Genomic DNA, 57,671 nt, shown 5'->3' with positions numbered 1-57,671 from the left:
ATGCCGAGCGTCTTTGATGAGACACTCGAAGCATGGTGCTTGTTGACTTTATTCGGCTGCGACGCCCATGCGCATGCGCTCCATATCTTCGAGCGCGCGACGGTATTCGACCGGCATGACTTTCACGAATTTCGGCCGGAAGCTTTCCCAATTGTCGAGAATTTCCTTCGCCCGCGCCGAACCGGTGTAATGCATGTGGTTCGAAATCAGCTGCACAAGACGTTCCTCGTCGTGCCTCGTCATATTGGCCGAGACATCGACACGACCCTTGTGCATGAGATCGCCGCCGTGATGATGCAACTTTTCGAGAATGTCGTCCTCTTCCGGAACCGGTTCGAGTTCGACCATCGCCATGTTGCAGCGCTGCGCAAAATCACCGGCTTCATCAAGCACATAGGCGACACCGCCCGACATGCCCGCCGCGAAGTTGCGCCCGGTCTGGCCAATGACGACGACGACCCCGCCGGTCATGTACTCGCAGCCATGGTCACCCGTGCCCTCGACGACGGCAATCGCCCCCGAGTTGCGCACGGCAAAACGTTCACCGGCGACACCGCGGAAATAAGCCTCGCCCTCGATGGCCCCGTAAAGCACGGTATTGCCGACGATGATCGAGTTTTCCGGGACGATCCTCGTGTTTTCCGGCGGGCGGATGACGATGCGTCCGCCGCAAAGGCCCTTGCCGACATAGTCGTTGCCGTCGCCGATAAGATCGAACGAAATGCCCCGCGCGAGGAAGGCGCCGAAGGATTGCCCGGCCGTCCCATGGAATTTGACTGAAATGGTCTCGTCCTTGAGCCCCTTGTGCCGGTAGCGCTTGGCCACTTCGCCAGAGAGCATGGCACCGGCCGAGCGGTCGACGTTCTTGATGTCCATCTCGATCCTGACCGGGATCTTGCTTTCGAGCGCGGTCCTTGCCTGCTCGATCAGCTTGCGATCGAGAATATCGACGATCGGATGGTTCTGTCGTTCGGTCCACCGCGTCTTTTCTTCAGGCGCCTCGGGCTTGTGGAAGATGCGGGTGAAGTCGAGACCCTTGGCCTTCCAATGTTCGATTGCCTCGCGCTTCTCGAGGAGTTCGGTCTTGCCGACGATCTCTTCGAGCCGCGTGTAGCCCATTTCGGCGAGGAACTGCCGCACCTCTTCCGCCATGTAGAAGAAGAAGTTGATGACATGCTCGGGCGTACCCTTGAAGCGCTTGCGCAATACCGGGTCCTGTGTCGCGACGCCGACCGGGCAGGTGTTGAGGTGGCACTTGCGCATCATGATGCAGCCCGCCGCGATGAGCGGCGCTGTCGAGAAGCCGAACTCGTCGGCGCCGAGCAGGGCACCGATGATGACGTCACGTCCCGTGCGCAGTCCGCCATCGACTTGCAGCGCGATGCGCGAGCGCAAGCCGTTGAGGACGAGCGTCTGCTGCGTCTCGGCAAGGCCCATTTCCCACGGGCTGCCCGCATGCTTGAGCGAAGTCAGGGGCGACGCACCGGTTCCGCCATCATAGCCGGAAATGGTGATGTGATCGGCGCGCGCCTTGGCGACACCGGCCGCGACCGTACCGACGCCGACCTCGGAGACCAGCTTCACCGAAACATCCGCCTCGGGGTTGACGTTCTTGAGATCGTAGATCAGCTGCGCCAAATCTTCGATCGAATAGATGTCATGGTGCGGCGGCGGCGAGATAAGGCCAACGCCGGGCGTGGAATGCCGGGTCTTTGCCACCGTTGCATCGACCTTGTGACCGGGCAACTGTCCGCCCTCGCCGGGCTTGGCACCCTGCGCCACCTTGATCTGCATCATGTCGGAGTTGACGAGATATTCCGTCGTCACGCCGAAACGACCCGATGCCACCTGCTTGATGGCCGAACGTTCCGGGTTCGGCTTACCGTCCGGCAGCGGGTAGAAGCGGTCGGGTTCTTCGCCGCCCTCACCGGTGTTGGACTTGCCGCCAATCCGGTTCATGGCGATGGCGAGCGTCGTATGCGCCTCGCGGCTGATCGAGCCGAATGACATCGCGCCCGTCGAGAACCGCTTGACGATCTCCTTAGCCGGCTCAACATCGTCGATCGATACCGGCTTGCGGCCCGCATCTGTTGCCAATCTGATCTTGAAAAGGCCGCGAATTGTCTGCGCACGTGCCGACTGGCTGTTTACGAGGTCCGAGTATTCTTTGAACGTTGCGGCCGATTCCGTGCGCACCGCATGCTGCAGCTTGGCGACCGCATCGGGCGACCACAGATGTGCCTCGCCGCGAATGCGGTAGGCATATTCGCCGCCGACCTCAAGCGTGCTCGACAGGACAGGATCGTTGCCGAACGCATCGCGGTGACGGCGCACCGTTTCCTCGGCAACTTCTTCAAGGCCAACGCCCTCGATGGTCGTCGCCGTGCCAAAGAAGAAGCGGTCGACAAAATCAGTCTTCAGGCCGACGGCGTCGAAAATCTGCGCACCGCAATAGGACTGATAGGTGGAAATGCCCATCTTGGACATGACCTTGAGGATGCCCTTGCCGATCGACTTCATGTAGCGCGACACGACTTCCTTGGCATCGACCTCCGGCGGGAACTCCCCGCGCTTGTGCATGTCGAGCAGGGTGTCGAAAGCGAGGTAAGGGTTGATCGCCTCCGCGCCATAGCCGGCGAGGCAGCAGAAATGGTGCACTTCGCGCGGCTCGCCCGATTCCACGACGAGACCCACCGAGGTGCGCAGACCCTTGCGGATCAGGTGATGGTGGACTGCGGCCGTCGCCAAAAGAGCGGGGATAGGTATGCGGTCCGGACCAACCTGGCGGTCGGAAAGGATGATGATGTTGTAGCCGCCATGGACGGCCGCTTCAGCTCGGTCGCACAGGCGTTCCACCGCACCGGCGAGACCGGCAGCACCTTCATCGACGCTATAGGCTATGTCGAGCGTCTTCGTATCGAAACGATCTTCGGTGTGGCCGATGGAACGGATCTTCTCGAGGTCGCCGTTGGTCAGGATCGGCTGGCGCACCTCCAGCCGCTTGCGGCGCGAGGAGCCGACGAGATCGAAAATGTTCGGACGCGGGCCGATGAACGAGACGAGGCTCATGACCAGTTCCTCGCGGATCGGGTCGATCGGCGGGTTGGTGACCTGGGCGAAGTTCTGCTTGAAGTAGGTATATAGCAGCTTCGACTTGTCCGACATGGCCGAAATCGGCGTGTCAGTGCCCATCGAACCGATTGCTTCCTGGCCGGTGGTCGCCATGGGCGACATCAGGAGGCGCGTGTCCTCCTGCGTATAGCCAAACGCCTGCTGGCGATCGAGAAGGCTCACATCCTTGCGCAGCGCGCGCGGCTCGACCGGGCTCAGTTCTTCAAGGATAAGCTGCGTGTTCTTCAGCCACTGCTTGTAGGGGTGACGGGTCGCGATTTCTGACTTGATCTCCTCGTCAGAAACGATGCGCCCCTTCTCGATGTCGATCAGCAGCATGCGACCAGGCTGCAGGCGCCACTTCTTGACGATCTTTTCTTCCGGCACCGGCAAGACGCCGGCTTCCGACGCCATGATGACGTAATCATCATCGGTCACGATGTAGCGCGCGGGACGCAAGCCGTTGCGATCGAGCGTCGCGCCGATCTGGCGGCCGTCGGTAAAGGCGATCGCCGCCGGGCCATCCCATGGCTCCATCAGCGCCGCATGATATTCGTAGAACGCCTTGCGCTCTTCCGACATCAGCTTGTTGCCGGACCAGGCCTCGGGAATGAGCATCATCATCGAATGCGCGAGCGAATAGCCGCCCTGGAACAGGAACTCCAGCGCGTTGTCGAAGCAGGCGGTATCGGACTGACCCTCATAGGAAATAGGCCAGAGCTTGGAGATGTCGTTGCCGAAATACTCGCTGTCGACCGAGGCCTGGCGTGCCGCCATCCAGTTGACGTTGCCGCGCAGCGTGTTGATCTCACCATTGTGCGCGACCATGCGATAGGGATGCGCCAGCTTCCATGACGGGAAGGTGTTCGTAGAAAACCGCTGGTGGACAAGAGCAAGCGCGCTTTCAAAGCGCGGATCCTTCAGGTCCCTGTAGTAGGCGCCAACCTGATAGGCGAGGAACATGCCCTTGTAGACGATGGTCCGCGCCGACATCGAGACGACGTAGAAATCACTCTCCTTGCCGCCGTTCTCCTGGTAGATGCGGTTCGAGATGACCTTGCGCAGGACAAAGAGCCTGCCCTCGAAATCCTCGTTGGTTTCGATATTGGGATTGCGGCCGATGAAGACCTGCCGGTGGAACGGTTCGGTCGCCGCAATATGCGGTGCCTTTGACAGCGAGGAATTGTCGACCGGAACGTCGCGAAAGCCAATCAGCGACTGGCCTTCCGAAGCGATTACCTCGGAAATGACGGTTTCGATATGCGCCCGCTCTTCCGCATCCTGCGGCATGAACAGGTAACCGACCGCATAATGGTTGACCGGGGGCAGTTCGACACCTTTTTCGGCCCATTCGGCCCGGAAAAACGCGTCGGGAATCTGGACGAGCATGCCCGCGCCATCGCCCATGAGCGGGTCGGCGCCAACCGCACCGCGGTGGGTGAGGTTTTCGAGCATGAACAGGCCGTCTTCGATGATCTTGTGCGACTTCACGCCCTTCATATGCGCAACGAAGCCGACGCCGCAGGCGTCATGCTCATTGCGCGGATCGTAAAGGCCCTGTTTTGACGGAATGCCCGATGATTTATTGGTTTTGACCGCACGAGTCTGTACGGCCTGAGCAAGTTCAGTCGTTACAGATGGCGTCAAATCCGTCATCGTCAATTCCTCCAATTCGGCCCGTTGCGGGCGGTCAATCTCTCATGGGACGGAATAACATAATTTCAGTCCCGCCTCGGTGCGGCATATCTTCCGGTTGCAGGCTGCGGTCACCATTCTAGGGACGGAAGCAAGATTGCCCACCATCCCGTTTCGGTTCACGCAAATAGGACAGCAATGCTGTCTTATTGTGGTATGCCAGAATAAACGCCATCACACAAGATGGAAAAGTAAAAAATATGCGCACTGCGCGAAACATCATTGCGCAAAAGACCGCCAAAGTATCGCGATAGTTTCGGTTAGGGTGATTTCCGCCAAAAAGGCCAAGGAAAACAGCTGCTTCCCCCGCAGCCTCATGCGAGCATGGCTTTCCACGCGTCTGCTAAAGGGATATGCCAGCCGCATCAGATCGTACTGCAGGACAATCTCATGCATTTTGCTTCCGACAATTGGGCCGGCGCCCACCCCAAGATCGCTGAAAGCCTCGTCAAGAATGCAGGCGGCTTTGTGCCGGCCTATGGGTCGAGCGCGCTCGACAAGGCAGTGGAACAAACCTTTTGCGAGATATTCGAACGTGAGGTCGCGGTTTTCTTCGTTGGAACCGGCACGGCGGCCAACTCTCTGGCGCTCGCAAACTTTGCCAAGCCTGGCGGGATGACATTCACGCACCGGGAAGCGCACCTTATTGGCGATGAGGCCGGGGCTCCCGAATTCATCAGCGCAGGCGCGCGCCTGCGTCCCGTCGATGGGGCGACCGGACGCATGGATTTGAATAACCTCAGATCCGCTCTTGAACCCGTCACGCCCGGTAACGTCTTTATCGGCCAGGCGATGGGCGTGTCTATTACCCAGGCCACCGAGATCGGAACGCTCTACGAACTCGCCGACATTGCCGCGATCTCCGCGCTCTGCCGCGAGCACGATCTGCCGCTGCATATGGATGGCGCCCGCTTTGCCAATGCGTTGGTCTCGCTTGGGTGCTCGCCGGCAGACATGACCTGGCGGCAGGGTGTGGACATCGTCTCGTTCGGCGGCACCAAGAACGGCTGCTGGTGCGCCGAAGCGCTGGTGTTCATGGACCCGGCAAAAGCGGAGGGCTTCCCCTTCCTGCGCAAGCGCGTCGCCCAACATTTTTCAAAATCGCGTTTCATCGCCGCCCAGTTCGAGGCTTACTTCGCCGGTGGCCTATGGCTGGAACTTGCGGCCCACGCCAATGCCATGAGTGCCCGCCTCGCTGGCCATATTCGCGCATCAAAGCAACTGCGCCTCGCCTGGGAGCCACGCGCAAACGAGGTGTTTCCCGTGATGCCAAAAGAGACCGCGGCAAAACTGCGGGAAGCCGGCGCTGTTTTTCACGATTGGCGAGCGCCGCATTTTGAAGGAAGAGTTGCCGCTGAAGGCGAATCGCTCGTTCGGCTGGTGACGAGTTTTGCAACGACGCCGGATGAAGTAGACCGCTTCGGCGCTCTCATCGCATGAAAAAAGCGGCGCTTTCACGCCGCTTTCTCCCGTTACACCTGCCAATAGCTTAGCGGGCGGCTTTAGCTTCGATCTGCTTGGCTTCCGTGTCCGACAGGGAAGTCACGGTAATCTTGCGCGGCTTCATCTCTTCCGGGATTTCGCGCTTGAGATCGATGTGCAGCAGGCCGTTTTTCAGGCTGGCACCACTGACCTCGACGAAATCGGCAAGATGGAAGCGGCGTTCGAAAGCCCGCGAAGCAATGCCGCGATAAAGCGTTTCGGCATTTTCATCGGTTTTCTCGGCATTCTTTTCGCCGGTGACCTTCAGCTGGTTGCGATGAGCCTCGATCTGGATCTCGTCCTCCGAGAACCCGGCAACGGCCATGGTGATGCGATAGGCGTTGTCGCCGGTCCGCTCGATATTATAGGGCGGATAGGTCTGAGCGCCTTCCGGCTGAGCCAGCGAATCAAGAATGGTGAACAGCCGGTCAAAGCCGACGGTAGAACGGTAAAGGGGTGAGAAATCAACGTGACGCATGTTTAAGCCCTCCTTTAGAGCGACAATGTTTGCGTGTTTTGGTTCGATTGAAAGCTCCCGCAGTGGCAAGCCTTCGTGAACCAGCGACCCCGTTATGGCGATCACAACGTCTATTTGGTTAGGCATTTTCTCGATTTCAAGGGCGCAACAGGCATCAAAAAGTCCAGCGCCAGCGTGGCGATCCCGGCGGGCAGATGAACGCAAAATGAACATGTTCTTCGGAATACGTTCAGCTCGATGCCGCTAAACCTACACTCAATCTGGCATTCGATCCGACACGACAAAGGACTTTGAAATGAAAAAAACCGTTCTTGCGCTCACCTCAGTGGCGCTTCTGATCACCGGCTTCTCGGCTTCGGCTTTCGCCGATGGCCGCTACTACCGGAACAGCGCGCCGGCGATCTACGTGGACGACGAAGATTACAATGATGGCTATCTGGTACAGGACCGCCGCTACTACGAAGGCTATCGCGATGACCGTCGCGACCGGTTCGGACCGCGCGATGTTACCCGCATGCTCGAACGGCGCGGCTACAGGGTGCGCGATGTGAACTTCGATCGCGGTCGCTACTTTGCCCGCACCTCGCGCCGCGGCGAGCCCGTCCTTGTCGTTGTATCACGTGACGGCGACATTCTTGAAACCCGGCGCATGGGCCGCGATCGTTACTACGACCGTCCGAAGAGCGGCTTCAGCATCGAAATAAATCCGGCTTACTGATCAAACAAGCCGCGATCGTTGCGGATGTAACGTCCCTTCCAGCCGCAACGTATTGACCGGAAACTCCCAGGCAGGGTTTCCGGTCATTCTTTTTCTGGACGCCGCCGTTTGACCTTTAAGGCCGCGCATCCTATCAAAAGTGCATTCAACCATCACATCGAGCGGGCACCGACGTGGACCAGCCAACGCAAACGATCCGCCCCCTTGTCGAAACCGCCGCCAACCCGATACCGGCCGGCACGCGCGTCGAAGGGCTCGATCTCGGCAAAGGCAAGGTGCTCCGCTATGCGATCACCCCCGCCTCCAGCCACCCGCTGCATGGCACGATCATCATTCTGCATGGCCGCAACGAGTGCATTGAAAAATATTTCGAGACGATTACTGATCTCGCCTCGCGGGGTTTTGCGGTGGCGACCTTCGACTGGCGCGGACAAGGTGCGTCAAGCCGATATTTGCGCAATGCCGCCAAGGGCTTCGTGAAGCGTTTCGATGATTATGCGGGCGATTTCGAGCTCTTGTTCAAGACCGTTATCCTGCCCGACTGCCGTGGCCCCTATTACGTTCTCGCCCATTCTGCGGGAGCACTGGCCGCCCTCGTCGCCGCACCGGCCTTTGCCAACCGGATAAGGCGGATGGTGCTGATTGCACCACTGCTCGACATCAATTCCAGCCGCGCCCGCAAGCTGACCGCGCGGGTCATCGCCAATACGCTGCGTTCAACCGGGCTCGGCGGCACCTATATGCTCGGCGGTCCGCATGTCTTGCGCCCGTTTGCGGCCAATGAGGTGACATCTGATGCGAGCCGCTACGATCGCAATTGCGGCGTCCTTGAAAGCGCGCCCGAGCTTGCGATCGGTGGCCCGACTGCAAGCTGGATCGTTGCCGCCGCGAAGGCGATCAAGAGCGTAACCAGGCCCGACTACGTCGACACGATCCGCATCCCGACACTCATCGTCGCGGCCGGGGCCGACACCGTCGTCTCGACGCCGGCAATCGAACGGTTCGCCGTGCAGATGCGCAATACGACGCTGCTTACCATCGATGGCGCGCGCCACGAGATCCTGCAGGAAAAGGATTTGTACCGAGAGCAGTTCTTCGCTGCCTTCGATGCCTTCATCCCTGGCACCGGCGGCGACGATGGCTCCGTTCTGGCGGAGGCTGGCGAAGACAGCGAGCCTGCCCTGGATGTCAGCGCCTGAAAACCGACGAGGCGCGCAGGCGCCGCCGCATGTCGTACTCTACCCGTTCAAAACCTCAAGAGCCTGAGCATGGAGTTCGGCGTTGGCGGCGGCAATGATACTTCCGGCCTTTTCGGCTGGACCGCCATCCCAGGTTGTCACAACGCCGCCCGCCTTTTCGATGATGGGTATCAGCGCAACAATGTCATAGGGATGAAGGCCCGTCTCGATAACGAGATCGACAAAACCCGCAGCAACCATCGCATAGGCGTAGCAATCGGTGCCGTAGCGGGCGAGCTTGACGCGCTGTTCGACGCGATCATAGGCGGTCCGCTTCTCGGCCTTGAATATGGCGGGCGTCGTCGTGAACAATGTCGCATCGGCAAGATCGCGCGTCTTGCGTGTCTCAAGCCGGCGCGTCCCGCCCGGACCCTCATACCACGAAACTTCGCCATCACACAGGAACAGCTCTTTGGTAAAAGGCTGCGCCATGACGCCGGCAACCGCGTCGCCATCCACAGTAAGCCCGGCCAGGGTACCCCAGACCGGTATGCCGGAGATAAATGCGCGCGTGCCGTCGATCGGATCGATCACCCAGATATGCGAATGGTCGAGATTCTCGCCGCCATATTCTTCACCCAGAATTCCGTGGTCTGGATGCTCCGCATTGATCAGCGCGCGAATCGCTTTCTCGGCCTCCCGATCAGCCTCGGTAACCGGATCAAACCCCGACTCGAATTTGTTGTCGATGAGCGAAATATTGCGGAATCGCGGCAAGGTCTGCTCTGCGGCGACACTCGCAATTCGCTTTAAAAAGGAAAGTTCTACGACCAAAATGGCTCCTCGCGATTAAAACATTCTCATACAGGTGCATTATGGATGAGATTTGTGCATATTATTTGAGCAGTCACTATCGGTGCACAAAATCATACACAAATTTCTTGACATTTGTGCGACGCAGCATAAAGTTGTGGGTGAACGGGGCGACCTGTTCTGCCCTCCTTGGGCGTTTCCTCCCTAGACTTGGACCGCGCTTCATGCGCGGTCTTTTTTATTGGCCGCGCTGCTATGTGCCTATTCCGCCGCGAGCGGCTGGTCGAGAAAATAAAAATCGGGCAGCGAGACGAGGTCGGCAAGAAACTGGGCGATATCCCGCTGTAGTTGATCGAAACCGGACTTCTTCTCGTAACTCTGTTCGTTGAGATAGAGGCCGCGATTGACCTCGATCTGCAGCGCGTGAAGGCCCTTCAACGGGCTGCCGTAATGTTCGGTGATATAGCCCCCGGCATAGGGCTTGTTGTGCGCAACGAGGTAGCCCATTTCCCGCAGGAGATGGATAGCGGAATTGGCAAGTTCCGGGGCGCAGCTCGTTCCGAACCGGTCGCCGATGATGAAATCCGGGCGCATCCCGCTCTCCGGGAAGCGGATGCCTGTCGGCATCGAATGGCAATCCACCAGGACGCCGTAGCCGAAGCGCTGTCGCGTGGCCGAGAGGAGGCCGCTGAGCTTGGCATGGTAGGGCTTGTAGATCGTGCCGATGCGATCCAGCGCCTCACCGAGCGGCAATTTCTTTGCATAGATTTCCTGGCCCTCGCCAACGAGGCGCGGCACGGTACCGAGGCCTCCGGCGACACGCGCCGAACTGCCATTGGCATAGGAGGGCAGCGCCTCCTGAAACATCTTGGCGTCGAGTTCGTAGGGCTCGCGATTGACATCGAGGTAGGCGCGCGGGAAGTGCGCCAGCAACAAGGGTGCTCCGAGCGGCACGGCGGTGGCGAACAGCTGGTCGACGAAACAATCCTCTGACCGGCGAATGGTCTGCGGGTCGAGTTGCGACTGTTCGAGGAAAGCGCGCGGGTAAAAGCGGCCGCTATGCGGGGAATTGAAAACGAAGGGAATGCGCTGGTCGGAGGGTTGCCGCACTTCGAACGGCTGGATATCGGTGAAATCGCGCTCGACTGTCATCTTCTGCTTCAAGGTTTCGCTGCAAGGCGGGCTGGTTTTCCCCACTCTAGTGCAAGTTTCCGCGATAGGGAATTGATGAACGGTTCGAAACGGCTTGTCCGCCAACTTTCTCCGGCGTTAAGGCTCAATGCTGATCACACCGGCGACACCTCGACTTTTGTCCCGTTCGCCCTTATTTCTAGCAAATCATTCACGCGATCTTTACCAAAAAAGCGTTTTGTTAAGAGTAGTACGACGCAGGGTTTGGGGATGATCCGGCGCTAGAGAATTCGGACGGACTGATGAAGAGAATCCTTCTTGCAGAAGATGACAATGATATGCGGCGCTTTCTGGTCAAGGCGCTGGAAAAGGCGGGCTATCACGTCACGCATTTCGACAATGGTGCCAGCGCCTACGATCGCTTGCGCGAAGAGCCGTTCTCGCTGCTTCTGACCGACATCGTCATGCCGGAGATGGACGGGATCGAGCTTGCACGGCGCGCCTCGGAGATCGACCCGGACTTGAAGATCATGTTCATTACCGGCTTTGCCGCGGTTGCCCTCAATTCCGATTCGAAGGCGCCGAAGGATGCCAAGGTGCTGTCGAAGCCCTTCCATTTGCGCGATCTCGTCAACGAAATCGAAAAAATGCTGGTCGCAGCCTGAGAAGCTGCGACATTCTTTCGTTCCGGCAAAGAAAGCCCGATAAGTTTTTCAGGCGCTATTGACGGGGCTGATTCAATATGGTGTATGCGCCCCGTCAGATGGGCGTGTAGCTCAGCGGGAGAGCACTACGTTGACATCGTAGGGGTCACAGGTTCAATCCCTGTCACGCCCACCATCTGAACCCCCCTCATAGTTCGTATGTCAAATGTCTGCAGCGCAGATGTTGAGGCTGGGCGAGCCAGAAATCCTAAACCTTCGCACGCTTCAAGACGTCATTGATTTTACTCTGCCAGCCCTTGCCCGTGGCTTTGAACTTGGCAATGACGTCTGCATCGAGACGGATCGTAACCGGCATTTTGGTTAGTTCCGCCTTTGGCCGGCCGCGTCTGGCAATTTCTCTGTCCATCTCGGTGGCAAGCTCTGGAAGAGCTTCACGGAAGGGCTTCGCTTGGGCGATCTCTTCCGTCGTCAACGGCGGGCTATCGACCGCGTCCCAATCCTCTTGCATGAAACCACGACCCGGTTCAAAGCCTGTCTTGAACGTTTTTTTGACCATCAGAGCAAACGCCTTTCGTCTATACGTGCTGGACGCATCGAGATCACCGACAATGCTTCTTTTCCAAGCACGTTAAAGACCACCACAATCATGCCGCTCTCGAAACGACCGATAGCTTTGCTGCGGCCTGCCCTGGCTGGAATGATCATCGAAGCAAGAAAGAACTCAAACGACAAGGCAGCAAAGTCCAAGCCATGCTTCGATATGTTAGCCAATCGTTTAGGTTCGTCCCAAATGATCTTCATTTATAATGTACGTACATTAATTCATTAAACAAGGGTCTTTGCGCACAGTTAAACCCATTGCATTCTCGTGGCGCAAGCGTTCTCGCACATGTATGATCGGTGCGAGCGTAGACGAGCGCGGAGGCATCATGGATTGGAACGAGCTTTCAGGGCCGCAGTTGAAAATCCTGCGCGAGGCTATACTGCGCTCGTTTCCGACAGTGTCGCGCTTCGACATGTTCCTCTCCGACGAACTCGACAAGGGGTCGCTCGCCAATGAGGTCGGGCCCGGCAGCTTCGAGCAACAAATCCATGCCTATCTGATAAGCATCCAGAGCGAGGGATGGACCGACAGCCTCGTCGACGCCCTGCAGAAACAACGCGGCAAGAATCCGTGGGTGCGGCGGCTGCCGGATGCCATCCGTGCAGCGGGGACCTCAGCACCGGAGCGCTTGGCCGCCGCCCCCTCGATGCAGCTCGAAAAGATCGTGCAGGGCGGTGGCTTTGCCGATCTGAGGATCTGGGCGCAAAGCCTCGCTCTCGTTAGCGGGGCGACGTGCCGGATCGAGTTTCCAAGCGGCCAGGCGCAAGGCACCGGGCTTCTCGTCGCGCCCGATCTGGTCCTCACCAATTATCATGTCGTCAAGCGGCAGTTGAACAAGGAAGCGAGCCCCGCCGACATCGTTTGTCGTTTCGGGTACGCCCGCGATGCCAATGGGCTCGACGAGGGCACGCCCCACAATCTTGCCGCAGGCGACGCATGGACGCTTGATGCGAGCCCGTTCGATACGGTCGACACCGGCGGTGCAGGCATCGCCAGCGCGTCGAACCTCGATTACGCGGTGCTGCGTCTCACATCGCCGCTGACCGACTGGAAGCCGATCCGCGTTGCAGCCAATATCGCTCTTCCCAATGCTGATTTGCCAGTTCTCATCGTTCAACACCCGGCAGGAACGCCGCAAGCGCTGGCGATCGGCAAATCGCTCGGCACCAATGAGAACGGCTCGCGCTTCCGCTATGACGCCGATACGCTCGGCGGCTCGTCCGGTTCGCCGGTCTTCAACCAGCGTCTTGAACTCGTCGCCCTGCACCATGCAGGTGATCCGCGGTCCGAGATTCGTGCCGCGTACAATCAGGGCATACCGATTGGCCTAATCGTCGCTGCCTGGCAGGCCAAGCAGCTTCCCCCGTTCTGGCAATAGGTCTAGCCTGCAGCCGCAATGAACGCGGCGGCCTTTGGCGCCGCGGCGAGATTGCTCTCGATTTCCGCCAGCACCACATCGGCGACCGCCTTATGCGACAGGCGGCAGAACATGGTTTCGGTGCTCTTGAACGTCCCGTTCTCGAAGAGCTTGTTGACCGGCGCGCCGCCCATGCACAGGTTGAAATAGGCGCAGCTTGCCTTGCATCGGCTGACCCCTTCATCGATATCGCGCCACATTGCCCGGAACGCAGGCGACGCCAGCGCGCCGGACGGCGTCGCGTCGGCTAGATTTCCAATACGGAAATCCCCAAAGGCTTCATTTTTGAGGCCGGCAAGTTCAGGTGAGAAAGTGAAGAGATCGCCGCTAGACGATACGGTCACAATCCCGAACGGCGCGTTCTGCGAATTGTAGCCGAAGTAGCCGAAGGCCGGACTCTGAAGGCAGGCGAGAAGGTCCTCGCGTTCGCGGACCAATATTGGAGGATCGGCTGCGCGCGCTCTTTCGCTCATGCGGGCGAAGAACCGGCGGAACGCGGTGTCCGACCCTTCCGCCTCAAGCGTCGACGTTGCCACCGAGCCCTCTATTTCCTCGACGTTGAAACCCACATGGCGAATATCCTCCGCATTGAAGAAATCCATCAGTTCTTCCGCAGCATCGAGGGTCGCCTTGCCGACTACGCAGATGATATGGAAGGGGACGCCGCGGCGGCGCAGATGATCGATGCCGCGCATGACCTCATCATGCGTGCCTTTCCCCGATCGCGTTTTACGCCGTGCATCATGCAGCCGCGCTGTTCCGTCGAGGCTGACCCCGACACGCATATGCGTTTCCAGGAAGAAGTCACACCACTTGTCGTCAATCAGCATGCCGTTCGTCTGCATGGCGTGCGGTACGGCGAGCCTGGCCGGCGCCACCCGGTCGAAAAGGGCAATCGCCTGACGGTACCATTCCGGAGCAACGACGAGGGGCTCGCCGGCGTGCCAGACGATTGTAAAGTCCGGCGCATTGAGTTGCGCATCGAAGATGAAGCTGGCGGCGCGGCCGACTGTTTCCAGCGGCATGACCGTCGTGTCGTTACGATGCGGCAAATAGCAATAATCGCAATTGATGTTGCAGAACGCCGTCGGCTGCATCACCAGCAGCCGGGTCGTGCCGCGCAAGGACTGCGCGTCTAGTAGTTCTGCCATCCATTCGCCCAGTTCGGAAAATTACCGAAGTTCGGAAAATTCTGCCACTGCGCAATCTGCGTACTGTCAGGCTCTTCTGCCAGTTCGGGCTTGCCGATTGCTTTCAGATAATCCGACCTGATCTGACCGAGCCTGTCGATTGCCCGCAGGTTTTCCACGGCGACAGGTGCTTCGGGCGATGCGTTCCCCGGCTGGGTCAGCGCGACCGCCGCCAGGGCGCCGAGACCCAAAGTCCGCAGATTACTCGTTACTTTCATCTTCTACTCCAGGCCAACCTTTATCGGGCTTCGATACAAATGCCTTGCATTCCGCGATGTCCTTGCACGTCTGCGGCAAGCGATATTTGAAACCGGCTGCACCCTGAAGCGAGGCTCCGCTGGCATTCTGCCACCGCATCTCGAGGATATCGCTCAGCGGCTGCGTTCCAACGAGATATCGCCACTTGCGCAGCTTGACGTCTTCGAGCCACAGCCAATCGCCCTGAACGCCTGCGTCGATGATTTTTGGACCGATATACACGATGCGGGTCCGAGCGGTATGCCCATCATCCGGCTCGGCAAGGCCCTTCGCAGCATCCCTGTACTGCACCTCTATCGTGTTCTGGCAGTCCGACAGATCATCGAGGCATTTCTTGTTGTCATAACCTGCCCTGTATACCACAAGCTGCTTGTCATTTGTATCAAGATCGACGGGGCCGGCGTCACAGGTGCGATAGGTCGGCCTGGTGTCGAGGGCCCTGACATCGTCGGGTCCGCCCTTGCCTGCCGTCGCCCTGAAAAGGTTCACCTTGTAGGACCGGCACGCCCGCCCGTCTTTCGCCGCATCATTCCCTTGTCCGGCGGCCAGCAACCCTGCGCCAGCCATTCCGGTCGGGACCTGGATCGGATCAGAAAGGCCCGTCGTCGTCCACAAATACACATTCGTCCGCTTGCCCGCATGTTCCGGACCAAAGTTCGGAATCAAAAAACCGACGACCGCGCCGGCCTGGACGAACTTCACGTCCTGGATTTTTACCTCCGCCAGCCGCGTGCGTATCTGGCGATCCTGGACGAGGAGGTTGATTTTCTCACCGCTTTCGGTCGAGCGCGGTCCGCGAACGCCAAATTGCGTCGGGGTGTTGAGCCGCCGCAAGCCGACATAGGTATCGAGCCGGGTGGTCATATTGTTGCTGGGTGATTCCGATACGTCGAGACGGAAAACCCAGTTGCCGTCCTTCGACGCACATTCGAGTTTTGTAACGGTACTTATGGGGTTTCCATCGAAGGGGGACGGCACCTTGAACGCTATCTTGGATGCATCTAGCGCGCCAGAATTCTCTGTCGCCTTCTTGCACTCCACGTTCTGGATTTCGCCCTTCGGCATACCGGGCTCGAACGAAACCATAAGATCGGCGCCATAGACCGCGCGCGCACCGGTATCGATGAGGCCGATGGTTTTACGCAGCACGGATTTCTGCTGTTCGTCATGCGTCGATTGATAGTCCGCTTTTACCGTGTCGATCAGCCATTTCAGGGCGCGATCGTCAGCACCGTTACGAGGGGCGGTCGAGTTGGCGAAATCATTGACCGCGAGCGCACGATTGAGTTGCACCGCAAGGCCGTCAGCCCTTACGCGCTCATTATTGGCCCACAAGGAGGCTCCAAGCGCAACCATGGCCAGAACAGCGATGGCGCTGACGCCCCACATGACGAGGGTCTGCAACTGGTTGACCCATTTGCTGCCCCATTCGCGCCACTTGACCGCGTCTCGCCAGAGGTCGCCTATCCAACGAATACGCTTGTCCGGCTCTACCAGGGCCTGGCCAGTATCGCCGATTGAAACAAGTTGCTTCTTTTTCTCGACAAGAACGTCCTTGGCCCATGCGTCGCTATAGCGGGAATCCGGGCCGAACAGCAGGCGCAGCGTCGCCTGGCTCTCCGAAGGGATGAGCGTGCTCGCCGCCTCCCAGTTCCTGTGGAACAAGCGGTGCAGCAACCCGCTTTCAATATTGTCGATCGCCGGAAGCTCCTGGATTGCGAGCTGCGCCAGGCGCTGTTCGAGGCGCTTTTGCAATTCGAGATGCTGCTTGTACGCCGCCCAGTTACGGATGAGCGACTCGTGCGTGACATTGTAGATGTCCGACCTCTCTCCGCTCTCGGATGGCAGGAGTTCGACGAGGCCCGCATCCTCGAACTTTTGCAGCGCATCGCGCAGGTAGGACCGAAGGAGCCCCTTCGCTGCCTTTGATGTTCCGAGCCGAACCGCGCCGGCGCTCGTCGCCAGCATCTCGTCGACCGAAACGAATTTTCTCACCGCCTGGCCGCCATCATCGAGCTGCGCCAGGCAGCACAAGGAAACGGAAAGAATTCCTTCCGCCTCAAGACGCAAATCATTCTGGCCGCCCTTGAAGCCTTGCTCCTTCGCCATCGCCGTCATCACGTCCTCGGCTTCGGCGAAAACCCGATCGGCGGCAGCGTTGAGACAGCGCCCAAGCCGGCATACCTGCTCGTTGGCAGCCGTTGGCGTCCAACCGGGAACGGACGCAAGGTGCTGCGTATCGATTTCGAACTGCGCATCCTTGTTCTTTGCCCGCCTCGCAATCCAGTCATCGACGGCGTGTTCCCAGACGAGCGGCAGAAAATGCTGCAATAGGGGCAACTTATCGGCCTTGTGCTGAAGAGCTTCGCCGGCCTCCCGGTACGCCTCCTTGAGTTCCTTCACCGATTCTGCCGTATAGGGTGCGATCCGCGCTTCGGTGGCGGCGTCAAGCGGCAGTTCCCAGAGCTTGGCAAGTCGGCCTGCCGGCTCGACGATTGCCGCCTCGATGTCATCACCGGTGACGAGGTCAACCAGATACATCGAGGAATTGATAACCTCGGCCATGCCGGCATATTCGGAAAACCGGTGCAGTTCCTCGCTGCGCATCGTGGCAACCGCGAAGAGACATGCAGGCTTGTACTCGTAGATATCGCGGAGCAGGCCGATCAGCGCCTTGCGGCCATCCGCGTCGCACTCCTTGCGGAATATCTCCTCGAACTGATCGATGTGAAGCAACAATAGCGGCCGTCCGCTCCGCTCGCCATAGCTTGCGGCTTCGTCAAAAGTCGCGAGCACTTCACTGACGAAATCGAATACCGATCGGGTCGATATCGTGCCTTTGATCGGCGAAATTTCGCGATCCAGCCATCGCAGCGTTGCTGTCTCGACATCGTGCTGTGTTGCATCGTCGGGCCATTCGATGCCGAACTCGCGCGCCGCTCCGCGTATACGGTCCGTTGCCCCACGGATCGAGGCCGATTTTTCCGCAGTCGAGCGCTCGGGGAAATCGCCTTTGGGCATGTCTTCAGTATCGGGATCGACATAGGCGAGGTCGATGATCGAACGTAGCACGCTCCACAAAGCTTGTTGAAGTTGCCCGATCGGGTCTTTTGCCGGTCGCATTTCGGCGACATACCAAGCGCCCCATTGCCCCTTGATCGGAATACTGTCGAGTTCCGCGATAAGGCCAGCGCGTGTCAGCGAAGATTTGCCGCTGCCCGAGCCGCCGACGACAAAGGTCATTCTCCCGGATGTCGCCGTGTTCTCGGTCTCGCGATTGGCGAAGAATTTTTTCAGATCGCGCTTTTGTGTTTCGCGGCCGCAGAAATACCGCGCAAGGTCCCTGCGAAAACTGCGCAGGCCCGGATAGGGGGTCGTGATGAGGATACCCGCCCCCTTGGCAAAACACGATTTGTCACCCGCTAGCCAGCGCCGGATGAAGATCTCGGCATGGGTCTCCGGCAGGTCGGTCGCTGCACCGGGGATTACGTTCACGCGTACCGCCTCCCTAGTGGTGCATCATGTCTTTGGCCGCATCGATCAGATGGTTCATATCGCTGCTGTTGAAATCGATCTTGTTGTTGTCGCGTCTGACCTTGAGCAGGTTCCAGCGCCGCACAGAAAGGCCTTCGTCAAATTTGAGACCATCGAACTTATCGAAATTCTGAAAAAGAACGGCGATACGGAAAATCTTCGGCTCGCGATCGGGAAAATATTGTCCGACCAATCGGTCGATCCGCGTATCCCAATCCTCGAAATGGTTGATGGTATGCTGCTTATCGCCGGGCCTGGTTCTCTGATCATGGGCGGCGACTATATTCAGCTGCGCCCGATTAAAACGGCTCACACTCTCCTCGAGGCTATCGAGCGATACGGCGACCGTTTCATATTCGCCAGGCTTGACCACAGTCTGGCCGAGCTTTTGCAGATTGGTGGAAAGAAGCTGCCGGTTCGGATCGCTGTCGGGAAGATTTTCGAAACGCGTACGCAGCTTGCTCTCGCAAAGGTCGCCGAAGCCGGCAAGTTTGGCAAGCTTTGCCCCGATTTCTTCGACCGAACCTTTCCAGGCGTTCTCTGTTTTTGGATTGATCTCCGTGCTGTCCCACCACTCGCCTGCCGAGCGCCAGTAAACGCGCTGGAACTTGCTGACGCTATCGCGCCAGATGCCCACCACATCGTCGTTGGAATACCCGAGGGCATCCATGAGCAGCGGAATCATCTTGTCCTTGAGCCCGCCGACCGTGGTGTTTCGCTCCGATGCGGAGCGTGTAAAAATCGGCGGATATCGGAAGAACTCGTCGCGCTGCGGCACGGTCATCCGCATGGTATCGCCCCAGCCATCCTCCCAGTACTGCACACGGTCCGCGTTGTATCGGCGCAGATATTGAAAAAGCGCAACGTCGCCAGCCTGCGTGCCCGGATCCGTGTCAGCGGTCGACGGCGTCCCAAGCAACAAGACATTGGACAATTTGGGTGACAGCGGCTCGTCCGGCAGATTGAGAAAGGCCTGAAGCTCGGCGCGGACGCTAGCCCGGTCTTTTGGATCGTTCTTGAGCTCCCGCAAGAATATGGGCTCGTCATCGATGGCAGGATACTTGGCGCGATATCGGTCCTTCCATTTGTTCCACCAGTTGCCCATCTCCTCCTTCTCATAGATGAGCATGAAACGTTTGCGCGCTTCGGGGGGACCCGAACGGGATTTTAGCCAATCGTTGAACGCATGGTCGAAGACAGTACCATCCGTCGCTTCCAGATTTTCGAGATCGACCGGTGTTACAATGGCAAGGAAATACTTGGACTGGCTGATCTGTTCTGCTTTAAGTTCAGTAACTTTCGCCCACAACTCAGCAGTAAATGGATGGTATTGCGCAAAGTAACCAAACACGCCTTCGTCTTCGCAATACTTGAAAGCGACTTCCCCTTGCATGTAGGTCCTGAACCACATGTTGCCGTCAATATCGACTGGGTCCATAAGCGACTGGATCTGCGCGCGGATTCGCTTCTTTGTCGTCAGAATGCGCAGGAACTTGTCCATCAGTGCTTCGGGAATAATCGTATCGACAATGTAATCCTGCAGCGCCTCCTCATAGCCGAGGTCCGGGTTGACCACCGTTGCGGGGAGCGGCAAAAATTCCTGATCGGATAGAAAGATAGAGAAGAGGTTCAGGTTGGGAAACGCCTGACCAATCAAATATCGAAGCAATTTGATTTCACTGCCACTCAAGTCACTCACGCAAGCGTCCCCCGAGACACGAGAACTCTGATTGGTCAATATAGCATAAATTACTTAAAGTTCACTCGGATAGACTGGAGAATCTTTAATCACTTGGTATTAACATGTTGGACCATAACTTGTTCATCGCCCGTCTTCTACAACTAAGTACTCGATTTCATTGCAGAAAACACTGAATAGCCGCGCAGGGTTCTTACTTTACGTAGCGTGGCTCGGAAAAAGCGGCGTTACAATCCCTGATCTGTCATCATGGCATCCAGCCAGACCGCTCTCGAATACTGAACGTCGCTTTCGACGACGGGGTGGATCGCCGCAATCGCCTCTTCTTGAACCAACTAATTCCTTTGGAGCAAATGGGGCGGGCTTCAGCAGATTTCGCTTGATCAGCCGCAATTTTGTGTCAAGATCGTCAAATATTCGCTTGAATAGTACATGTTACTAAAGCATTTGCAACCACTTATAGTTGATAATACTGGAGTTTATTAGGTTTATTGGTCTTGCACCAATGCTGAAGATTCCGGGTCGGATTACTTTGCCTATTGAATAGCAGTGCATGGCGGCAACCCGAGGTACGCGACCTGACAGCGATATCGGGAATTGACGTGGACGGCAGACTGGAGTTGCGCCCGTTTTACGAAGCCAGGCGTTGGCGGGTCTTGGACCATGTTCCATCTTGCGGAGGATAGGATGCCTGCGACCCCTCAACTGCTCGATCTGACGGCACTCGGCACCATTGGCGGCATGACGCTTGCAACGACTGCAGTGACCAACGGCCTTTGGCGTTCCCTTGGCTGGCAGCCGCGATGGCTGGGGCTCGCAGTGTCGTTGGTGATCTGCCTCGCGACAGCATTCTTTGCCGGCAGCACCGCCGGAGCCGATCTCTTCCTTGCGGTCCTCAATGCCTTTGTCGTCTATCTCGCCGCGGCTGGCACGAGCGGCGCCGGCGCCGCGCTCCAGGGCGGCGAAGCACCCGCTCCCGCAAATGAGGGGCGCGAACTGCCCGGAGTGGACGAGGGACCAGCGGAAAGGCAGTTCCTGCGCTCCTGGTTTTGAGGAATGGAGCTTTCGCAATGAGTTGCGCCTGAGGGCGGACAGGTGGGGAAAATGGGGAATACGGACGCTGACAGGCTGAAGGATTATCTGACGCTCATCACCAGGAAACATGGCGGTATCGAGCCCATCAGAAACATGCTGGAGGAGCGGACCAAGGCCGGAGGCGATTCCGGTCTCGAAAGCATGTCCGGCGATACGGATGAAACGAGGCTCGCCAAATCCGGCCTCGAAGCGATCGAGCTTGGCCGCGATCCCTCCGAGGGTGAGCTTTACGGCCTTGAAGCGATCATCCTGCCGGACTTGCGCCCGGCGATCGACATTGTCGACAACACCTTTACCGTCACGCATCCACTCTGGCGACGCCTGTCGGATGATGCTGCCATCCGCACCAGGATAGAAGGGGTCATTCCGTCGATCGGCCGCATCGAATTGCCGGGCAACAACAAGTATCCCTATGGTGGCACCGGCTTTGTCGTCGGCGACGGCCTGCTGATGACCAACAGGCATGTCGCCGAAATTTTCTCGAAAGGGCTTGGCGACCGCAGGCTCGCCTTTATCGACGGCGCTCGGGCGGCCATTGATTTCAAGCGCGAACAGGGACGGCCGACCGGCCCGATGCTCGACGTCGTTCGCGTGGTCATGATCCATCCCTATTGGGACATGGCAATTCTTGCCGTGAACGGCCTTCCCGCAACCGCCAAGCCATTGAAACTGTCGCTATCGGATGCGCGCGACCTCACGGGCCACGATATTTTCGCCATCGGCTATCCTGCCTTTGATCCCCGCAACCCCTCGGATGTTCAGAACGATGTCATGGCGGGGCGCTACGGCGTCAAGCGGTTGCAACCGGGCGAACTCCAGGGCGGCATAACGACATCGAGCTTCGGCAAGATGGTACCCGCTGCGACACATGATTGCTCGACGCTGGGCGGAAACTCGGGCTCAGCAATTCTCGACCTTGATAGCGGCGAGGTCATGGGCCTGCACTTCGGGGGCCTTTACCAGAAGCAGAATTATGCCGTGCCGGCGTATGAGCTTTCGCGCGACGGCCGCGTAATCGCGGCCGGCGTGCAATTTGCCGGAACGCCGCACGGCGGTGCCAATGATTGGGGCGATTGGTGGCAGCGGGCCGATGGTGCCGAACTTGTTGCGAATGGCGCAGACCCGACGATTTCCGGCACCGGGGATACCGCTTCCGGTGCCACCTCCAACGCCGCATCGTCAATCACGATCAAGCAAGAACGCGAGGTGGGACGTATCGTCCTGCCGCTACGCATCACCATTTCAGTCGACCTCGACGATCAGAAGGCCGTGGTCGTGGCAAGCGAAAGTGTGAGCGCCGATGACGCTGACATGACAGAGTACGCGCGTGCGCCGTTCCGCGATACGGATTTCAGCACGCGCAAGGGCTATGACGCACATTTTCTCAATGACCCAAGTCAAGAGGCGCTCCTCGCGCCGGTCGAGGTGGCCATGCCGCAGGCAGCGGATGCGAGCGTGCTCGCCCGGACGCTCACGGGATCGGACACGCTTCACTATGAAAACTTCTCGATCAAGATGCATGCGCAGCGCCGCCTTGCTCTGATCACCGCGTCCAACGTTACCAAAACACCCGAACTCAAACGGCCTGAACCCGGTCGCGACTATACGCGGCGCGGCCTTTCCGGCCTCGGCGAGAGCGACCAGGAACTATGGTTTACCGATCCGCGCCTCGATGAAGCCCTGCAGATTCCGGATGTGTTTTTCACCAGGGATCGCAAAGCTTTCGACAAGGGCCATATCGTGCGCCGCGACGACGTTGCCTGGGGCGCGACCTACGATAAACTGCGTCGGGCGAACGGCGATACCTATCACGTTACCAATTGCTCGCCGCAGGTCGCGGGGTTTAACCGGGCCGCCAGCGGCCACGAAAATTGGGGCGATCTTGAAAACTGCGTGCTCGCCGAGGCAGCCAACGAGCGGCTCTGCGTTTTCGCCGGACCGGTGCTAGACCCTTCAGACGAAGTCTTCACCGGTGTCGGCGACGGGCGAACTGTGCTGCGTGCCAAGATCCCGTCGCGCTACTGGAAGGTGATCACCAGCCGCGTGGCCGATGGCATCGCCGCCTATGGATTCATGCTTGAGCAAGATCTTGCCGACGTCGATTTCGAATTCGCCGTGCCGGCCGAATTCGTGCCGGCAATGTATCCGATTGCCGACATCGAACGCCTGGCCGGTGTCCGCTTCGACGAACAGGTGCGCAAGGCCGATCAGTACGAGACGGTTCGCGGAACCGAAGTCGGGCTGCACGCGGGCACTCGCCGGAAAAAAATGGCGGCAGGCGGGCCGGCTCAACCCGCTCGAACGCAAAAATAAGGGAGGGAACAATCGATGCCACGTTGTCCTTTTGCGACCTGGAAGCCGATCAGCGGTTCGTCTGGAACCTACACCGGGGGCCCGTTCAAGATCGTTCATCACACGACCGAAGGAAGTTCCGCGGCCGGCGCATTCGCCGCGTTCAAGGCGAACAGGTCCGATCCGCATTTCACGGTCGATGCCACCACAATTTACCAGCACATCGATACGGACACTGCCTCACGCGCGCTCAAGAACCTCGCTGACGGTGTACAGACGAACCGCGATTCGGCCATCCAGATCGAAGTCGTCGGGTTCGCCCACCGGCCAAAGGTTCGCGCCACCCTCGATAATGTTCGACGGCTTTGCCGCTGGCTCGAAGCCACCCATTCCATTCCGAAAGTCTGGCCGAATGGCTTGCCCAAGCCTGCGGTCAACGGGCAGGATCCGGGCGGCCATAACCGCAACGCCAGTATCTGGGATACGAAGGGCGGCCACTACGGCCACAGCAACGTGCCGGAAAATACCCACTGGGACCCGGCCTACACCAAGCCGGAAGTCGATTACCTGATGCTAGAAGATACGGAGGGACCGGAGGTCGTGGAAGGGCTGGAAACCATTCCGTTGTCCGATCCCGGGCTTGAAAGCGACCATTCGCATATGCCGGACCATGCCGATCCGCAAGGCACGCATACTGAGATGCCGGCAAGGCGACCGGCACGAGCCCGGGCCAAGCCGGCTGCAAAGGCGTCTTCGCGGCCTAACAAGACCGTCAAGTTTGACGAGAGCCCCGTCGGCACAGTCAAGGTCGCAAGGGCAGCAGCCGGAACGAAGAAGGCCCCGCGGAAGATCGACTAAGCCTTCTAGGCGGCGCAAGCTTCGCAAATGGCGGCGACATGCCGATGGTCGGTGCCGCAGCATCCCCCGAGGACGCGCATCCGCGGAAACGCGCGGGTCAGCGCTTGATAGCGGCGTCCGAGATCGAGTGGATCGCCGGCATCGAGCGTGGTCGAGTCGTCGAGTTCAGCGTGACTTTTGGTCGAAGCATTGGCTCTCAGTCCACCAATGCGGCGCGTCCACGCTTCGCCCTGTTCCAAGACCTGCGCAAAGTGCGTGGGATGCGCACAATTGATCATGTAGTATTGCGGCGAACCACCCGTCGCCTCGTCGACCCGTTCGATCGCTTCCCGCAGAGACAAACCAGTCACCAGCTTGCCATCGGTTTCCACGGTGAATGATATCACGCAAGGCATTTCACTGGCTCGGGCGGCGCGCGCGATGCCGATCGCTTCGTTGTAGTTGGTAAGCGTGTAGGCGGCAACCAGATCGGCTTCGGTATCGGCAAAGGTTGCGATCTGGGCGGCGTGGTAGGCCTCGGCCTCATCGGCATTCATATTGCCGGCCTTGTAGCCGTCGCCGCGCGGACCGATTGCGCCGCTGATGACGCAGGGCGTTGCAGGCGTTTCATATTTCTGACGAAGTTCGGCAAGCAGGTCCACCGAACGGCGGTTGACGGCGTCCAGGTCGGCGGGGCCGTAGCCGAGCTTGGCGCCCCAGTCCGCGTTTGCCCTCCATGTCGGCGTGTCGAGGATGAAGCCGGTACCGTTCTCTTTCGCCACTTCAAGATAGCGAACATAGTAGTCTTTGAGATGCTGCCGTCCCTCGTCGGTCGACATCAACACGAATGCGGCAAATTCCGGCAGCTCAATGCCCTCAAGGAATATGAGTGTCGTTTCCATCCCCCCATCGCTGAGGAAAAGGCTGCCGGAAAGCTGCGGCAGATTCTGGCGATATTTTGCCATGATCGTCTCCAAGGTTACTGCCGCACTCCCCGGTCATCTGACCCTTGTCGGCATGGTCCTTTTTGCGCTCTTTGGGCTGCACGATCTAGAAAGCTTGCGGTGCGGCGGCGGATCAGCTGATAAACCTGTTGCAATTTCAGAGACTTAGCTGCCGCAATGGCCGGGATCGCCCTTTCCATGCTATGCTCACCAATCGCAAAACTGTATCGACAGTACAGTAGTTCTGGGGAAGGCCATGGGCAAGGGCGCGGAAACCCGCGAACGGATCATCGAAATCGCAGAAGCTTCGGTCCTCGCCAAGGGGTTCGGCGCAACGTCGATCGAAGAGATCATAGTCGAGGCCGGCATCACCAAGAGCGGCTTCTTCTATCACTTCAAGGACAAGAACGAACTCGCCCATAAGATGGTTCGGCGCTACGTTGACGAGAACAATCGCGTTTTCGACGAGATTTTCGAACGCGGCCATCAATTGTCAGACGATCCGCTTCAAGCCTTCCTCATCAGCCTCAAGCTTCTTGCAGAAACCATGTCCGACCTTCCAAGCGGCCATCCCGGCTGCCTCATTGCCAGCATCTGCTACCAGGAAAGGCTCTTCGATCGCAATGTGCGCAATCTTATCGCCCAATCGGTAAAGGAATGGCACATGCGCTTCCGGGCGATGCTCGACGACATTGCCGCTGTTAACCGCCCGCGCGATGCGATCGATCTCGGCGATGTGGCCGACATGCTCTCATGCATTGTCGACGGCGCGATCATCATGTCGAAGGCGCTCAACGATCCCAAGCGTATCGAACGTCAGGTGCTGGCATTTCGAAGCTTCGTCAAACTGTTGTTTTCGCCTCCGACCGCTCAGCTCGAAAAACCACCTGTTCCAGACAGCATACAGGCCGCATGAGATGGTGCTCCTTTATGACGGGATGACATTCACGCCATAACCCGCTATCGAACAGCCTTAAATAGATCACAAGACGTTCGGAAAGCGCGAAGTTATGAAGGAAGCGATTTCACTCAAGCAGTTGAAGGAAGCGGTTGGCACCGAGGTCGGCTGCTCGGAGTGGCGGGTGGTCAGCCAGGAAATGATCAACCAGTTCGCAGATGCCACAGATGACCACCAGTTCATCCATACCGATCCGGAGCGCGCAGAGAAGGAAACGCCCTTCGGCGGGACGATCGCCCACGGATTCCTGACGATTTCGCTGCTTTCGACGCTCGCCTATGAAGCCCTGCCGATGCTTGAGGGCGCGACCATGGGCATCAATTACGGTTTCGACAAGGTTCGGTTCATGGCGCCCGTAAAGTCCGGCAAGCGGGTTCGCGCCCGCTTCAAGCTGGCGGATGCCGATATCCGCCCTTCCGGCCGCGTGCTCAACAATTACGAAGTGACCCTGGAAATCGAGAACTCGCTCAAGCCTGCGCTGGTCGCCAATTGGCTGACCATCGCGGTCCTCGAAAATCCGCCTGAAATGGATTGAACGGCGGGCGCTTGCCTCAAGCGGCGAGCTTGCCTTCCAGATCGAGCGGCGCCGGCACCCCCTTGTATTTCGTCACCAGTTCCTTGAATGGAAACGGCCCCTGCACGAACATGCCCATGTCGTAGGGGTTGCGAATTTGTGCGCCTTTAAGGAACAACAGGTGCATCTTGAAGAAGTTTTTCCTGGCACGGGCATAACGTTTCGCGCTGTGGATGCGCTTGAAGCGAATGCGCTCGATGACCGGCGCCTGACGTGGCTTTATACCAAGAGCCACCGCCGGATCGGATTTGTAGAAATGCACGATGTCGGTGACCGTCTGGATCTCTGCCCACAGGACCGGGCTCTCTTGCATGACCACACGCACATCTTCACGCAAACCATCGGCGCGCGGGTGCAGGGCGATCATCAGCAGGCAGGAACCCGCAGCGACCAGTGACACCGGCTTGCGCCTGAGCAATTCCGGATCGATACGCCATACGTCAGCGATGGCCTCGACCGCGGGCACCGTACCTAGACTATGGGCGATAATGACGACCTCGTCAGCGTCGGTCGCTCGTAGCTTTTCGGCAAGATTGGCTGCAAAGGCCTTGCGGCGTTGGTTGAGAGCGGTATTACGGCCGTAAATGCGGTCGGAAGCTGCCGCCCAATCGTCAAGCAAGTACGAGAAGAACACCTTCTCCCCGGGCCAACGGATGAGCACACGGCCAATGACGAGCGCGAGCGGCACCGTCCATAGAAGGTGAAGCTTGCTGCCCTCGGCGAGCAAGGGAAAGAGACCAACCGCCAGCGCGGCAAGCGTCACGAAGCAGGCATAGGCGAACGGCCAGAGAAAGAAGATGCAGAAGCGCCAGCTGGTGCGCAGATATCGCCAGAAGGTGCCGGTCAACAAAATGTCGAGGAACGCCATGAGACCGGTTGCGAAGCGCGTCACGACGTTGCGCGCTGCATAGGCGTCGAAGATATCGGCCGAACCGTACTGGCAGAATTTCGTTTCGGTTTTCCAGTCACTGCCGCGCGTCGTGATGTTCATGGTCGCGATGTCGTCGCCTTCGGCAACTATTGGACCGGCAGCGGTTCTTGCGCGCCACAGCTTGTTGAAATCCGCGGCGCTATTGAGATAACGCCCGCGCACCGCATCAGGGTGCAGGCCCTCATAGCCGGTGAAATTGATGACGAGACGCTTTCTGACGGCCATTTCACTTCTCTCGGCAAAGAGACCACGCGAAATCGGCAGTCATCACAATCGTTGCAATGCGGCAGCCACCCAAAATTGGAAGACTGCGCCCGCATGATCGCGCCGTTTACATGAAAATGGCCGGACTGCACAACCGGAACTTCATGCAGTCCTAAAAATCAGCCGTCCATCAAACCCAGATGTCGCGCGCGGATTCCTGCAGGAAAGCGAAAGCATAGGGTGAGAATGAGCGCCAGCATTCGACGCGGAATGTATTTTCCGCCGTGCGCCAGAGGACGACCTCGATCTTGCCGAGAACCGTGCGGGAGGCGGCCCCCACCGGGAAGGCGCGTTGCGAAAGGTCCTGAGGACAGCCGCCATTGACGACGCCTTCCGCCCCTTTGCCCGAAACGATGATCCCGACATTGCGATGGGAAACGTCGACTGCCGAATGCAGTACCTTGGCCTTGGCGAGGTCCGCAACGAGGTTACTTTCGCCGTCGTCGATAATCAGCCACTCGTCGGGGCCAAGCCACAAGGCGGCGCGGCTCCCATTCACGGCAGTCGATTTCGGTTTTGTCGGCAGCGCCGCACCGAGTGCCCTCGAAAGGGCAGCGACAGCGTCCGGGCGGGCCCGCAGCGAGATACGTGTCGCGTTATCAGCCAGCGTCACCGAGACCGCGGCCGGACCGGTGCGACCCGACTGCAGCGGATGCAAGCGTGTTGCCTGGATCGTCTCAACCATTCAAACGCTCTCCCTTTTCATCGAAGAATACAGTTCCGGTGACTTCCACTTCGATCACTCCATTCGGCATCGGCACATGTAGCGTCTCGCCGAGCCGCTTGGTGCCATCGATAACCAGCGCGAGGGCGATGGAGCGGCCGCAATTTTCCGACCAGTAGGATGAAGTCACATGTCCGATCATTGTCATCGGCACAGGCTGGTTCGGATTGGCAACGATCTGCGCGCCTTCCTCCAGCACCACCTTCGGATCAACGGTCTTGAGACCGACGAGTTGCTTGCGTCCCGGGGCGACGAGATCGCGGCGCAAGAGCCCGCGAATGCCGACATAGTCGGTCTTGTTCTTGCCGATGGCCCAGGTCAGCCCGGCATCCTGCGGCGTCACCGTGCCGTCCGTATCCTGACCAACGATAATATAGCCTTTCTCGGCGCGCAGGATATGCATCGCCTCGGTGCCATATGGCGTCAGGCCAAGCGGCTTGCCGCGTTCGTAGATCGCTTCCCAGACCGCCTGCCCGTAATCGGCCGGAATGTTGATTTCGTAGCCCGTTTCGCCGGTGAACGACATGCGGAACAACCGCGTCGGCACGCCGCAAATCTTGCCTTCGCGCACGCTCATGTGCGGCATGGCTTCATTGGACATGTCGATACCTTCGACCAGCGGCGCGATGATCTCCCGCGACTTTGGCCCCTGCACGGCAATAACGGCCCATTGCTCGGTGGTCGAGGTGAGCCACACATCAAGGTGCGGGAACTCGGTCTGCAGGTAGTCTTCCATGTGGTTCATGACGCGGGGCGCACCGCCGGTCGTCGTCGTGACGTGGAAGCGGTCCTCGGCGAGGCGGCCGACAACACCGTCATCGTAGATGAACCCGTCTTCCCGCAGCATGATGCCGTAGCGCAGGCGCCCGACGCCAAGCTTTTCCCATGGATTGGTGTAGAGCAGTTCCAGGAACTTCGCCGCATCTGGGCCAACAACCTCGATCTTTCCTAGTGTCGAGGCATCGAAAATGCCGGCCTCGGTGCGAACGGCAACGCATTCGCGGTTGACCGCGGCATGCATATCCTCGCCGGCCTGCGGATAATACCAGGCACGCTTCCACTGGCCGACATCTTCGAAGGCAGCGCCCTGCGCCGCATGCCAGGCGTGCATCGGTGTGCGCCGGGTCGGATCGAAAAGATCGTGCCGCGCATGATTGACGATGGTGCCGAACGTCACCGGCGTGAACGGGGCGCGGAACGTCGTGAGGCCCACAGCCGGAATCGGTTTGTTCAGAGCCTCGGCAGCGATGGCAAGGCCGTGGAGGTTCGATGTCTTGCCCTGGTCGGTCGCCATGCCGTTCGTGGTGAAGCGCTTGACGTGTTCGATCGAGTGCATGCCTTCGCGCACGGCGAGCCGGACATCCTTGGCCGTGACATCGTTCTGAAAATCGACGAAAGCCTTGACCGTCGTGTCTGGCCCAGCGCCGGCCGCCGAGCCGATCATCCCGCCGATCCAACTGGCGCTGCCGGTGGCGGTCAATGATACCGGCGTACCATTGCCGGCAAAACCCGCCTGCTCGGCCGACGATCCGCCGGCGGCGATGGCCTCATTGATCACGTCCTGCAAGCCGTCCGTGCCGTTGCAGGCACCGACCGACAGGCAGTCCTGCGCGTAGGTGCCGGGAAGGAACCTCTCGTTTGCCGCGTCCCACGCCACCTTGCCGCGCGATTGTGAGAAGAGGTGAACCGAGGGCGTCCAGCCTGCAGAGACGATCAGGGCATCGACGGCGACCTTGCGCTCGCTGCCGCCCCTGTTGGGCTTGATCAGCATCGATGAAACACGACGCTTGCCGCCCGCGCTGAAGACCGCATGTCCCGGCAGTACCTCGATACCCAGCGACCGCGCTTCCTCGATAATGGCCGATTTCGGGTTGTCGCGCGTATCGACGATGATCGGAACATCGATCCCGGCTCGCTTCAGGTCGATCGCTGCCGCATAGGCCGAGTCGTTGGCCGTGTAGACACCGACCTTGCGGCCTATCGCAACACCGTAATGATTGAGGAACATGCGCGCAGCCGAAGCCAGCATGACCCCCGGACGATCATTATTCGCAAAAACCATGTGCCGTTCGATCGCGCCGGTCGCGAGCACGACCTTCTTGGCGCGAATCTGCCAGAGGCGTTCGCGCGGCATTTCCGCTGCCGGAGTGCTGAGATGATCGCTGATCCGCTCCGCGAGACCGACGAAGTTCTGCGCATAGTAGCCGAAGGCCGTCGTGCGGGTCAGTACGGTGACATTGTCCATGGCACGCAGCTTGGCGATGGTCGCCGTCGCCCATTCGTAACCGGGCACGCCGTCGATGGTGACGTCGCTTTCATAGCGCAGCGCTCCACCGACTTCCGGCTGTTCATCGCAAAGGATAACGGTTGCACCGGTGGCTGCAGCGCTCAACGCTGCGGCAAGGCCTGCGGCACCGGCCCCGACGACAAGCACATCGCAATGGGCAAAGCGGTTGGAATAGCGGTCGGTATCCGGTTCGCCAGGAACCACGCCGAGGCCGGCGGCTGCGCGAATCTTCGGCTCGTAGATCGTCTTCCATGCGAATTTTGGCCACATGAACGTCTTGTAGTAAAAGCCTGCCGGCAGCATGGGCGAGAAAACATCGTTGATCGCGCCGACGTCGAAGGTCAGCGACGGCCAGCGATTTTGCGACTTCACCTTCAGGCCGTCATAGATTTCCTGAACCGTTGCGCGGACGTTGGGCTGCTTGCGTGACTTGTCACGCTCGATATCGACCAGCGCATTCGGCTCTTCGCTGCCTGCCGACAGGATGCCGCGCGGACGGTGATATTTGAACGAGCGTCCGACCAGATGGATGCCGTTGGCGAGCAGCGCCGATGCAAGCGTGTCGCCTTCAAGGCCGGTAAGGCTCTGGCCGTCAAATGTGAAACGGACTGTCTTTGCGGGTGTAAGCCGGCCTGCGCCGGAAATGCGGTTGCTGCCGGAATGAACCTGATTGGTCATGGCTCAGGCCTCCGCTTTCTTGGCGCGCGGCGTGCGCGGCGCGGGAGATTCGACGACCGCTTCTGCCGGCGTCGTCCCTCGTGTGACAAGTTGCTCGACATTCGGCTTCGGTTCGCCGGCCTTGTAGACGGTCAGGAACTTGTCGGAAACGGAATCGCGCACGGCGTTGAAGAACCGTCCGCAGCCATGAATGTGCCGCCAGCGCTCGAACTGAAGTCCCTTCGGATTTTGGCGGAAATACAGAAAGGCGGCGAAATCATCGTCCGACTGGTCAACGATCGGGTTTGCACGGACCAGATGCGCTTCGCCGGCATTGCGGAATTCCAGTTCCGGGCGCTCTTCTTCGCAATAGGGGCATTTGATGAGAAGCATGTCTTCGTCTCGTTTCTAAAAAAGTCAGTGCGCCACGGCAGCGGCGGCTGCCTCGTCGATAAGCCGGCCGCTGGTAAAGCGCTCGATCGTGAACGGAGCGTTGATACGGTGCGGCTCGTCGCGGGCGATCGTGTGGGCAAACACGTTGCCCGAACCCGGCGTTGCCTTGAAACCGCCCGTGCCCCAGCCGCAGTTGACATAGAGGCCTGGAACCGGGGTCTTGGCCAGGATGGGCGAGCGGTCGGGTGTGACATCGACAATGCCGCCCCACGAGCGCAGCATCTTGAGGCGTGTCAGGACCGGGAACATCTCGCAGATCGCATCGAGTGTATGGTTGATGATGTGAAGTCCGCCCGTTTGCGAGTAGGACGTATACTGGTCGGTGCCGGCGCCGATCACCATTTCGCCTTTGTCCGACTGCGAAATATAGGCGTGCACGGTGTTCGACATGATCACGCAGGGAATCAACGGCTTGACCGGTTCCGAGACCAGCGCCTGCAGCGGGTAGCTCTCGAGCGGCATGCGGACGCCCGCCATGTTCATGATGACCGACGTATGGCCGGCAGCGACGACGCCGACCTTCTTGGCGTTGATGGGGCCACGATTGGTATCGACACCGACCACTGCGCCATTGGCGGCGCGGCGAACACCGGTGACTTCGCAATTCTGGATGATGTGAACGCCGCGGTCAGCGGCCGCTCGGGCATAGCCCCAGGCCACGGCATCGTGGCGTGCGGTACCGCCGCGGCGCTGCAATGCTGCACCGATGATAGGATAGCGCGCGTCGGCAGAGAGGTTGATCGGCGGGCAGAATTCCTTGACCTGCTCCGGCGTCAACCACTCATTGTCGATGCCGTTCAGCCGATTGGCATGGATGTGGCGCTTGAACACCTGAACGTCGTGGATATTGTGCGCGAGCATCATGACGCCGCGTGCCGAGTACATCACGTTGTAGTTGAGGTCCTGGCTCAGCCCTTCCCAGAGCTTCACCGCATGTTCGTAAATACCGGCGGATTCGTCATAGAGATAGTTGGAGCGGATAATGGTCGTATTGCGACCCGTATTGCCACCGCCGAGCCAGCCCTTTTCGAGCACGGCCACATTGGTGATGCCGTGTTCCTTGGCAAGATAGTAGGCGGTTGCGAGACCGTGGCCACCGGCGCCGACAATGATGACGTCATATTCCGACTTCGGTTCGGGCGATGTCCACTGCTGTTCCCAGCCTTTGTGGGCACGCATGGCTTCGCGGGCCAGAGCAAATACCGAATATTTCCGCATTACCTATTCCCTTTGCGCACAACTTGGCTTCGAGCGCCGATTGTTCAAAGATTTCTCGCCGGTTTCCTGTCCCAAAATCGACATGGACTTTATCGACATGCGCGGCGTGTTAGCGCATCACTATCGCATCTGTCCAAGCGTCTTTTGCCATTTTGCGACGGAGATTGGCGCGCGATGCCGGTCAGCCCCAAATTAAACCGTGGTCCATGGCTTTGGCGAACGAATATCAGCAATTCCACGCTAAATCGCCATGGACATCGTTTTGAGTTTCTGCTAATGCCGACCGCAGTTTGCGATGGATGACCGTCGCGAAGTCCGGTTTGTTGTCCCATGATCTTCGGTCCGGGATCAGTGGCCAGGCTCAGTGAAATCTAAGAGATACAGGATAAAACGTGCAGGTACTCGTACGCGAAAACAATGTTGATCAGGCTCTCCGCGTTCTCAAGAAGAAGATGCAGCGCGAAGGCATGTTCCGCGAAATGAAGATGCATGATCACTACGAGAAGCCGTCGATCAAGCGCGCTCGCCAGAAGGCGGAAGCAATCAGCCGCGCTCGCAAGCTTGCCCGCAAGCAGGCACAGCGCGAGGGTCTTCTGCCGATGCCGGCACGCAAGGCGCCGGTTCGCGCCGCTGCGGCTCGTTGATCAGCGGTTTATCGACGCTTTTAACCCGATATCGGGGTGGAGTGGCTTCACGCCGCGCCGCCCTTTTTTCGTTTGGTGCCATCGGAGCAAAAGAGCTTGCACGGCTCTGAGTTGTACGGGACACATAGACAATGACATATTCATCTGAACGCGCCGCATACGGCAAATTTCCCTCGGTACGCTATGCCGGATTGTTGATCGCGTCGATCTCCGCGCTCGGCCTTGCCGGATGCCAGAGCACTTCGACCACCGACATGACCGGGATCGACAAGGCGCAAGGATCGACCGAGAACATCAGTTCTTTGAATGATGTCATCCGCAACAATCCGAAGGATCCCGAGGCATATAATGTCCGCGGTTCCGCCTATGGCCGCGCCGGCAAGAACAATGACGCGATCAAGGATTTCAACGTCGCGCTTCAGTTGAACCCGAACTTCTACCAGGCCTATTCGAACCGCGCGCTCGTCTATCGCAACATGGGCAACTCCGCCCAAGCGATTGCCGACTACAGCCGGGCGATCCAGATCAACCCGCAATATGATGCTGCCTATATCGGGCGCGGCAACCTCTACCGCCAGGCGGGCCAACTCGACCAGGCGATGAACGATTTCAACCAGGCGATCCAGCTCAGCACCACGGATGCGCGCGCATACCACAATCGCGGTCTCATCTATCAGGCGCGCAACCAGCACAAGCAGGCCATCGAGGACTTCTCGACGGCGATCTCGCTGCAGCCCGATGCTGCAGAGCCCTATAACGGCCGTGGCATTTCCTATGTGGCGCTCGGCGATGACGACAACGCCTTCGACGATTTCAACTCGGCGATCAAACTCGACGGCACGATTGCCGAAGGCTGGGCCAACCAGGCGCTGATCTACGAGCATCGCGGCGACAAGGCCCGCGCCGCCAAGTCCTACGCCCGCGCCGTTCAGCTTGACCCCAAGTACAAGCCTGCTGTCGACGGTCTGGCGCGCACGCGCAAGTCCTGATGCAATAGATGAGCAGGAACGTCGTTGTCGTTTTTGCTCACCCTTTGAAAGACAGCCTTTGTGCGCACCTTGCTTCGCTCATAACCGCGAAGCTCGATGCGGCCGGTCACAGCATCACCTTCGTCGATCTCTATGAGCGAGACTTCGACCCCCGCCTCACGGCAAATGAGCGGAAGGCCTATTACGCGGATGCTTATGACAACAGCGCCGTGGCCCTCGATGCAGAAGACCTCGTCCGCGCCGACATTCTGATTCTTGTCTTTCCGACATGGTGGTTCGGCCTTCCGGCAATTCTCAAGGGTTGGATCGACCGGCTGTTTGTGCCGGGTGTTGCCTATGACCACGCCCCTGATTTTGGCCGCATGATTCCGCGACTCACCAGGCTCAAGTCTTGCCTTGCCGTCACCACGCTCGGCTCGCCCTGGTGGATCGACTGGTTCGTGATGTTCCGTCCGGTCCGCCGCATACTTTCGCGCGCCATCATCGGCACATGCGCGCCGCAGTCGCGGTTCTCCATGCTCTCCCTCTACAAGACCGAACAATTGTCAGCGAAACGGTTGGCGGCCTTTGAGCGCCGGCTCGGGCGGAATTTGGGCCGCCTGATCTAACAAAAAGCCCGCCGATGGGCGGGCCTTTGCCTCATTCGCGAACACAAGTTCAGTGGTCCAGCGCCTTGACGATATTCTCGACCATCTTCTTGGCGTCGGCAAAGAGCATCATGGTGTTGTCGCGGAAGAACAATTCGTTCTCGACGCCTGCATAGCCGGAGCCCATTCCGCGCTTGATGAAAAGCACCGTCCCCGCCTTGTCGACATCAAGGATCGGCATGCCGAAGATCGGCGATTTCGGATCGGTCTTTGCCGCCGGGTTGGTGACGTCATTGGCGCCGATGACGAAGGCGACGTCGGCCTGTGCAAACTCCGAATTGATGTCTTCGAGCTCGAAAACCTCGTCGTAAGGCACATTGGCCTCGGCAAGAAGCACGTTCATGTGACCCGGCATGCGCCCAGCGACCGGATGAATGGCGTATTTGATTTCAACGCCTTCTGCCTTCAGCTTGTCGGCCATCTCGCGCAGGGCATGCTGGGCCTGGGCGACGGCCATGCCGTAGCCGGGCACGATGATGACCTTGGAGGCGTTCTTCATGATGAAGGCCGCATCGTCGGCGGAGCCCTGCTTGACCGGGCGCTGTTCGACTTCACCGCTGGCAGCAGTGCTGGTCTCGCCGCCGAAGCCGCCGAGGATGACCGAGATGAACGAACGGTTCATGCCCTTGCACATGATGTAGGACAGGATCGCACCGGACGAGCCAACCAGCGCGCCGGTGATGATCAGAGCGAGGTTGCCGAGCGTAAAGCCGATGCCCGCTGCCGCCCAGCCGGAATAGGAATTCAGCATCGAGACGACGACAGGCATGTCCGCGCCGCCAATCGGGATGATGATCAGGCCGCCAAGCACCAGCGACAGGATAACAATCAGCCAGAAGATCGCATGGCTCTCGGTCAGGACCAGCGCGATCACCAGGAGCACGATGGCGGCAAGAAGAGCAATGTTGAGCACATGGCGTCCGGGCAGCATGATTGGCTTGCCGGACATGCGGCCGTCAAGTTTCAGGAAGGCGATGATCGACCCGGTGAACGTGATCGCGCCAATGGCGACGCCGAGCGACATTTCCACGAGCGCCTGGCCATGAATGCTGCCGACTTCGCCGATCCCAAAGGAGTCGGGCGAATAGATCGCGGCGGCGGCAACCATGACAGCGGCCAGACCGACGAGTGAGTGGAACGCGGCAACAAGCTGCGGCATTGCCGTCATGGCGATACGCCTGGCAATGTAGGCGCCGGCAGCGCCGCCGATGGCAAGACCGAGGACGATCAGGCCGAGGCCCTTGAAGCTAGGCTCGGCAAGCGCCAGCGTTGTCGCGATGGAAATGCCCATGCCCGTCATGCCGTAGTAGTTACCCTGCCGGCTGGTCGTCGGATGCGAAAGGCCGCGCAGCGCAAGGATGAAGAGCACGCCGGAGACGAGATAAAGGAAAGTTGCGATATTCACACTCATGCTCACTTTTCCTTCTTCTTGTACATGGCGAGCATGCGGTGGGTGACGAGGAAGCCCCCGAAAATATTGACGCTGACGAGGACGAGCGCGATGAAACCGAAGCCGGTCGCAAAGCCGCTCGCCGATAGTCCGACCGCCAACAGCGCGCCGACGACAATGACGGACGAGATCGCGTTGGTAACGGCCATGAGCGGCGTGTGCAGTGCCGGCGTCACCGACCAGACAACGTAGTAACCGACGAAGATCGCCAGGACGAAAATTGCGAGGCGGAAGACGAACGGATCGACGACACCGCCTGAGACGGCGTGAGCCGCGGCGCCAGCGGCGTCCGGCATGTTTTCAGCAGCCTGACGGACGATCTCGGTGGCCTGGTTCAGGGTCTCGAGCGCCTTTTCGAGTGTAGCATCAGCCATCATGCCTCTCCTTCAGTCTTTGGTGCCGCCTTGGATGCAGCAGCCTTTTTCGGCGCGGCTTTCTTGGCGGCCGGTTTCACTGCGGCGTCTTTTGGAGCGGCAGGCCTGGCCGGCGCGGCCTTCTTGGCGACAGGCTTGGCAGCCGGCGTCTCGGCAGGAGCAGCAACAGCCGCAGCTGCCTGGGCGAAGTTGGGGTGAACCACCTTGCCGTCATGGGTCAACATGGTCGCCTTGACGAGTTCGTCGTCGAAATTGATTTTCAGCACCTTCGCTTCCTTGTCGACCAGCGTCTCGACAAAAGCGACGAGGTTCTTCGCGTAGAGCTGCGAGGCAGTCGCCGCGATACGGCCCGGGACGTTGAGATGTCCGACGATCTTGACCCCATCGATCTCGGTGATCTTGCCAGCCACCGCGCCTTCGACGTTGCCGCCGCGTTCGACCGCAAGATCGATCAGCACCGAACCCGGACGCATGCGCGCATACATTTCGCGTGTCACCAGTCTCGGCGCCGGACGACCGGGGATAAGTGCCGTCGTGATGACGATATCCTGCTTGGCAATGTGGTCATTGACCAGCGCCGCCTGCTTTGCCTGATATTCCTTCGACATTTCCTTGGCGTAGCCACCAGCAGTCTCGGCAGCCTTGAACTCCTCGTCCTCGACGGCGAGAAATTTGGCGCCAAGCGATGCGACCTGCTCCTTGACCGCTGGGCGGACGTCCGTGGCGGTTACCACAGCTCCAAGGCGGCGCGCCGTTGCGATGGCCTGCAGGCCAGCGACGCCGACACCCATGACAAAGACTTTCGCGGCCGGCACCGTGCCTGCCGCCGTCATCATCATCGGCAAGGCGCGGTCATACTCTTCAGCGGCATCGATGACCGCCTGGTAGCCGGCAAGATTGGCCTGACTGGAAAGAACGTCCATCACCTGCGCGCGGGTAATGCGCGGCATGAACTCCATGGTGAAGGCGGTAAGCCCGGCATCGGCGAGTTGCTTGACGGCGCTTTCATTGCCGTAAGGATCGAGCATCGCGATGACGACTACGCCTTTCTTATAGGATTTGAGATCAGGAGAAGCGGGTCGGCGCACCTTGAGGACAATGTCGGCGTCCTTGACGTCCGCGGCCTTGCCGATGCTTGCGCCGGCGCCCGTAAACTCTGCGTCAGGAATGCGCGATGCGGTTCCGGCACCCGTTTCGACAACGACGTTGAAGCCAAGGCCAATAAGCCGCTTTACCGTCTCCGGCGAGCCGCCGACACGCGCCTCGTTGGCATCGGTCTCTTTCGGTATGAATAGTGTCTGAGCCAAGCTCTTCACCCCCCAAAGCAAGTTTTCACTACAAGGCAGTGGCCTTTCGGACCAGCGCGCCTTCCCGCTTGTAACGATTGGCAGTCTTAAAGACCCGCCCGGTCAAGATCGAACGGGCTTTGGACGGGCGTCCGGGCTCTTGAGAACCAGCGCGCCCTAAAGGAGGAACCAGGCAGCTCCGCAAATAACAAAGAAAAGAACCAGAGCAGAAAAGAATCCCCCGGCGAAAAAGCCGAAAGCCATGGCAACGACCAGCGCTATGCAGGAAACGAAACCCCATTTCGAAAGCGAGAGAAAAAGATTGTAGGTCTTCTCATGCTCCGCATAGTCCATAGGGGCGCCCAGTTCTGCAGGCGTGGTGTCGTGATGTTCAGCCATCTTCAAACCTCTTCTAGTCGACGTCGTAAAGGCAATAGCGAAAAGCCGACAACTGCGCAATGCGCAGATCGTCGCTCACCCTGACCTCGATGAATATAAATCAAGAATAGAGTTTCATCGCGGTCGAGCCTAATTAACTAACCGAGAAGGTGCGGAAAAAGACCGACAACGCCAATGATGATCAGGTAGAGCGCCACGACATAGTTCAGCAATCGCGGGGCGATCAATATGACGATGCCGGCGATCAAGGCGACGAGTGGAGCGATGGCGATTTCGGCAATCATTTCGGTATCCTTTGTGTGCGCAAGCTATAAGCTCAGAACAGAGCGCTATTCGAATACAATGATTCTGTCGGTAACGGACCGGGATCGTTTAATTTATATTCAAATTGGCAAACAACCGTTCAGTGAAAGACGTGCGGGCCAGCTTCGTTGCCCACGAGCTTGTGCTCCATCGTCACATCGAGCAGCTTCACGATGTCATCGGCGGACATCGCAGCGCCGTAGAGAAAGCCTTGAACGTGCTCGGCGCCGACGAGCTGATTGACGAGCTCCGATTGCGCGCTCGTTTCGAGCCCTTCGATGGTCACCGACAAGCCGAGTTCATGCGACATGTGGACGATGCCGCGCAGAAGTTTCAGCGATCGTCCCTCTTCAGCGATATCGGCAATGAAAGAACGGTCGATCTTGACCTTGTTGACCGGCAAGTTCTTGAGATAGCTCAGGCTGGAATAACCGGTGCCGAAATCGTCGATGGCGACCTGCACGCCATAGCCCTTCAGCTCGGCAAGTACGCTCCCGGTCGTGGCGCGGTCGGTTATGAGCGCGCCTTCCGTAACCTCCACTTCAAGAAGGTGCGGTTCGATCGCATGCCGTTTCAGCGCGGATTGAATGACGCTGACCGTATTGCGGTTCTGCAGATCATGCGAGGAAAGGTTTACCGAGACCGCAATACGCGAATTCCAGTTGCGGCAATCCATCACCGCCCGGTCGATGACGTTGCGGGTCAGATCCGAGATCAGCCCCATTTCTTCTGCGAGCGGGATGAACTCTGCAGGTGATATCGCTCCGAATTCCGGATGGTCCCACCGCGAGAGCGCCTCGCACGCGGTCATGCGCGAGGTGCGGATATTGACGATCGGCTGGTAGGCGACCGAGAGAGTGCCTTCCGCGATGGCCCGGCGCAGATCGGCGCGCAACCGCTGTTTCGACCGGAAGGTATGGTCCATGGTCTGGACAAAGACCGCCCAGTTCTTCTGGCTATCCTTCTTGGCAACATCGAGCGCCAGATCCGCATTCATGTGCATCACTGAGAGGTCAAACGCATCCACCTCGACGATGGCGACGCCGGCGCGGGCGCCGGTCTGGATATCGTGCCCCGAAACACTGTATATGCCGGTGATGGCGGACATGATCCGCTCGACAGTTCCAATCGTTTCCTCATGCGAGCAAGCGGAGAACAGTAGCACGAATTCGTCGCTGCCGAAGCGCGAAAGCAGCGGCCGGTCAGCCTCGACCAGGCTCAGCCGGTCGGCAAAGGCGCGCAGCATTTCATCGCCGATGCGATGGCCGAAAGTATCGTTGGTACGTTTCAGGCCATCGATATCGATCACCATGAGGGCAATCTGCGCGCCCTGTACCATGTCGTCGGCATAAGTCGCGGCGATCTCGGCAAACTGGCTGCGGTTGGGAAGCCCCGTCAGGCTGTCGAAGCGCGCCATGCGGTTGATCTGCGCTTCGGCGTCCGCACGCCGCGTGACATCCTGAATGACGAGCACGGTGCCATGCTCGGGATCGGGCGTCGCCGTGAATTCATAGTGGCGCTTGTTCGGTGATTCAAACGTGTCGCGCTGTTTTGAACCGGACAGGAGATCCTGCATCTTGGTGCGCAAGGATTGCAGTGCATCCTCGGGGAAATAGGAACGCGATTGGGCAAGGCGCAACAAGGTCGCGAGTGACCTCCCTTCGAGCTGAGCCGGAGAATCGAAACCCATCATCTTCGCCGCCTTCATGTTGGCGACGGTTATCGTCTGCTGGCCGTCGAACATCAGCAGGCCCTGCGGCATACCATTGAGCGCAGCATCGAAATTGGTGGCGACGCGAGCCAGCTGGCGCTTGCCCAGCAGTGCATCGAAGAGCGAATTGCGAAGACTGCCCGCAACGCCGATATTGCTCCAGAAATAGGGAAGGATCAGCAGGGCAAGCAGCCAGTTATAGACGCCACCGAGCAGCACCAGGGTCGCGCAAAGCGGCGCGAGAATTCCGATCGACAGGCCGAGGACGACCATCGGCGAGACGTAATTGCGCGTGACAAGCGCTAGCATCGATCCGGCAACAATGATGACGCTGGTGATCGCAGCGGTCGCATCGGGAAGCATGTAGATGCTGACAAAGCATAGGGCGCCGAGCACCGAACAGCTTGCAAGCGCGCCGAGCAGATAGCGCCATTCCCACCTCTTCAGCGTTGCCGCCGAAGCTGACCCAAGATTGGCGCGTTCGAAGGCGCCGGCATTGGCGGTGCGCGCGAGGTCGACCACCAGAAAGGCCAGCGCGAAGGCAAGATAGATCGCATGATGCGTCTTCAAATAGATTGTCGCCGTGGCGAGGATCTGGATGATCGAACTCCACCACGTTGCCTTGCCGTTCGCATATAATGTGCGAACCGCAATCAGCTCGATCGACAAGCCGTCGTTGGCTTCAACTTTCATCAATAGGCCCGCAAAACTTTGCCCGTACCGGGAATGTCGACGAGGAACGCCAACGATGCCAGCGTTATAAATCGCACTTCCGACTAAATCGTTTAATTCATCTTCTGTCGCCAGAAATTCCCAACAACCGGCAAATAGAATTACCAATTTCTAAAAGAAGATCGTCGCTATGCCGGGCATATCGTTGGCGGGGCTGGTTCCTTGTCGGGATTGGGATCGTAGAACGGTCCAACAACAAGTGGCTTGTCGGGCATAAGTGACTGATCGGTGTCCGAGATCATCTTTCGCTCGATGGTCTGGAGCACGACGCCTTTTGCATCTTCGAGCCGCATTGTCACCTGATACTCCCGGTTCGCCTTCACGCATTTGACCGGCGGGCTTTCGACGGTAATCTTGTCCATCGTCGGCCATATATCTTGCCGCACGACAAAGGGATCGCCACCAGCCGGATTTTCGAAGGTGGTTTCCAAGGACGAGCCATCGGGAATCTTGCGCAGTTTCGCCAGAGTGAGAAGATAGGTCGCCTCGGCGATGCGATAATTGAAGACAAAGATCTTGCCGGAAACGTTGACATAGTCGCCCTGACCGCTATCGCGGCAGGCCGCCAGGGTGACCGCAAGCGCGAGCAAACAGCTTGCCATCAGGCGCGAGGCATTCTTCATCCTAGCCATGGCCGCTGCCCATCTGCTTGGCGTTGCGATCATAATAGCGGCGCGCCTTGGCTCTGTTGCCGCAGACATTCATGTCGCACCAGCGGCGGCTGCGATTGCGGCTCTCGTCAAAGTAGAGCCAGTGGCAATTCGGGCAGACCTTTATGCGTTCCAGGCGCAAAGGCTCAAACAGACGCACGCCGGAGAGGAATGACGCCGCAGCCAGGGATATCTGCCCGCCGTCTCTGGAGGGCCGCGGCAGCGCGAGCGCTTGTTCTTCCGGTTCGTCGCCGACGAGTTTCGACCCGAGCCGCAAGAATTCGGAGAGCGGCGCGGGGCTCAATCCGCCGCCATGCACCGCCGTCCTGAACAGGCGATTTATCGCTTCGCGCATGTCGATCAGTCCTGTGATTTCCCGCTCGGAAAGTGGCGGGCGGAACTCGACATTTCCCCACTCCCCCTGACGGAAATCAGCCGCCGCCGCAGCAAAGCGCGTAACTTCGGCGGGATCGGAAAAGCGATCGAGCGACCGTTCCGGCGTCTCGCGAAAGACGACGGTATTGGCGAGGTCGAGTGCCAATACACCCCCGCTGAAACGATGTGCATTCCATTCAAAGGTCATCGCTAAATTCTAACTGGTATAATAGGTTTTGCAAGTTAGAATGAGATGCAAAGGCGAGGAGTGATTGACCTATTTCCTGCAGCTCCTGTTGAACGGCATTCACAACGCGGCGCTCTACGCGCTGCTTGCCTATGGCTATGTCCTGATCCACGGTCTCACGCACAGGACCGACCTTTCGCTCGGCGCGATCTTTGCCTTTTCCGGGCAGACCTTTATTCTTGTCGCGGCCTTTGCCTGGTCGATCCTCTGGATGACTCTACCCGCTGCCCTCGCCTTCGGCCTGTTGATCGCTCTCGTCTATGTCATGACCGGCGGCTATGTAATCGCACGGCTGATTTATGCGCCGCTCGAAGCCGGCACGCGCAACACGATCCTTGTCGCAACCCTTGGCCTCAGCATATTTCTTGCCGAGCTTTCCCGCATCGCCGCCAACACGCGCGATTACTGGCTTCCGCCGATGCTGTCGCAGCCCGTGCCGCTCCTTGGCCCGGAGGTGAATATCAGCCTCACCCAGATGCAGGTACTCAACATCGCGGTGGCGCTCACCGTGATCGGTTGCGGTGAAGCGATCATGCTGCGAACGGCGGCGGGACGTATCTGGCGCGCGGTGAGCGACGAGCCGCAGGCAACCGCCATGTGCGGGATCGATCCGAAGCGAGTGAGAACGCAGGCCATCCTTGCCGCATATGGCATATGTGCGCTGGCAGGATTTCTGGCAGCGCTCTACTACGGCAATATCAGCTTCAACACCGGCATGATCTTCGGATTGAAAATCCTCTTCATCACTGCGGCCGGTGGCTTTTCAAGGCCGCTTCATGCTGCCTGTGGCGCAGCCCTTGTCGGCATGGTCGAATCGCTCTGGGGCGGATATTTTTCCGTTCTGTGGCGGGATGTCGCCGTTTTTTCCCTGCTGGTCTTCGTACTCGCCACCCGCATCACGGGCCAGGACGAGGAGCGCATCTAACCCTGGAGGCTGTGGCCGCCGTCGATGGTGATCACCGTGCCGGTGATATAGCTGCTCGCGTCAGACGCAAGCATGAGCACGGCACCGTCGATATCTTCCGGTTCTCCGAGGCGTCGCATCGGATTCTTGCCTTTCAGGAAGCCGCGGGCGGGCCCATCCATCAGGTCTTCGTTGAGGCGGGTTGGAAACCAGCCAGGCGCCATCGCATTGACCCTTATTCCGCACGGCGCCCATTCGAGTGCCAGCGATCGGGTCATCTGCGAAATCGCGGCCTTGGACATGGCATAGGCGGTGGAGCCCTTGATGGGTGCATCGGCAAGGATGCTTGAGAGGTTGACGATGGACCCACCGACGCCTTTGGCGATCATCCGCTTAGCGGCTTCCTGGGCGACGAAGAACGCGCCTTCGACATTGACTTCGAGAATGCGGCGCAACTGGTCGCGCGTGGTGTCTACCGCCCGTACGATCTCGGCCACCCCGGCATTGTTGAAGAGGACGGTCACAGTGCCCTTCCAGCTCTCAGCCTCATCGAATGCACGTTCGATATCGGACGCTTTCGTAATGTCCGCGACAATGCTGAGGATGCTGGCGTTGCAAGACCCTTTCGGGACGGCCGTTCGCGAGATTGAAACAACATTTGCGCCGTTGGCCGCAAGGACTTCCACCATACGCAGCCCGAGACCGGAGGATCCACCGGTGACCACAATGGTTTTACCTGCAACTGAAAGAGAAGATTCGCCTGCCATTCGCCCGTTTACCAGTAAGTCCTGCATCATCTGTCCAGCAACTGTTAGACCGCGGCTCGACACATGACAACTGCTGAACGTTATACCACCCGGCGCTGCACCTGCGGCCTATCGTATCCCTTTATGAACTAATCAATTCTGTTGATGGTTTCAGATCGTGCTGTTACCAGTGCGCGAAGATGTTCTTATAGGTAAGGCTGGGAGGGCCACCGCGGAGAGCGGGGTTTATTGCCGGCTATCGGAATGAATTGGGAGGACGCAAATGCCGGCTTTGCTCGCGATTTCGCGAACGATCGATCGTATCAATGAATTCGTCGGGCGCGCCGTCGCCTGGCTGATCTTCCTGGCGGTCGTCGTCAGCGCCGGCAATGCGATCATTCGCAAGGCGTTCAACGTTTCGTCGAACTCCTGGCTTGAACTGCAATGGTATCTCTTCGGCGGCGCCTTCATGCTTGCCGCCGCCTATACGCTGCAGCAGAACGAACATATTCGCATCGATATCGTCTACGGCGCATTTTCAAGGCGCGTCCAGCATTGGATCGATCTTCTCGGGCATCTCTTCTTCCTCATGCCGTTCGTCATCCTGATGATCTTCTACTTCGTCCCCTATGTCCGGCTCTCCTTCAACAGCGGCGAAGTCTCATCAAGCGCAGGCGGCCTCATTCTTTGGCCTGCCAAGCTCATTCTTCTCGCTGGGTTCGTACTCCTCGGCTTCCAGGGCGTTTCCGAAATCATCAAGAAAATCGCGGTGATGCGCGGCGACATGCCCGACCCCAACCCACCCGTTTCGATGGAGGAAATTGCGGAACAGGAAGTGGCGACGATTGCGGGAGCGCGCAATGATTGAATTTATCGCGCAGAACATGGCGCCGATCATGTTCGCTTCGCTGATCATCTTCCTGTTGATCGGCTATCCCGTCGCATTTGCCCTCGCCGCAAATGGCCTTTTGTTCTTTTTCGTCGGCGTCGAGCTTGCGCCGCTGTCGAACGGCAGCATCACGCTCTCCTGGCCGCTGCTCTATGCCCTGCCTGACCGGTTTTGGGGACAGATGTCCAATGAGACCCTGCTCGCCATTCCATTCTTCACCTTCATGGGCATTATTCTCGAGCGGTCCGGCATGGCCGAGGACCTGCTCGACACCATCGGCCAGCTCTTCGGACCCATTCGCGGCGGTCTCGCCTATGCTGTCATTTTCGTCGGCGCGCTGCTCGCGGCAACAACCGGCGTCGTCGCGGCGTCGGTAATCGCGATGGGCTTGATCTCGCTCCCCATCATGATGCGTTACGGCTACGACCGGCGGGTCGCCTCGGGCGTCATTGCCGCCTCCGGAACCCTGGCGCAGATCATTCCGCCTTCCCTCGTGCTCATCGTCCTTGCCGATCAGCTCGGGCGCTCGGTGGGCGACATGTATCATGGCGCGATTATTCCTGGTCTCGTGCTGACCGGGCTCTACATGCTTTACATCCTTGCCATGACCTTCCTGAGGCGCGATTCGATGCCGGCCCTGCCCAAGGAAGCGCGCACGCTCGGCTCCGGCGTCACATCCCTGATTGTCGCCCTCGTCATTGCCGGGGCCATCGCTTATGGCGCGCATAAGATGCTCGCGCAAAGTGCCGGTGCGAACGCGGATATTTGGGGCGGCACCATCGCGATCATTGCCGTCTATCTCTACGCGCTCGCCGACCGGGCATTCGGCATGAACACGATGTCGCGGCTTGCCCAGCAGGTAATTATCGTCCTCATACCGCCGCTCGCCCTGATCTTCCTTGTGCTCGGCACCATTTTCCTGGGTATCGCCACGCCGACCGAAGGCGGCGCCATGGGTGCTGTCGGTGCGCTGGTCATGGCAGCCTCCAAGGGCCGCCTCAACATGACCGTGATCAACCAGGCGCTGGCATCGACGACGCGGCTTTCATCCTTCGTCATGTTCATCCTCCTCGGCGCACGCGTGTTCTCGCTGACCTTCTACGGCGTGAACGGGCACGTCTGGGTGGAACACCTCCTTGTCTCCCTGCCGGGGGGCGAAGTCGGCTTTCTGATTGCCGTCAACCTGCTCGTGTTCTTCCTGGCGTTCTTCCTCGATTTCTTTGAGCTCGCCTTCATCATCGTGCCACTCCTGGCACCTGCGGCAGACAAGCTTGGCATCGACCTGATCTGGTTCGGCGTCCTGCTTGGCATCAATATGCAGACGAGCTTCATGCACCCGCCCTTCGGCTTCGCGCTGTTCTATTTGCGCTCGGTTGCGGCAAAGGTGCCCTATCTCGACAAGATCACCGGCAAGAAGATCCAGCCGATCACCACGGGGCAAATCTACTGGGGCGCCGTGCCGTTCGTCGGCATCCAGGTGCTGATGGTGGCGCTTACCATCATGTTCCCGCAAATGGTCATGCACTACAAGGGCACCGGCCCGGTCGTCGACCCGTCGCAGATCAAGATCGAGGTTCCGGGTTTTGGCGGCGACAACGGGCTCGGCAACGGATTGGGTGGAGGCGGACTTGGCAATGGCCTCGGTGGGCCTGCCAACGATCTGAGTTCACCGCCGCCTTTCGGTGGGCCTGCGCCAAATCCGGCAGCGCCTGGGCAACCGGCCGCCCCGGCGCAGCCGCCTGTGCCTGACCTCAGCCAGCCACCGAAGATGTGACGACAACAAAAAACCCCGGGGACCGCAAGGTTCCCGGGGTTTTGCTTTTAACTGTATTCAGCGCCTAGAGCTTGCCGTTGCGCTGCTGGATCATCATGAACGTATCGAAGGAATATTCCGCGACCTGGGCATAGAGGAAGTGCTCGTTGCGGAACGCCTTGATCGAATCCCAGATCTTCTTGAACTCGGGGTTTGTGGCTTCCATTTCGCCGTAGACGCCGTTGGCCGCTTCGAAGCAGGCGCTCATGATTTCCGGGCTGAACGGGCGCAGTTGCGCGCCGCTCGCGACGAGGCGCTTGATCGCCGCCGGATTGAGCGAATCGTACTTCTGCAGCATATCGGCATCGGTGGCCTGCGCTGCGGTGCGGAAGAGAGACTGGTAAGCAGGCGGAAGCGAATCCCACTTCGCCTTGTTGACCATGAAGCTGACCGTCGGACCGCCTTCCCACCAGCCGGGATAGTAGTAGAACGGCGCTACCTTCTGGAAGCCCAGCTTCTCGTCGTCATAGGGTCCGACCCATTCGGCAGCGTCGATCGTGCCCTTTTCCAGCGATGGATAGATGTCGCCGCCGGCGATCTGCTGCGGCACGACACCAAGCTTTTCGAGCACCTTGCCGGCAAAGCCGCCGACACGCATCTTGATGCCCTTGAGGTCTTCGACCGTCTTGATTTCCTTGCGGAACCAGCCGCCCATCTGCACGCCGGTATTGCCGCCGGGATAGACCTGCAGGCCTTGTTTGTTGAAGAACTCGTTGAGGAGATCGATACCGCCCAAGTGATACTGCCAGGCATTCATGCCCCGCGCATTCAGCGCAAACGGAACGGCAGCGCCGAGCGCCCAGGTGGGGTCCTTGCCCCAGTAATAGTAGGCGACCGTATGGCAAAGCTCGACGGTACCCGCTGCTGCAGCGTCAGCAGCCTGCAGGCCCGGCACGATTTCGCCGGCCGCAAATGGCTGGATTACGAAATTCCCGTCCGTAGCTTCCTTCAGATACTTCGAGAGCACTTCCGCGCCGCCATAGATCGTATCGAGCGATTTCGGAAATGACGACGCGCACCGCCATGTGATTTTCGGTAGCGACTGCGCAATCGAGGGCGCAGCAAGCGTCGTAGCTGCGGCCGCGCCGACGCCGGCAAATCCAGCCTTTGTGATAAATGAACGACGATCCATTAAATCTCCTCCAAACAATTGATCTGGATCATTCTCCCGATCCCGCGATCACCATACACACTCACTATTTCAAGTCCAGCGGATGAACCGACAAAGCCGCACCGGCATTAAGTGGATTGATATTGTTGCAGGATTCTCGTCGCAATTCCGATTCTGGCGCGAATGTCGCGGCGCTTCTCCGGCCATTGGAAACGCTGGGGAATTGCACTAAATAGAGGGAACATTCTTTGCGGGAGCAATTCCATGCGGCAACCCCTCGTCGCCATAACATCCGATGTACGGGCTTTCGAAAACTATACCTGGCACGCAGCGCCAGATCAGTACCTGACGGCTGCCTATGATGCCGCTGGCGTTATTCCGCTCATCGTCCCTTCCTTTGGGGATGGGCTTGATATCGACGCTATTCTCGACGGGGTCGACGGGGTGCTGATTACGGGCTCCAAGTCCAATGTGCATCCCGCGCTCTATGGAGCGGAGCCCAGCCCGGCGCACGAGCCCTACGATCCGGCACGCGACGCGACTTCCCTGCCCCTCATTCGGCGCGCCATCGAGCGCGGCATTCCGCTTCTCGCCATCTGCCGCGGCATTCAGGAACTGAACGTCGCGCTCGGTGGAACGCTCGCCACGGAAATTCAGGAACTCGACGGCCGCATGGACCATCGCGCCCCGCAGTCGGATCAGCAGGCCGAACGCTTTGCCATTCGTCATCCGATACGCATTAAACCTGGCTCCTGTCTTGCCGACGTCATGAACAGCGATACGATCAACGTCAATTCAGTGCACCGCCAGGCCATCGAGAAGCCAGCGCCCGCGCTCGAGATCGAAGCCGTTGCCGAAGATGGCACGATCGAAGCCGTATCGGTGAAGACCGCCCGCAACTTCGCCGTCGGCGTGCAATGGCATCCGGAATACTGGGTGAAGACCGATTCGCCGTCGCGCAAGATTTTCGCGGCCTTCGGCGATGCGGCGCGGGCGCACAAAGCGAGTCGCGAGCGTCTACACGCAGCCGAATAAGTATCTAGTACGTCAGCACGCCTTCGGTGGACATCGAAAGGACGACGGAGCGCGGTTCGATGCTGATATAGGCAAGCCCGTCACCTGGGCTGAAGGCGACGATGGTGCGGCCCGTATCATCGGCAAGGTCGATCGTCCCGTCCTCATTATTGTGCCAGCTCCTGGCTTGCGCCAGCGGCGGATAAAGTCCGGCGCAGCCCTGCTCGATCGTCAGCGCATTGTGGCCAGGAAGACCGTTTTCAGCGGGAAAGGCCTTGCATTTCGCGCTGCCGCCGGGGCCGCTGATGACGAATGTCGGCACATCGAGAATACCGTTCTGTCTCGGCTCTTCGCTGGTGATCGACGCGGTGGTCACCGTATCGACATTCGTTTCCCCACCTGACGTGTAGGTGGCGAAATCAAGAAAAATGGCGATGACTGCAACTGCGCTCACAAGGGCGAGCAAGACCGTGTTGGCGGGTTTCATGCCAAGCTCCACAGGGGTCACTCTTTCGAAAACCCTAGTCCCGTAGCGTTAATGAACCGTGAATTATCGGCGCAGCGCGCGCTTCAGCGCTCTTTCGGCTTCGAGGTGGATTGGCGGATACGCAGTTCCGGCTTGATCAATTCCTGGCGTGCATGAGTGTCGGCGCCATTGAGCTGATCGAGAAGCGCCCTCGCCGCGCGCTGGCCGACTTCGCGCTGACCGTTCCAGACGGTGGTGAGCGCCGGCGTCGCAATCGCCGCTTCCTCGAGATCATCATAACCGGTGACGGAAATGTCGACGCCTGCAACAAGGCCGGCGCGGGCGATACCGTTCATCATGCCGATCGCAGCAAGGTCGTTCCAGCAGACGGCCGCCGTCGGATGGTCCTTCAGCGCCAGGAATTGCGGCGCCGCATCGAAGCCGGCCTGCTTCGTGCGTGGTCCCGGAATTCGCCACTCGGGCTTTACCTCGAGGCCGGCCTTCTGCATGGCCTGGAGATAGCCTTCGTAGCGGTCGCGGCCCGTCGACGTCTGGTCCGTTCCGCCGACCATGGCGATGCGCGTATGGCCGAGCGAAATGAGATGGTTGGTGGCAAGCCCGATGCCGTAGGCGTCGTCACCGCGGAAAACCGGGACATTCGCATCCTTGACGCTGCGCGCGATCAGGACCACCGGCAGGCCATTGTCTTCCGCCATGCGGATATCTTCAGCCGGCGTTCCGATCGCGGGCGACATGATGACACCATCGCCGCCAAGCTGCAGAACCGTGTCAATGAAGGTGCGCTGCTTGTCCAATTGGTCGTAGTGATTGGAAAGGATGAATGTTTGCCCGGATCGGTCGAGTTCACCTTCGATGGCGCGCAAGATCTCGGCAAAGAAAGGGTTCATGATGTCATGGACGACCACGCCGACAATGCCGGATCGCGACGTGCGCAGGCTTGCCGCCCTCCGATTGTAAATGTAGCCGATCGTCCGGGCGTGTTCCTTGATCTTCTCGCGCGTCTGATCGGCGACGAGAGGACTATCACGCAGGGCCAGCGAAACGGTCGCAGTGGACACTTTCAGCGCGTCGGCAATCGTCGATAGTTTGATCTTTTGCGCCAAAAACCGCCTCCCGCAGTGTCGTCCGACAAATGTAATCTTTACACGGCGTTATGCCACCGCAACCGAATAAATCAAAGTTCTTTCGTTAGGGATACGGTGCGCTCATGGCGGGATTTTGCGACCGCTCGCAACTGCCGCTCGCGGTGGACGACGTAGAGGCCGCTCCCTATGATGATCACGGCTCCGCACAGGGTGTAGGCATCCGGAAACTGGCCGAAGATGAAATAGCCGAAACCCAGCATCCAGATGATCTGAAGAAACGGATAGGGCGCGAGCGCCGCCGTTGTCGCGCGCTTATAAGCGAGAATGATGAGGAAATGACCAAGTCCGCCAAAAAAGCCCAGAAGACATAGAAGCAGGATCTGGAACGGCGTTTGCGGAAGGACCGCCTGGGTGATTGCCGGCGACATCAGGATCGCCGGCGCAAGGGCGGAATAAAAGATGAGGCTTTCCGGCGATTCAGTTGCGGCCATCTTGCGCGTGAGCAGCACATAGAATGAATAGCTCAGCATTGCCGTGATCGAATAAGGCAGGCCTGGATTGAGTTCGCCAAATCCCGGACGCGCAATGATCAAAACGCCAATGAAGGCGACGATGATGGCAAGCCAGCGCCGCCAGCCTGCCCATTCTCCAAGGATGGGTCCGGCGAGCGCCGTGATGACCATGGGCGCCGCAAAGGTAATCGTCATCGTTTCAGCCAGCTGCATGGTCTGCAGGGCGTAGAAATTGAAGTAGGTCGAACCGAACAAGCAGATGCCGCGCAATATCTGCATCGGCAGGTTGCGCGCCCTGAATATGCCGGGATTGGACCATGGCCGAAAGAAGATCAGGACCAGCAGCGTGTGCTCGACGAACCGCATCCATGAAACGAATGCGGTAGGTACGCCGGACAGCACCAGATATTTGGCGCTGGAGTCGAGACAGGAAAACAGGAACCCGGTTGCGAAAATATAAAGGATCGCCGCTAACGGCGCAGAGTCCTGTGACGTAGAAGGTGTGGAAGACAAGGAAACAAACCAATCAGGCGGGCGGAAGCGAGTCCCATGATAACAAAATAAGCTACTTTGTAACCGCCGATTGCAAAAACTTTCGACGAATAATCACTCGTCGTCAGCGTCCTCATTATCGTGATCCTCTTCGGCCGCCGTCTGGCGCAGGTGCTCGGCTGTAGAGAGATTGACCTCGAGGCGCGAGAGCATCTTGACGAAGGCCTTGCGCTCCTTCTTGTCGAAACCCTTCATCGCATCCTTTTCCGTCTTGCGGATCGATTTCTCGATGGCCTTGATCGCTTCATTGCCGGTTTCGGTCAAGAAAATATGAGCCTGGCGCTGGTCCGTCGTCGAGCCCTGCTTCTTGACGAACCCCTGGGTCTGCAGTCGCGAAATCGTCTTGGTGATCGTCGGCGGGCGCACGCCCAGCCGCTTGGCAAGAATACTCGGCGACAGGCCGTCCTCATGCGCAAGTTGCAGCATTACGGCATCCTGCCCTGCATAGAAGCCGTGACCGAGGAGCCGCATCGCCAATGCCGTCCGCGTCAGCCGCGCGGTCGATTGCAGACGATGAAGAATGAGGGGCTTACGATCCTTGACCATTCAAACTCCTGCTCGCTTTTCAGCGTTGTTCCGTTGATGATAAGACGGCTAGCTCTGTTTGGTGGATGGCAGTTAACAGACAAAGTTTATTACGCGGACAGTTACCAAGGGAACGAGCAATTTGCTCGCCGAAGAGCGCAGGCCATAGTTGACTTATACCCAATATCCGCCCGGCAAAATCGCGTTACAACGCTTATATGACAATCTGATGAAATTTGCCGACGAATTGCTCGTGAAGCAATAATAAGCGCATTGCTTATACGCCGTAAGATGTAGGAGCGGCATTTCCTCCGCATGCGGATATCGATATGATCAGGCGAAGCGCCCGACAGATGAGCACCTTATGCCGATATCCTCTACACATATGATCGCCATTTTGCCGCTTGGCGCTCACGAGCAGCATGGTCCGCATCTTCCTTTCGAAACCGATACGCTGATCGCGACCGGATTGGCCGAGCGGCTAAAGGCAGCGCTTCCCAAGTCGCTGTCCGTCGAATGGCTGCCGGTCGAGCCCGTTGGGTATTCGATCGAGCACATGGACGTTGCCGGCACGCGGACGCTCGCCTTCGACGAGGCGGTGCATCGCTGGATCGGTATTGGCGAAGCGCTGGCGCAACGCGGTATTCGCAAACTTGTCATCCTCAATGCCCATGGCGGCAATTCGCCGTTGACGACAATCGTTGCGACAGAACTCCGCATCCGTTTCAACATGCTCGCAGTGGCAACGAGCTGGACGCGCTTTGGGCTGCCGGGGGGACTTATCTCCCCCGACGAGAAGGCCTTGGATATTCACGGCGGTTTCATCGAGACCTCGGTGATGCTGGCGCTTTATCCGCAATATGTGGACATGACCAAGGCGGGAACCTTCGACTCTCGACAACGGCAATTTGCGAAAGACTACACGCACCTGCGCGCCTATGGCCCACACGCCTTTGGGTGGAAGATGAGTGATCTCAACCGGCAAGGGGTTGCCGGCGACGCGGCGCGCGCGACTGCAGCGGCAGGCGAAGCGATTATCGCCCATAGCGTCAAGGGCCTCGTCGAGCTCATTGAGGATGTCGACCGGTTTGATCCGGCAGTTCTTGTCTAAAACCAGCAATGCTCAACGCGATTGAAGCAGCCATTCACGCAATTGAAGGCGTTTGGTGTGGCAATATGTAATCTTATCACCTATATCGTGGGTCAATCCATCCAAAGAGGCGCACGATGAGTGAAGCTCAAACGACATCCGCTGGCGCGGCAGCAACGGGGCGCGCAGCCCAGATCCCGGTAACCGTATTGACCGGCTATCTTGGCTCCGGCAAGACGACGCTGCTCAATCGCATCCTCAGCGAAGATCATGGCAAGCGTTATGCCGTCATCGTCAACGAGTTCGGTGAAATCGGCATCGACAACGACCTCATCGTCGAATCCGACGAAGAAATCTACGAAATGAACAATGGCTGCATTTGCTGCACGGTTCGCGGCGATTTGATCCGGGTCGTCGAGGGCTTGATGCGCCGTCCGGGCCGGTTCGATGCCATCATCGTCGAAACGACCGGGCTTGCCGATCCAGTGCCGGTGGCGCAGACCTTCTTCATGGACGATGACGTGCGCAGCAAGACCGCGCTTGACGCCGTCGTTGCGCTGGTTGATGCCAAGCATCTGCCGCTGCGTCTGAAGGACAGCCGAGAAGCTGAAGACCAGATCGCCTTCGCCGACGTCGTCCTTCTGAACAAGACCGACCTCGTATCCGCCGATGAACTTGCAGCCGTCGAAGCGACGGTTCGTGCCATCAACCCGCATGCCGTCATTCATCGTACCGAGCGCGCCGGCATTGACCTTTCCCGTGTGCTTGACCGCGGCGCGTTCGACTTGAAGCGGGCGCTCGAAAGCGATCCACACTTCCTCGACCATGATCATCCCGACCATGCCTGCGGTCCGGATTGCGATCACCACCATCACGACCACGACCACGACCATGCGCACCATCATCATGACCACGCGTCACCCATCCACGACGTGACCGTCCAGTCAGTTTCGCTGCGCACCGGCGAACTCAACCCCGACAAGTTCTTCCCCTGGGTTCAAAAGATCACCCAGGAGCAGGGTCCGAACATCCTGCGTCTTAAAGGGATTATGGCCTTCAAGGACGATCCAGAGCGCTATGTCATCCAGGGTGTGCACATGATCATCGAAGGCGATCATCAGCGCGCCTGGAAGGATGGCGAAAAACACGAGAGCCGACTGGTGTTCATCGGCCGTCAACTTGATCATGCCGCCCTGAAGGCTGGCCTTGAAAGCTGCCTCTAGGACTGACCTTATGCCGACAATTGCACCGCTCGATCTGGCCGGCCATTGCGTCGATGCGCGCTTCATCCGCGACGTTCCATTCTTTGCCCTGGCCGATGGCACGGTCCATCGCCTCGACAATGGTCATAAGACGAGCGAGGTCCACGACGGCCTCCTATGCGCGGTTCTTTCGGCAGATGGTAAGTCACTGCTTACGGGCGGAGAGGACGGCCGGGTTTGCTCGACCGGGCTCGACGGCGAAGCAAAAGAACTAAGCAAGTTGCCGCGCAAGTGGATTACCGCGCTCGCCGCCGCGCCCGGTGGAGCGATTGCCTTTGCTTCCGGCCGCTCGGCATGGGTACGTTCAGCCGACGGAACATTGCGCGAGTTTGCCCATGAACGCAGCGCCGAGGGCCTCGCTTTCGCACCGAAGGGCCTGCGGCTTGCGGTTGCCCGCTACAATGGCGTTACGCTGCACTGGCCGGCGACGGACAGTGCACCGACGGAATTGGAGTGGAAGGGCGCCCACGTATCCGTGATCTTCTCCCCCGACAACCGGTTTCTCGTCACATCGATGCAGGAGAATGCCTTGCATGGCTGGCGGCTCGAAGACAGCCGCCACATGCGCATGACCGGCTATCCGAACAAGGTAAAGAGCTGGTCCTGGAGCGTGAAGGGCAAATGGCTGGCGACGTCGGGCGCGCCCGCTGCCATTGTCTGGCCCTTCGCCGGCAAGGACGGGCCAATGGGCAAGGCGCCACTGGAACTTGGAACGCGCGGCGACAGTCTCGTCACCGCCGTCGCTTGCCATCCGATCGAGGAGATCGTCGCGATCGGCTATTCGGACGGCATGATTCTTGTCGCCCGCTTCACCGACCAGAAGGAAGTGCTTTTGCGCCGCCCCGGAAAGGGTGCGGTTTCAGCAATGAATTGGGATGCGTCAGGCCATCGGCTGGTCTTCGGTTCGGACGCCGGCGATTGCGGGGTCGTGGATATAACGGCCTGACGGCTGACGGCACATCAAGCGTTCAGTGCTTGAAGCAATTTTCTCGATGCCACCGCAAGAAATGTGGATGCGGTCTTTGACTGACACGTTGTGGAACGATTGCTCGGCCGGTCTTGTTGAAGAGCATCTGGATGCCTTCTGGATCATTTGCCTGTCGCGAAATCAAAATCTCCAGATCGTCTGAGAAGGCAATCAGTCCTCGATCGAACATCCAGTGGACGGTCCCGGAAAGGGCCACGCCATTCGTCAAAGTATCTGGTCCATTGGCTTCGACCGGGCGAATATGCGCCGCATTGACCTCCGCTCGACCACCGCCATTGATGAGCTTCAGTCCAGTGACCGCGCATCGCTTGTCGTAAGCGTCCAGAACAAGCCGCCGAAAGATACGGTCGCGGACGATGCGAGATGTCATCTGGGTGATGCGCCGTTCCAACTCGAAAATGAACGGTGCCTGGGCTGCGTCGGCAAAACCTGTTAACGGGCCGACGGCTTCGCCGATTCTTGGCAGTTCAGGCTCGCTCTCGTCCAGGCCCAGAGATACGATTCTATCAAAGTCATTTGGAGAAATTGGTCTTACAGCCGATTGCGCCCGTCCCGAGATGCGCCCTTCATTGTTCAGCACTCCGCGTTCGATCACGCCATCTTCATTACTGAACGGCACTGGATTGATGAAGTCGAGATAAGTCCCCGGCTCAATCAATGCGATGTGCATGTTTGGGGCATTGCGGTCTGGGATGATTTGCATCACCTTTGCTATTGCAAAGTAACCACGCGTTTCTGCCACCTTTCTCGGCTCGTAATAGATGATCCAGTCCCCTACGCACGCTTGGACACGCCCAAGATATTGGCTCGGGAACTGATATCGTTCAGCCGGGCTATCGTCGTAGATCGAATCTGAGCGGTGAATGAAAACCCCGAATCCCATGAAAGTGTTCTAGCACGCTCCACGGCTAAGGCCACAAGGCCGATGCTGGAGCGAGCTCACCCGCCTTTCTGTGGTTACGGGGACAGTATTTGCACCTCGGGTCTAGTCTCCCTGCAAGGGATTCTCCAGTTCGGTCGGAAAGCCACTCACCTTGAGGTAATGGCGAGCGTCGCCGCGGTTGGCTTCGATTGAACTTGCCGCTTGAACGCACGAAAGCCCGGGGATGCCGGGCTTTGGTGTGGATTGGTGTTTTGTTGTGATGTTGGTTGCGGGGACAGGATTTGAACCTGTGACCTTCAGGTTATGAGCCTGACGAGCTACCGGGCTGCTCCACCCCGCGTCAATTGTGTGCGGTATGCGCTTGCGCTTTCCTTTGGTGCGAGTGCTTGCGCTTGCATGGAAAGGGCCGTTTGGTGCGGCGCTTGTGTTTGTTGTTGTGTGTTTGTCGAGAAGCTTTGTTTGTTGCGTTTGGCAGACCTGGCAGCGACCTACTCTCCCGCGTCTTGAGACGAAGTACCATTGGCGCAGGGGCGTTTCACGGCCGAGTTCGGAATGGGATCGGGTGCGGCCACCCCGCTGTAACCACCAGGTCAGCAAAGCGCAACAAGCAAATGAGAAGCTGGGTTTTGGGGAGGTGAGTAGTGAGTAGTGAGTAGTGAGTAGTGAGTAGTGAGTAGTGAGTAGTGAAGACACTACTTTGCTTTCTTTCTACTCCACTACTGACGACTTACGACTTACCTTTTTCACGCCTTTGTGGCGTTTTGGATGGATATTTGTAATGAGAATGATCAAGTCG

At 58.8% G+C, this 57,671-nt stretch carries 51 protein-coding genes, 2 tRNA genes and 1 rRNA gene; 21 read left to right on the top strand and 33 right to left on the bottom strand.

Annotated elements, in window-relative coordinates:
• Window positions 1-48 precede the first annotated feature (48 nt).
• Window positions 49-4,767, bottom strand: coding sequence for a glutamate synthase large subunit (gltB, locus tag GF108_RS12870; protein ID WP_153668321.1), 4,719 nt, complete (start codon window positions 4,765-4,767; stop codon window positions 49-51).
• Between the two features lie 429 nt (window positions 4,768-5,196).
• Here gltB and GF108_RS12865 point away from each other — a divergent pair, with 429 nt between their 5' ends.
• Complete coding sequence (locus GF108_RS12865) at window positions 5,197-6,246, top strand: low specificity L-threonine aldolase (protein ID WP_153668320.1); 1,050 nt, start codon at window positions 5,197-5,199, stop codon at window positions 6,244-6,246.
• Between the two features lie 49 nt (window positions 6,247-6,295).
• On the opposite strand, the gene GF108_RS12860 is transcribed toward GF108_RS12865, so the two are convergent.
• Window positions 6,296-6,766, bottom strand: a complete 471-nt coding sequence (locus GF108_RS12860; protein WP_153668319.1) for an Hsp20 family protein — start codon at window positions 6,764-6,766, stop codon at window positions 6,296-6,298.
• Between the two features lie 295 nt (window positions 6,767-7,061).
• Between GF108_RS12860 and GF108_RS12855 the strand changes: the two genes are divergently transcribed.
• Both GF108_RS12855 and GF108_RS12850 read left to right on the top strand, forming a co-directional pair.
• Window positions 7,062-7,484, top strand: coding sequence for a hypothetical protein (locus GF108_RS12855; RefSeq protein ID WP_153668318.1), 423 nt, complete (start codon window positions 7,062-7,064; stop codon window positions 7,482-7,484).
• Between the two features lie 173 nt (window positions 7,485-7,657).
• The gene (locus GF108_RS12850; RefSeq protein WP_370462159.1) at window positions 7,658-8,683 is read left to right on the top strand and encodes an alpha/beta fold hydrolase; all 1,026 of its coding nucleotides are present in this window, start codon (window positions 7,658-7,660) and stop codon (window positions 8,681-8,683) included.
• Window positions 8,684-8,722: 39 nt separating this feature from the next.
• Here the strand turns inward: GF108_RS12850 and hisN are convergent, their stop codons facing one another.
• Together hisN and GF108_RS12840 are read right to left on the bottom strand one after the other, a co-directional pair.
• Window positions 8,723-9,496: a histidinol-phosphatase gene (hisN, locus tag GF108_RS12845; protein WP_153668317.1), complete on the bottom strand. Its 774-nt coding sequence runs from the start codon at window positions 9,494-9,496 to the stop codon at window positions 8,723-8,725.
• 240 nt (window positions 9,497-9,736) lie between these two features.
• On the bottom strand, window positions 9,737-10,627 hold the full coding sequence (locus tag GF108_RS12840; protein ID WP_153668316.1) for an N-formylglutamate amidohydrolase: 891 nt from the start codon (window positions 10,625-10,627) through the stop codon (window positions 9,737-9,739).
• A 281-nt stretch (window positions 10,628-10,908) separates the two neighbouring features.
• Between GF108_RS12840 and cpdR the strand changes: the two genes are divergently transcribed.
• Window positions 10,909-11,271, top strand: a complete 363-nt coding sequence (gene cpdR / locus GF108_RS12835) for a cell cycle two-component system response regulator CpdR (RefSeq protein WP_027229490.1) — start codon at window positions 10,909-10,911, stop codon at window positions 11,269-11,271.
• A 100-nt stretch (window positions 11,272-11,371) separates the two neighbouring features.
• Window positions 11,372-11,446: transfer RNA gene (locus tag GF108_RS12830), tRNA-Val, on the top strand.
• A gap of 72 nt (window positions 11,447-11,518) precedes the next feature.
• Here the strand turns inward: GF108_RS12830 and GF108_RS12825 are convergent.
• Window positions 11,519-11,827, bottom strand: a complete 309-nt coding sequence (locus GF108_RS12825) for a BrnA antitoxin family protein (protein WP_153668315.1) — start codon at window positions 11,825-11,827, stop codon at window positions 11,519-11,521.
• Entirely contained in the window at window positions 11,827-12,072 is a 246-nt protein-coding gene (locus GF108_RS12820; protein ID WP_027229488.1) for a BrnT family toxin, read from the bottom strand. Before GF108_RS12820 ends, GF108_RS12825 begins: the two co-directional genes overlap by 1 nt.
• 128 nt (window positions 12,073-12,200) lie before the next feature.
• Between GF108_RS12820 and GF108_RS12815 the strand changes: the two genes are divergently transcribed.
• Window positions 12,201-13,253 carry a trypsin-like peptidase domain-containing protein gene (locus tag GF108_RS12815; RefSeq protein ID WP_172982635.1) on the top strand — a complete coding sequence of 351 codons (1,053 nt, stop codon included), beginning with the start codon at window positions 12,201-12,203 and terminating at the stop codon, window positions 13,251-13,253.
• Between the two features lie 2 nt (window positions 13,254-13,255).
• On the opposite strand, the gene grrM is transcribed toward GF108_RS12815, so the two are convergent.
• Genes grrM through GF108_RS12795 form a run of 4 tightly spaced genes read right to left on the bottom strand, consistent with a single transcriptional unit; the run spans window position 13,256 to window position 19,973 of the window.
• Window positions 13,256-14,443: a cyclophane-forming radical SAM/SPASM peptide maturase GrrM/OscB gene (grrM, locus tag GF108_RS12810; protein WP_246663951.1), complete on the bottom strand. Its 1,188-nt coding sequence runs from the start codon at window positions 14,441-14,443 to the stop codon at window positions 13,256-13,258.
• A complete protein-coding gene (locus GF108_RS12805) occupies window positions 14,428-14,700 on the bottom strand; it encodes a hypothetical protein (RefSeq protein ID WP_153668313.1) in 273 nt (90 codons plus the stop codon). The genes grrM and GF108_RS12805 overlap by 16 nt, the downstream gene beginning before the upstream one ends.
• A complete protein-coding gene (locus tag GF108_RS12800) occupies window positions 14,684-18,235 on the bottom strand; it encodes a hypothetical protein (RefSeq protein WP_153668312.1) in 3,552 nt (1,183 codons plus the stop codon). Before GF108_RS12800 ends, GF108_RS12805 begins: the two co-directional genes overlap by 17 nt.
• Window positions 18,236-18,248: 13 nt before the next feature.
• Complete coding sequence (locus GF108_RS12795) at window positions 18,249-19,973, bottom strand: hypothetical protein (protein WP_153668311.1); 1,725 nt, start codon at window positions 19,971-19,973, stop codon at window positions 18,249-18,251.
• Between the two features lie 687 nt (window positions 19,974-20,660).
• Between GF108_RS12795 and GF108_RS12790 the strand changes: the two genes are divergently transcribed.
• From GF108_RS12790 to GF108_RS12780, 3 genes are read left to right on the top strand one after another with little or no spacing between them, the layout of a single operon-like run.
• Window positions 20,661-21,026: a hypothetical protein gene (locus GF108_RS12790; protein ID WP_091925398.1), complete on the top strand. Its 366-nt coding sequence runs from the start codon at window positions 20,661-20,663 to the stop codon at window positions 21,024-21,026.
• Between the two features lie 51 nt (window positions 21,027-21,077).
• Window positions 21,078-23,381 carry a DNA/RNA non-specific endonuclease gene (locus GF108_RS12785; protein WP_153668310.1) on the top strand — a complete coding sequence of 768 codons (2,304 nt, stop codon included), beginning with the start codon at window positions 21,078-21,080 and terminating at the stop codon, window positions 23,379-23,381.
• Between the two features lie 15 nt (window positions 23,382-23,396).
• Window positions 23,397-24,218, top strand: a complete 822-nt coding sequence (locus GF108_RS12780; protein ID WP_153668309.1) for an N-acetylmuramoyl-L-alanine amidase — start codon at window positions 23,397-23,399, stop codon at window positions 24,216-24,218.
• Between the two features lie 5 nt (window positions 24,219-24,223).
• On the opposite strand, the gene GF108_RS12775 is transcribed toward GF108_RS12780, so the two are convergent.
• Window positions 24,224-25,162, bottom strand: a complete 939-nt coding sequence (locus GF108_RS12775) for a homocysteine S-methyltransferase family protein (RefSeq protein ID WP_153668308.1) — start codon at window positions 25,160-25,162, stop codon at window positions 24,224-24,226.
• 235 nt (window positions 25,163-25,397) lie between these two features.
• On the opposite strand from GF108_RS12775, the gene GF108_RS12770 reads away from it, so the two are divergent.
• Both GF108_RS12770 and GF108_RS12765 read left to right on the top strand, forming a co-directional pair.
• Complete coding sequence (locus GF108_RS12770; RefSeq protein ID WP_153668307.1) at window positions 25,398-26,057, top strand: TetR/AcrR family transcriptional regulator; 660 nt, start codon at window positions 25,398-25,400, stop codon at window positions 26,055-26,057.
• Window positions 26,058-26,151: 94 nt separating this feature from the next.
• The gene (locus tag GF108_RS12765) at window positions 26,152-26,634 is read left to right on the top strand and encodes a MaoC family dehydratase (RefSeq protein WP_091925384.1); all 483 of its coding nucleotides are present in this window, start codon (window positions 26,152-26,154) and stop codon (window positions 26,632-26,634) included.
• Window positions 26,635-26,650: 16 nt separating this feature from the next.
• On the opposite strand, the gene GF108_RS12760 is transcribed toward GF108_RS12765, so the two are convergent.
• The 5 genes from GF108_RS12760 to GF108_RS12740 all read right to left on the bottom strand — a co-directional run bounded on the left by GF108_RS12760 (window position 26,651) and on the right by GF108_RS12740 (window position 33,207).
• Window positions 26,651-27,829 (bottom strand): alpha/beta hydrolase, encoded by a 1,179-nt coding sequence (locus GF108_RS12760; RefSeq protein WP_153668306.1) that lies wholly within the window; start codon window positions 27,827-27,829, stop codon window positions 26,651-26,653.
• A 169-nt stretch (window positions 27,830-27,998) separates the two neighbouring features.
• Window positions 27,999-28,553, bottom strand: coding sequence for a sarcosine oxidase subunit gamma (locus GF108_RS12755; protein WP_153668305.1), 555 nt, complete (start codon window positions 28,551-28,553; stop codon window positions 27,999-28,001).
• Complete coding sequence (locus tag GF108_RS12750; RefSeq protein WP_153668304.1) at window positions 28,546-31,557, bottom strand: sarcosine oxidase subunit alpha; 3,012 nt, start codon at window positions 31,555-31,557, stop codon at window positions 28,546-28,548. The genes GF108_RS12755 and GF108_RS12750 overlap by 8 nt, the downstream gene beginning before the upstream one ends.
• 3 nt (window positions 31,558-31,560) lie before the next feature.
• Window positions 31,561-31,929, bottom strand: a complete 369-nt coding sequence (locus tag GF108_RS12745; protein WP_091925370.1) for a sarcosine oxidase subunit delta — start codon at window positions 31,927-31,929, stop codon at window positions 31,561-31,563.
• A gap of 24 nt (window positions 31,930-31,953) precedes the next feature.
• Window positions 31,954-33,207: a sarcosine oxidase subunit beta gene (locus GF108_RS12740; RefSeq protein WP_153668303.1), complete on the bottom strand. Its 1,254-nt coding sequence runs from the start codon at window positions 33,205-33,207 to the stop codon at window positions 31,954-31,956.
• Window positions 33,208-33,599: 392 nt separating this feature from the next.
• Between GF108_RS12740 and rpsU the strand changes: the two genes are divergently transcribed.
• The 3 genes from rpsU to GF108_RS12725 all read left to right on the top strand — a co-directional run bounded on the left by rpsU (window position 33,600) and on the right by GF108_RS12725 (window position 35,448).
• The gene (gene rpsU / locus GF108_RS12735; protein WP_027229472.1) at window positions 33,600-33,851 is read left to right on the top strand and encodes a 30S ribosomal protein S21; all 252 of its coding nucleotides are present in this window, start codon (window positions 33,600-33,602) and stop codon (window positions 33,849-33,851) included.
• Between the two features lie 131 nt (window positions 33,852-33,982).
• The gene (locus GF108_RS12730) at window positions 33,983-34,840 is read left to right on the top strand and encodes a tetratricopeptide repeat protein (RefSeq protein ID WP_153668302.1); all 858 of its coding nucleotides are present in this window, start codon (window positions 33,983-33,985) and stop codon (window positions 34,838-34,840) included.
• An 8-nt stretch (window positions 34,841-34,848) separates the two neighbouring features.
• Window positions 34,849-35,448 (top strand): NAD(P)H-dependent oxidoreductase, encoded by a 600-nt coding sequence (locus GF108_RS12725; protein ID WP_153668301.1) that lies wholly within the window; start codon window positions 34,849-34,851, stop codon window positions 35,446-35,448.
• Window positions 35,449-35,497: 49 nt separating this feature from the next.
• Here the strand turns inward: GF108_RS12725 and GF108_RS12720 are convergent, their stop codons facing one another.
• The 8 genes from GF108_RS12720 to GF108_RS12685 form a co-directional block, all read right to left on the bottom strand.
• Window positions 35,498-36,898 (bottom strand): NAD(P)(+) transhydrogenase (Re/Si-specific) subunit beta, encoded by a 1,401-nt coding sequence (locus tag GF108_RS12720; protein WP_153668300.1) that lies wholly within the window; start codon window positions 36,896-36,898, stop codon window positions 35,498-35,500.
• A gap of 2 nt (window positions 36,899-36,900) precedes the next feature.
• The gene (locus tag GF108_RS12715) at window positions 36,901-37,311 is read right to left on the bottom strand and encodes an NAD(P) transhydrogenase subunit alpha (RefSeq protein ID WP_153668299.1); all 411 of its coding nucleotides are present in this window, start codon (window positions 37,309-37,311) and stop codon (window positions 36,901-36,903) included.
• Window positions 37,311-38,618: a Re/Si-specific NAD(P)(+) transhydrogenase subunit alpha gene (locus GF108_RS12710; protein WP_153668298.1), complete on the bottom strand. Its 1,308-nt coding sequence runs from the start codon at window positions 38,616-38,618 to the stop codon at window positions 37,311-37,313. The genes GF108_RS12715 and GF108_RS12710 overlap by 1 nt, the downstream gene beginning before the upstream one ends.
• Window positions 38,619-38,774: 156 nt before the next feature.
• The gene (locus GF108_RS12705; RefSeq protein ID WP_027229467.1) at window positions 38,775-38,996 is read right to left on the bottom strand and encodes an aa3-type cytochrome c oxidase subunit IV; all 222 of its coding nucleotides are present in this window, start codon (window positions 38,994-38,996) and stop codon (window positions 38,775-38,777) included.
• Window positions 38,997-39,133: 137 nt separating this feature from the next.
• Window positions 39,134-39,280: a DUF3096 domain-containing protein gene (locus GF108_RS12700; RefSeq protein ID WP_081815702.1), complete on the bottom strand. Its 147-nt coding sequence runs from the start codon at window positions 39,278-39,280 to the stop codon at window positions 39,134-39,136.
• A 119-nt stretch (window positions 39,281-39,399) separates the two neighbouring features.
• A complete protein-coding gene (locus GF108_RS12695) occupies window positions 39,400-41,703 on the bottom strand; it encodes a bifunctional diguanylate cyclase/phosphodiesterase (protein ID WP_153668297.1) in 2,304 nt (767 codons plus the stop codon).
• 167 nt (window positions 41,704-41,870) lie between these two features.
• Window positions 41,871-42,374: a hypothetical protein gene (locus GF108_RS12690; protein ID WP_246663950.1), complete on the bottom strand. Its 504-nt coding sequence runs from the start codon at window positions 42,372-42,374 to the stop codon at window positions 41,871-41,873.
• Window positions 42,367-42,975: a CGNR zinc finger domain-containing protein gene (locus GF108_RS12685; protein ID WP_153668296.1), complete on the bottom strand. Its 609-nt coding sequence runs from the start codon at window positions 42,973-42,975 to the stop codon at window positions 42,367-42,369. Before GF108_RS12685 ends, GF108_RS12690 begins: the two co-directional genes overlap by 8 nt.
• Before the next feature lie 64 nt (window positions 42,976-43,039).
• Between GF108_RS12685 and GF108_RS12680 the strand changes: the two genes are divergently transcribed.
• Entirely contained in the window at window positions 43,040-43,939 is a 900-nt protein-coding gene (locus GF108_RS12680) for a branched-chain amino acid ABC transporter permease (protein ID WP_153668295.1), read from the top strand.
• On the opposite strand, the gene GF108_RS12675 is transcribed toward GF108_RS12680, so the two are convergent.
• Entirely contained in the window at window positions 43,936-44,685 is a 750-nt protein-coding gene (locus tag GF108_RS12675) for an SDR family NAD(P)-dependent oxidoreductase (protein WP_153668294.1), read from the bottom strand. The genes GF108_RS12680 and GF108_RS12675 overlap by 4 nt on opposite strands.
• A gap of 262 nt (window positions 44,686-44,947) precedes the next feature.
• On the opposite strand from GF108_RS12675, the gene GF108_RS12670 reads away from it, so the two are divergent.
• Window positions 44,948-45,532, top strand: coding sequence for a TRAP transporter small permease subunit (locus GF108_RS12670; protein ID WP_153668293.1), 585 nt, complete (start codon window positions 44,948-44,950; stop codon window positions 45,530-45,532).
• Window positions 45,525-47,327: a TRAP transporter large permease subunit gene (locus tag GF108_RS12665; protein ID WP_153668292.1), complete on the top strand. Its 1,803-nt coding sequence runs from the start codon at window positions 45,525-45,527 to the stop codon at window positions 47,325-47,327. The genes GF108_RS12670 and GF108_RS12665 overlap by 8 nt, the downstream gene beginning before the upstream one ends.
• A 64-nt stretch (window positions 47,328-47,391) precedes the next feature.
• Here GF108_RS12665 and GF108_RS12660 read toward each other — a convergent pair whose 3' ends face one another.
• Entirely contained in the window at window positions 47,392-48,498 is a 1,107-nt protein-coding gene (locus GF108_RS12660) for a TRAP transporter substrate-binding protein (protein ID WP_153668291.1), read from the bottom strand.
• 243 nt (window positions 48,499-48,741) lie between these two features.
• Here GF108_RS12660 and GF108_RS12655 point away from each other — a divergent pair, with 243 nt between their 5' ends.
• Entirely contained in the window at window positions 48,742-49,512 is a 771-nt protein-coding gene (locus GF108_RS12655; protein WP_153668290.1) for a gamma-glutamyl-gamma-aminobutyrate hydrolase family protein, read from the top strand.
• A gap of 4 nt (window positions 49,513-49,516) precedes the next feature.
• Here the strand turns inward: GF108_RS12655 and GF108_RS12650 are convergent, their stop codons facing one another.
• From GF108_RS12650 to GF108_RS12635, 4 genes are all read right to left on the bottom strand, one after another.
• Window positions 49,517-49,978 carry a hypothetical protein gene (locus GF108_RS12650; protein WP_153668289.1) on the bottom strand — a complete coding sequence of 154 codons (462 nt, stop codon included), beginning with the start codon at window positions 49,976-49,978 and terminating at the stop codon, window positions 49,517-49,519.
• Window positions 49,979-50,061: 83 nt separating this feature from the next.
• Window positions 50,062-51,081 carry a LacI family DNA-binding transcriptional regulator gene (locus GF108_RS12645; RefSeq protein ID WP_027229457.1) on the bottom strand — a complete coding sequence of 340 codons (1,020 nt, stop codon included), beginning with the start codon at window positions 51,079-51,081 and terminating at the stop codon, window positions 50,062-50,064.
• Between the two features lie 71 nt (window positions 51,082-51,152).
• Window positions 51,153-52,088, bottom strand: coding sequence for a DMT family transporter (locus GF108_RS12640; protein WP_153668288.1), 936 nt, complete (start codon window positions 52,086-52,088; stop codon window positions 51,153-51,155).
• Window positions 52,089-52,181: 93 nt separating this feature from the next.
• Window positions 52,182-52,673, bottom strand: a complete 492-nt coding sequence (locus GF108_RS12635) for a MarR family winged helix-turn-helix transcriptional regulator (RefSeq protein WP_153668287.1) — start codon at window positions 52,671-52,673, stop codon at window positions 52,182-52,184.
• A gap of 343 nt (window positions 52,674-53,016) precedes the next feature.
• On the opposite strand from GF108_RS12635, the gene GF108_RS12630 reads away from it, so the two are divergent.
• The 3 genes from GF108_RS12630 to GF108_RS12620 all read left to right on the top strand — a co-directional run bounded on the left by GF108_RS12630 (window position 53,017) and on the right by GF108_RS12620 (window position 55,950).
• Window positions 53,017-53,763 (top strand): creatininase family protein, encoded by a 747-nt coding sequence (locus GF108_RS12630; protein WP_153668286.1) that lies wholly within the window; start codon window positions 53,017-53,019, stop codon window positions 53,761-53,763.
• Window positions 53,764-53,879: 116 nt separating this feature from the next.
• Window positions 53,880-54,965, top strand: a complete 1,086-nt coding sequence (locus tag GF108_RS12625) for a GTP-binding protein (protein ID WP_153668285.1) — start codon at window positions 53,880-53,882, stop codon at window positions 54,963-54,965.
• 10 nt (window positions 54,966-54,975) lie between these two features.
• The gene (locus tag GF108_RS12620; protein WP_153668284.1) at window positions 54,976-55,950 is read left to right on the top strand and encodes a WD40 repeat domain-containing protein; all 975 of its coding nucleotides are present in this window, start codon (window positions 54,976-54,978) and stop codon (window positions 55,948-55,950) included.
• A gap of 22 nt (window positions 55,951-55,972) precedes the next feature.
• On the opposite strand, the gene GF108_RS12615 is transcribed toward GF108_RS12620, so the two are convergent.
• The 3 genes from GF108_RS12615 to rrf all read right to left on the bottom strand — a co-directional run bounded on the left by GF108_RS12615 (window position 55,973) and on the right by rrf (window position 57,465).
• Window positions 55,973-56,875, bottom strand: a complete 903-nt coding sequence (locus GF108_RS12615) for an HNH endonuclease (protein WP_153668283.1) — start codon at window positions 56,873-56,875, stop codon at window positions 55,973-55,975.
• Between the two features lie 263 nt (window positions 56,876-57,138).
• Window positions 57,139-57,215: transfer RNA gene (locus GF108_RS12610), tRNA-Met, on the bottom strand.
• A gap of 135 nt (window positions 57,216-57,350) precedes the next feature.
• Window positions 57,351-57,465 (bottom strand): 5S ribosomal RNA (gene rrf / locus GF108_RS12605).
• Between the last annotated feature and the right edge of the window lie 206 nt (window positions 57,466-57,671).

This window comes from Phyllobacterium sp. SYP-B3895, assembly GCF_009647635.1.
GTDB lineage: Bacteria > Pseudomonadota > Alphaproteobacteria > Rhizobiales > Rhizobiaceae > Phyllobacterium > Phyllobacterium pellucidum.
Note: the sequence above shows the minus strand (reverse complement) of the source record. Positions and strands in the feature narration are given on the sequence as shown.

Coding starts and splice junctions, on each gene's coding strand:
- gltB (WP_153668321.1), bottom strand. CDS start 4,767: ATGACGGATTTGACGCCATCTGTAACGACTGAACTTGCTCAGGCCGTA.
- GF108_RS12865 (WP_153668320.1), top strand. CDS start 5,197: ATGCATTTTGCTTCCGACAATTGGGCCGGCGCCCACCCCAAGATCGCT.
- GF108_RS12860 (WP_153668319.1), bottom strand. CDS start 6,766: ATGCGTCACGTTGATTTCTCACCCCTTTACCGTTCTACCGTCGGCTTT.
- GF108_RS12855 (WP_153668318.1), top strand. CDS start 7,062: ATGAAAAAAACCGTTCTTGCGCTCACCTCAGTGGCGCTTCTGATCACC.
- GF108_RS12840 (WP_153668316.1), bottom strand. CDS start 10,627: ATGACAGTCGAGCGCGATTTCACCGATATCCAGCCGTTCGAAGTGCGG.
- cpdR (WP_027229490.1), top strand. CDS start 10,909: ATGAAGAGAATCCTTCTTGCAGAAGATGACAATGATATGCGGCGCTTT.
- GF108_RS12825 (WP_153668315.1), bottom strand. CDS start 11,827: ATGGTCAAAAAAACGTTCAAGACAGGCTTTGAACCGGGTCGTGGTTTC.
- GF108_RS12820 (WP_027229488.1), bottom strand. CDS start 12,072: ATGAAGATCATTTGGGACGAACCTAAACGATTGGCTAACATATCGAAG.
- GF108_RS12815 (WP_172982635.1), top strand. CDS start 12,201: ATGGATTGGAACGAGCTTTCAGGGCCGCAGTTGAAAATCCTGCGCGAG.
- grrM (WP_246663951.1), bottom strand. CDS start 14,443: ATGGCAGAACTACTAGACGCGCAGTCCTTGCGCGGCACGACCCGGCTG.
- GF108_RS12805 (WP_153668313.1), bottom strand. CDS start 14,700: ATGAAAGTAACGAGTAATCTGCGGACTTTGGGTCTCGGCGCCCTGGCG.
- GF108_RS12790 (WP_091925398.1), top strand. CDS start 20,661: ATGCCTGCGACCCCTCAACTGCTCGATCTGACGGCACTCGGCACCATT.
- GF108_RS12785 (WP_153668310.1), top strand. CDS start 21,078: ATGGGGAATACGGACGCTGACAGGCTGAAGGATTATCTGACGCTCATC.
- GF108_RS12780 (WP_153668309.1), top strand. CDS start 23,397: ATGCCACGTTGTCCTTTTGCGACCTGGAAGCCGATCAGCGGTTCGTCT.
- GF108_RS12775 (WP_153668308.1), bottom strand. CDS start 25,162: ATGGCAAAATATCGCCAGAATCTGCCGCAGCTTTCCGGCAGCCTTTTC.
- GF108_RS12770 (WP_153668307.1), top strand. CDS start 25,398: ATGGGCAAGGGCGCGGAAACCCGCGAACGGATCATCGAAATCGCAGAA.
- GF108_RS12765 (WP_091925384.1), top strand. CDS start 26,152: ATGAAGGAAGCGATTTCACTCAAGCAGTTGAAGGAAGCGGTTGGCACC.
- GF108_RS12760 (WP_153668306.1), bottom strand. CDS start 27,829: ATGGCCGTCAGAAAGCGTCTCGTCATCAATTTCACCGGCTATGAGGGC.
- GF108_RS12755 (WP_153668305.1), bottom strand. CDS start 28,553: ATGGTTGAGACGATCCAGGCAACACGCTTGCATCCGCTGCAGTCGGGT.
- GF108_RS12750 (WP_153668304.1), bottom strand. CDS start 31,557: ATGACCAATCAGGTTCATTCCGGCAGCAACCGCATTTCCGGCGCAGGC.
- GF108_RS12745 (WP_091925370.1), bottom strand. CDS start 31,929: ATGCTTCTCATCAAATGCCCCTATTGCGAAGAAGAGCGCCCGGAACTG.
- GF108_RS12740 (WP_153668303.1), bottom strand. CDS start 33,207: ATGCGGAAATATTCGGTATTTGCTCTGGCCCGCGAAGCCATGCGTGCC.
- GF108_RS12730 (WP_153668302.1), top strand. CDS start 33,983: ATGACATATTCATCTGAACGCGCCGCATACGGCAAATTTCCCTCGGTA.
- GF108_RS12725 (WP_153668301.1), top strand. CDS start 34,849: ATGAGCAGGAACGTCGTTGTCGTTTTTGCTCACCCTTTGAAAGACAGC.
- GF108_RS12720 (WP_153668300.1), bottom strand. CDS start 36,898: ATGAGTGTGAATATCGCAACTTTCCTTTATCTCGTCTCCGGCGTGCTC.
- GF108_RS12715 (WP_153668299.1), bottom strand. CDS start 37,311: ATGGCTGATGCTACACTCGAAAAGGCGCTCGAGACCCTGAACCAGGCC.
- GF108_RS12705 (WP_027229467.1), bottom strand. CDS start 38,996: ATGGCTGAACATCACGACACCACGCCTGCAGAACTGGGCGCCCCTATG.
- GF108_RS12700 (WP_081815702.1), bottom strand. CDS start 39,280: ATGATTGCCGAAATCGCCATCGCTCCACTCGTCGCCTTGATCGCCGGC.
- GF108_RS12695 (WP_153668297.1), bottom strand. CDS start 41,703: ATGAAAGTTGAAGCCAACGACGGCTTGTCGATCGAGCTGATTGCGGTT.
- GF108_RS12690 (WP_246663950.1), bottom strand. CDS start 42,374: ATGGCTAGGATGAAGAATGCCTCGCGCCTGATGGCAAGCTGTTTGCTC.
- GF108_RS12685 (WP_153668296.1), bottom strand. CDS start 42,975: ATGACCTTTGAATGGAATGCACATCGTTTCAGCGGGGGTGTATTGGCA.
- GF108_RS12675 (WP_153668294.1), bottom strand. CDS start 44,685: ATGGCAGGCGAATCTTCTCTTTCAGTTGCAGGTAAAACCATTGTGGTC.
- GF108_RS12670 (WP_153668293.1), top strand. CDS start 44,948: ATGCCGGCTTTGCTCGCGATTTCGCGAACGATCGATCGTATCAATGAA.
- GF108_RS12665 (WP_153668292.1), top strand. CDS start 45,525: ATGATTGAATTTATCGCGCAGAACATGGCGCCGATCATGTTCGCTTCG.
- GF108_RS12660 (WP_153668291.1), bottom strand. CDS start 48,498: ATGGATCGTCGTTCATTTATCACAAAGGCTGGATTTGCCGGCGTCGGC.
- GF108_RS12655 (WP_153668290.1), top strand. CDS start 48,742: ATGCGGCAACCCCTCGTCGCCATAACATCCGATGTACGGGCTTTCGAA.
- GF108_RS12650 (WP_153668289.1), bottom strand. CDS start 49,978: ATGAAACCCGCCAACACGGTCTTGCTCGCCCTTGTGAGCGCAGTTGCA.
- GF108_RS12635 (WP_153668287.1), bottom strand. CDS start 52,673: ATGGTCAAGGATCGTAAGCCCCTCATTCTTCATCGTCTGCAATCGACC.
- GF108_RS12630 (WP_153668286.1), top strand. CDS start 53,017: ATGCCGATATCCTCTACACATATGATCGCCATTTTGCCGCTTGGCGCT.
- GF108_RS12625 (WP_153668285.1), top strand. CDS start 53,880: ATGAGTGAAGCTCAAACGACATCCGCTGGCGCGGCAGCAACGGGGCGC.
- GF108_RS12620 (WP_153668284.1), top strand. CDS start 54,976: ATGCCGACAATTGCACCGCTCGATCTGGCCGGCCATTGCGTCGATGCG.
- GF108_RS12615 (WP_153668283.1), bottom strand. CDS start 56,875: ATGGGATTCGGGGTTTTCATTCACCGCTCAGATTCGATCTACGACGAT.